The sequence below is a fragment of the Pseudomonas iridis genome (assembly GCF_017980685.1).
Lineage (GTDB): Bacteria > Pseudomonadota > Gammaproteobacteria > Pseudomonadales > Pseudomonadaceae > Aquipseudomonas > Aquipseudomonas iridis.
Genome location: NZ_JACXXO010000008.1, coordinates 230,687 through 282,535 on the forward strand (window position 1 = coordinate 230,687; position 51,849 = coordinate 282,535).

The window sequence follows — 51,849 nt, forward strand, 5'->3', positions numbered from 1 at the left end:
TGATCGAAAACCGCTGGTCGGGGCATCACGCGGGGACTATTATGCGCGCCTTCGAATTCAGCCTAAACAAGGCGCAAACCCATGCTAGTACTGGGATTAGAAACCTCCTGCGACGAAACCGGCGTCGCATTATATGACAGTGAGCGGGGTCTGCTGGCCGATGCCCTGTTCAGTCAGATTGACCTGCATCGCGCCTATGGCGGTGTGGTGCCGGAGCTGGCCTCGCGTGACCACGTCAAACGCATGCTGCCCTTGATTCGTCAGGTGTTGGCCGAGGCTGGCTGTGTGCCGACCGAGATCGACGCGATCGCCTACACCGCGGGTCCTGGCCTGGTCGGGGCGCTGCTGGTTGGTGCTTCCTGCGCCCAGGCACTGGCGTTTGCCTGGGGCATTCCGGCACTCGGTGTGCATCACATGGAAGGTCATTTGCTGGCGCCGATGCTGGAGCCAGAACCGCCACAATTTCCGTTCGTCGCTTTGTTGGTCTCCGGCGGTCATACGCAGTTGGTGCAGGTCGATGGCATCGGTCAATACGCGTTGCTCGGTGAGACGCTCGACGACGCGGCCGGTGAAGCTTTTGACAAGACCGCGAAGATGATGGGTCTCAATTATCCCGGCGGGCCGGAAATCGCCAAGCTGGCGGAGAAGGGTGTCGCAGGACGTTTCACTTTCCCGCGTCCGATGTGTGATCGCCCGGGGCTGGAATTCAGCTTCAGCGGTCTGAAGACCTCGGCGCTCAACACGTGGCAGCAACGCATCAGCGCCGGGGACGACAACGAGCAAGCCCGTTGCGACATCGCGCTGGCGTTCCAGCAGGCCGTGGTGGAGACTTTGACCATCAAGTGCAAGCGGGCCCTGAAACAGGCGGGCATGAAGCGCCTGGTGATTGCTGGCGGCGTCAGTGCCAACAAGGCGCTCCGTGTGTCGCTGGAGAAAATGCTCGGTGACATGAAGGGCGATGTGTTTTATGCCCGCCCCGAGTTCTGCACCGACAATGGCGCGATGATCGCGTTCGCCGGTTGCCAGCGATTGCAGGCCGGACAGCAGGAAAGTCTGGCGATCAGCGTGCAGGCGCGCTGGCCGATGGAGCAATTGTCGGCGCTCTGATGGGCCGCGCTCATGAACGGTATTTTAGAAATGCCGTTCGCGCCCGGCAAACAGGTCGCGTAGATTGCCGCGGTGGCGCCAGACGATCAGCAGCGTCAATGCGCTCATCGGCAGCAGTGCCTCCGGTTCTTGCCAGGCCAGTAGCGGCAGGGTCAGCGGTGTGGCGACCAGCGCTGCCAGAGAGCTGGTGCGGGTCAGGTAGAACGTCAGCAGCCAGGCACACACCGCCAGCAGCGCCGCAGGCGGATACAGGGCCAGGAGCATGCCGGCAGCGGTGGCGACGCCCTTGCCGCCGCGAAAACGGAAATACAGCGGGAACAGGTGACCGATCACGGCGCACACGCCAATCCAGGCCTGATCCTGCAGCGAAAGGCCGATAGCCGCAGCGAGCAGCACTGGCAGCAGGCCTTTGCACAGATCACCCAGCAGGGTCAGGATCGCGAGTTTGCGACCGGCCAGGCGCAGCATGTTGGTGGCGCCGGCATTGCCCGAGCCACTCATTCGCGGGTCCGGATTTCCGGTCAGGCGGCTGAGCAAAATGGCAAAGGACAGAGAGCCGAGCAGGTAGGCGAGAGTCGCCAGTAACCAAAACATGCTTACTATTCCGGGCGAGGACGCCCTGATTCTAACGGCGCATTGCGCCCTTGTCGTGCAGCGGAGAAAAGTGCGTGGACAGAGTGTTTATCGAGGGCCTGGAAGTCGACACCGTGATCGGTGCTTACGACTGGGAGCGCGGCATCCGACAGTGTCTGCGTCTTGATCTGAGCTTCGCCTGGGACAATCGCCCGGCCGCGGCCGGTGATGATCTGACCCTGGCGCTCGACTATGCCAGCGTTTCCACGCGTATCCAGGCGTTTGCCGAGCAGGCGCAGTTCCAACTGGTCGAGACCTTTGCCGAGCGTCTGGTCGCGGTACTCATGGAAGAATTCAAGATCACCTGGGTACGCCTGAAGCTGACCAAGCCCGGCGCCGTGCCGGCCGCCAAGGGTGGCGTGGGTGTGGAGATCGAGCGCGGATGTCGCTGACTCAGGTCTATCTCGGGCTCGGTAGCAATATCGAGCGCGAAACCCATTTGCGCGCCGGTCTGGATGCGCTGGCCACTTTTTTGGTGGATATCCGCTGTTCGGCGGTATTCGAAAGCCAGCCTGTGGGGATCAAGAGTGGTCCGTTCTTCAACTTCGTGGTGTCGGCGTTTACCGACCTGCCGTTAATGGAACTCGATCGTCGCTTGAAATTCATCGAAGCAGATAACGGTCGGTATGCGCCGGACCGTAAGGGGTTGCCGCTGGATATCGACGTGCTGTTGTACGGCGATCTGGTGGGCAATTTCGACGGATTGGTTCTGCCGCGCGCCGAGATACTGAAAAACGCCTTCGTGTTGTGGCCACTGTCGCTCATTGCGCCAGATCGCGTGCATCCGGCTGTGGGAAAAAGCTTCGCGACACTGTGGGCCGATGCGCAGATTGATCAAGTGTTGGCGCCGGTGGGGTTCGAGTGGCGGGGCGAGCAGCTCACACCGCCAAGTCTATAAATCAAAAGATCGCAAGCTCCTACAGGGAAATGCGAATTCCCGTGTAGGAGCTGTCGAAGGCTCGGGCCATGGTCGGACGATCTTTTGAGCTGGCCTCAAGCGTTCTCTTTGTAAGCCTTCAAAGCCTTGAGCCGTTCGCGCTTAAGCGCCTCGCCCAGTTCAGGGCCCTTGAATCCTTTCTCTAGCAGTGGCTGCACCGCCACGCCACGCGCCACACTGGCCGCGCCACGCAAATAATCAGCCTGTGGATAACTCCTGTCCTCCAGCCCCTTGCGGCCTCGGGCATCCATCTCGCACGCCGCGATAAACTCTTCAAACCGCTGCGGCCGGCGATAGACATCAAAACTTTGCAGCAGCTCCAGCAACGTTGAGGCCTTCAACTCCAAGGCGCGGTGGCCGTGGGTGTGGTACTGGCCGACCAGTAGCGCCAATTCCTGACAGTCCTTCGGCGCCTTGAAGCGTTCGTTGACCACTTTGATCAGCTTCAGCCCCTTGTGTTCGTGGGCGATGTGTCGTGGCCATTCATCTTCTGGCGTCAGGCCTTTGCCGAGGTCGTGCAGCAGGCAGGCCCAGCGTACGGTGAGCGGCTGCTTGTGCCGCGCCGATTGCTCCAGCACGCTGAGCGTGTGGATGCCGCTGTCGATTTCCGGGTGATGGATTTCTGGCTGCGGCACACCGAACAGCGCATCGACTTCCGGCATCAGCACTTTCAGTGCGCCGCAATCGCGTAGCACCTGAATGAATACCTGCGGTTGGTCTTCCATCAGTGCCCGGGAGATTTCCTTCCAGCTGCGTTCGGCTGTCAGTGCCTCAAGTTCGCCAGACTCACTGAGCTGACGCATCAGCTCCAGCGTCTCCGGCGCAACGATAAAACCCAAATCCGCGTAGCGAGCGGCGAAGCGGGCAACACGCAGTACTCGCAGCGGATCTTCGGCGAATGCCGGCGAAACGTGACGCAGGACTCGGGCTTCGAGGTCGCGCTGGCCGTGATAAGGATCGGTCAGATTTTGCTGGTCGTCCTCGGCCATGGCATTGATCGTCAGATCACGGCGGATCAGGTCTTCTTCAAGCGTGACTTCAGGGCTGGCGTGAAAGGTGAAGCCGCCATAACCGCGACCGCTTTTGCGCTCGGTGCGGGCGAGGGCGTATTCCGCGCCGCTTTTCGGATGAAGAAACACCGGAAAATCCGCGCCGACCGGGCGATAGCCCTGAGCGAGCATTTCTTCGGTGGTGGCGCCCACCACGACCCAGTCGATATCGGTGACCGGTTTGCCCAGCAAGCGATCACGTACCGCACCGCCAACCTTGAAAATCTGCATAAAAAACCTCCGTTAGCCCGACAGGATAACCCTTGCGTCGAACTTTCGGAGGCCAGAACCGAATCAAAGGTGAATGACGGCGAGGTCGAGCCGACCGTAATCCCCTTCGCTGTGTTCACCGCGTGGCGGAACGTGATGGGTTTTCATGATCTGGTCGCCTTGCAGCGTTTCCAGATGAATGTCGAAACCCCACAAGCGATGCAGATGTTTGAGCACCTCTTCGGTGGAGTCGCCCAGCGGTTTGCGGTCGTGTTGCTGATGCCGCAGTGTCAGCGAGCGATCGCCGCGACGATCAATGCTGTATATCTGCACGTTCGGTTCACGATTGCCGAGGTTGTACTGCGCTGCGAGGGTTTCGCGGATAGTCCGATAGCCCGTTTCGTCATGGATGGCGGGTACCAACAGGTCATCTTTCTGGTCATCATCAAGGATGCTGAACAGTTTCAGATCGCGGATCACTTTCGGTGACAGGTACTGCAGGATGAAGCTTTCGTCCTTGAAGCTGCTCATGGCGAATTTGATGGAAGACAGCCAATCCGTCCCGGCGATGTCGGGGAACCAGTGGCGATCTTCCTCGGTGGGCTCTTCGCACATGCGCCGGATGTCCCGGTACATGGCAAAGCCGAGTGCATAAGGGTTGATGCCGCTGTAGTAAGGGCTGTCGAAACCTGGCTGGAACACCACGCTGGTGTGCGACGTCAGGAACTCCATCATGAAACCGTCGGTGACCAGCCCTTCGTCATACAGGTCGTTCATCAGCGTGTAGTGCCAGAACGTCGCCCAACCCTCGTTCATTACCTGAGTCTGGCGTTGTGGATAGAAGTACTGGGCGATCTTGCGCACGATCCGCACGATTTCCCGCTGCCAGGGCTCCAGCAACGGTGCGTGTTTCTCGATGAAGTAGAGGATGTTTTCCTGCGGTTCGGCCGGGAAGCGTGCGTTGTCCTTGTCGCTGTATTTGTCCGCGCCTTTGGGAATGGTGCGCCACAGATCGTTGATCTGTTTCTGCATATGTTCTTCGCGATCTTTCTGCCGACGGCGTTCCTCTTCGGCGGAAATCGGATACGGGCGTTTGTAGCGATCAACCCCGTAGTTCATCAGCGCATGGCAGGAATCGAGCAGGTCTTCCACGGCATCAATACCATGGCGTTCCTCGCATTGCATGATGTACTGCTTGGCGAACACCAGGTAATCGATGATTGAACTGGCGTCGGTCCAGGTGCGGAACAGGTAATTGCCTTTGAAGAAGCTGTTGTGCCCGTAGCAGGCATGGGCCACGACCAGGGCCTGCATGCAAATGGTGTTCTCCTCCATCAGATAGGCGATGCACGGGTCCGAGTTGATCACGATCTCGTACGCCAGCCCCATCTGCCCGCGACTGTAGGATTTTTCGGTGCTGAGGAAGTGTTTGCCGTAGGACCAGTGGTGGTAACCCAGCGGCATTCCGACCGAGGCATACGCATCCATCATCTGCTCTGCGGTAATCACTTCAATCTGGTTGGGGTAGGTATCCAGCGCATAGCCGGCCGCGATACGGGCGATTTCGCGGTCGTAGGTCTGGATAAGCTCGAACGTCCATTCGGAGCCGGTGGAGATGGGTTGGCGTTTCTGCTCTTTGGCGGTCATGTCACTAACCTGCGCTGGAAGAGTTCACGGAAGACCGGATAGATATCCCCGGCCGAGACCAATTGCTGCTGGGCAAACGTATCGGAAAAGGCTTCGGCGATGCGTTCGTATTCGTACCAGAGGGCTTGGTGTTCGCGTGGGGTGATCTCCACGTAAGTGTAGTACTGCACAAACGGCATGATCTGATTGATCAGGATGTCGCGGCAGATGGGAGAGTCGTCGTTCCAGTTGTCACCGTCGGAAGCTTGCGCGGCGTAGATGTTCCATTCATTGCTCGGATAACGCTCTGCCATGATCTCCTGCATCAGTTTCAAGGCGCTGGAGACGATGGTGCCGCCAGTTTCCCGGGAATAGAAAAACTCCTCCTCGTCCACTTCTCGGGCGCTGGTGTGATGGCGGATGAACACGACGTCGATCTTGTCGTAGTTGCGCTTCAGGAACAGGTACAGAAGGATGAAGAAGCGCTTGGCGATGTCCTTGGTTGCCTGGGTCATGGACCCGGAAACGTCCATCAGGCAAAACATGACAGCCTTGGAGCTTGGGTTGGGTTGCTTGATCAGCAGGTTGTATTTGAGGTCAAAAGTATCAAGGAATGGCACGCGATGGATGCGCGCGCTGAGCTTTTCAATTTCTGCTTCGAGTGTCTGAATATCGCCGAAGTTGTCCGGCTCTTCGCGTTTGATCCGCTCCAGTTCCGCTTTGGCTTCGCGCAGTTTTGCCCGGCTGCTGCCGGACAGGGCGATGCGCCGCGCGTGAGCTGAACGCAGGGTGCGGATGATGTTGATGCGTGAGGGATTGCCTTCGTTACTGATCCCTGCGCGCACGGTCTTGAAGGTGTCGGTGCCAGTCAGGTTGCGTTTGACCAGGTTCGGCAGTTCGAGGTCTTCGAACATGAATTCGAGGAATTCTTCCTGGGTAATCTGGAAGACGAACTCGTCCATGCCCTCGCCGGAATTACCCGCCTTGCCCGGGCCGCGTCCGCCGCCCCCTCCGGGAGGTCGGGCGATGTGTTCACCGGCCGTGAACTCCTTGTTGCCGGGATGAACCACAGTCTGCTTGCCGCCGCGACCGTGGTGAAGCACCGGCTCGTCGATGTCGCGACCGGGAATGCTGATCTGTTCACCGTGCTCCATGTCGGTAATGGAGCGACGGCTGACCGCCTCTTCGACAGCCTTTTTGATGTGGTCACGATAACGCCGCAGGAAACGCTGGCGGTTCACCGTGCTCTTGTTCTTGCCATTGAGGCGTCGGTCGATCACATAGCTCATAGGCCCCTCCGGGGAGCTTCAAGTCATAAGCTTCAAGCTGCAAGTGAAAGCTAACCCGTTCTCGGGATCGGTTTTTGCTGTTCTCTTGCAGCTTGTCGCTAGAGGCTTGCAGCTGCTTTATTGCGATTTGCGGACCCGTAGGTACCATTCGGAAAGTAGCCGTACCTGTTTGTCGGTGTAGCCGCGTTCGACCATTCGTGTAACGAAGTCGTTGTGTTTCTGCTGGTCCTCTTTGCTGGCCTTGGCGTTGAAGCTGATAACTGGCAGCAGGTCCTCGGTGTTCGAGAACATTTTCTTCTCGATGACCACCCGCAGTTTTTCGTAGCTGAGCCAGGTCGGGTTCTTGCCGTTGTTGTTGGCCCGGGCGCGCAACACGAAGTTGACGATCTCGTTGCGGAAATCCTTCGGATTGCTGATGCCGGCAGGTTTTTCGATTTTCTCCAGTTCTTCGTTGAGGGCGACACGGTTGAGAATCTCGCCGGTTTCTGGATCGCGGTATTCCTGATCCTGAATCCAGAAATCTGCATACAGCACGTAGCGGTCGAAGATGTTCTGGCCGTACTCGCTGTAGGACTCCAGGTAAGCGGTCTGAATCTCCTTGCCGATGAATTCGATGTAGCGCGGTGCCAGATACTCCTTCAAGAAGCGCAGATAACGCTCGCGGGTCTCCGCCTGGAACTGTTCCTGCTCGATTTGCTGTTCCAGCACGTACAGCAGATGCACTGGGTTGGCGGCAATTTCATGCGGATCAAAGTTGAAGACCTTGGACAAGATCTTGAACGCGAAGCGGGTCGACAGACCGTTCATGCCCTCGTCGACGCCTGCCGTGTCGCGGTATTCCTGAATCGACTTGGCCTTTGGATCGGTGTCCTTGAGGTTTTCGCCGTCGTACACGCGCATCTTCGAATAGATGTTGGAGTTTTCCGGCTCCTTGAGGCGCGACAGCACGGTGAACTGCGCCAGCATCTTCAAGGTGTCGGGCGCGCAATGCGCTTTGGCCAGGGAGCTGTTGAACAGCAGTTTGTCGTAGATTTTTACTTCATCGCTGACGCGCAGGCAGTACGGCACCTTGACGATGTAGATCCGGTCGATGAAAGCTTCGTTGTTCTTGTTGTTGCGGAAGGTGTGCCACTCCGATTCGTTGGAGTGGGCCAGCAGAATCCCGGTGAACGGAATCGCGCCCAAGCCTTCGGTACTGTTGTAGTTGCCTTCCTGAGTGGCAGTCAGCAGTGGGTGCAGCACCTTGATCGGTGCCTTGAACATTTCGACGAATTCCATCAGGCCCTGGTTGGCCCGGCACAGCGCACCGGAGTAGCTGTAGGCGTCGGCGTCGTTCTGTGGGTATTCCTCGAGTTTGCGGATGTCGACCTTACCGACCAGCGCCGAAATATCCTGGTTGTTTTCATCGCCCGGTTCGGTCTTGGCCACGGCGATCTGGTTGAGGATCGACGGATACAGTTTGACCACGCGGAACTGACTGATGTCGCCGCCGAATTCGGCCAGGCGTTTGGTCGCCCAAGGCGACATGATGGTGTTGAGGTAGCGTTTGGGAATGCCGAAATCCTCCTCGAGGATCGCGCCATCTTCGGTGGCGTTGAACAGACCCAGCGGCGACTCGAATACCGGCGAGCCCTTGATCGCGTAGAAGGGCACTTTTTCGATCAGCTGTTTCAGCTTCTCGGCCAGGGACGATTTACCGCCACCGACGGGGCCGAGCAGATAGAGGATCTGTTTCTTCTCTTCCAGGCCTTGGGCGGCGTGGCGGAAATACGACACGATCTGGTCGATGCATTCTTCCATCCCGTGGAAGTCTTCAAAGGCCGGATAACGACGAATCACCTTGTTGGAGAAGATGCGTGACAGCCTCGAGTTGGTCGAGGTGTCGAGCAGTTCCGGTTCGCCGATGGCCAGCAATAGACGCTCGGCGGCGGAAACGTAGGCGCTACGGTCTTGCTTGCACAGCTCCAGGTACTCTTGCAGCGAGAGTTCTTCCTGGCGTGTGGACTCGAAGCGTTGTTGGAAGTGGCTAAAGATACTCATGACGTCACCTCGCTCGATACGTGGAGCCGACGCCGGATCACTCAGTCGATGCTGGCAAGCAGCCGTGGTGGCCACTTGTTTACCCCCCAGAACACTTTCGCGGTCGACAACCTTGAAAGTCACTCCCGATGACCCGTGCGCCGGTGTACCGGCTCTCCCCTGTTTTGGATGGCCTGGGCTTAAGGATAGTTGGGAATTCGGGAGGTAAAGGCGAGATACGTAATTAGTTGTGGCAGACCGTTCGTCTGTCACGCGCGGGCCCGCGGGAGCCGGGGCCTGCGCGTGACAAAAAAATTATTCGGTGGTGCCTTGCGCGGTTTCCGAAGGGTAAGTCGTACGCCACAGCTCGAAGCCGCCGTCCATGCTGTAGACGTCGGAGAAGCCCTGACTGATCAGGTACGCGGCGGCGCTCTGGCTCGAGTTGCCGTGGTAGCAGACCACTACCGTAGGTGCATCAAGGTCGGCGGCACGGATGAAATCCGAGATGGAAACGTTGTCCAGATGCTTCGAACCGCTGATATGCAGTGCGGCAAAAGTAGCGGGGTCACGGACATCGACCATCACCGCGCCTTGCTCGCGCAGGGCCTGGGCCTGTTCCGGGGAGATGCGTTTGAATTCGCTCATGGCGGGTTCCTGTTGCTCGGCTGATTGCGCAGTCTAACGCGGGGCGCTGACTGGCGAAGTTTCGGGGATAAGTGGTGTGAGCGGGGACAGCGCGCCGCCATGTTCATCGCATTTGCAGGAAAGGCGTTCGCCGCTGTCGACGTTCATCAGGGTCAGACTGCCGCCCCAGACGCAGCCTGTGTCCAGAGCGAAAATACCTGGCTCATGGATATTGCCCTCCAGTGCCGCCCAGTGTCCGAAGATGATCCGCGATCCTCTGGTCTTGCGCTCTTTATGTTGGAACCACGGTTTGTAACCGGGTGGGGCGGTGTCGAGACCTTCCTTGCTCTTGAGATCGAGTTTGCCCTCGGCCGTGCAGAATCGCATGCGGGTGAAATAGTTGGTGATCACGCGCAGGCGGGTGACGCCTTTGAGGTCGCTATCCCATTTTGCCGGCTCGTTGCCGTACATGCCGTCGAGGAACGCGGGAAGCAGGTTGTCGTCACGCAGGGCCGTTTCGACTTCATTGGCACACTTCAGGGCGCGGCGCACAGACCATTGCGGCGGGATGCCGGCATGGACCATGGCAACGTCACGCGTCTGGTCGTAGTGCATGAGTTTTTGTTGGCGGACCCACTCAAGCAGTTCGTCACAGTCGGGGGCGTCGAGAATCTCGCGCAGGGTGTCGGACTTCTTAAGGCGTTCGATGTTTTTCGCCGCGGCGAGCAGGTGCAGATCATGGTTGCCGAGGACGCAGACCAGCGAGTCGCGCATGCCATATAGAAAACGCAGGGTTTCCAGTGATTGCGGGCCGCGGTTGACCAGATCGCCGACCAGCCAGAGCCGATCATGCGCAGGATCGAACGCCACTTGCCTGAGCAGACATTTGAGCGGTTCGAGACAGCCCTGCAGGTCACCGACCGCGTACGTTGCCATCAGTGCAAGGCTCCGGGCACGGCGAGGCGAAAGGGTTTGATGACGGCATCGAAATGTTTGCCGTCGTCGGCGACCATTTCGTAGGTGCCCTGCATGGTGCCGACCCTGGTCGTCATCACCGTGCCACTGCTGTAGGTATGGCTTTTGCCGACGTCGATCAACGGTTGCTGGCCCACCACACCTGCGCCGCGAACTTCTTCTTTATGCCCGTCACCGTCGGTGATCACCCAGTGCCGCGAAATCAATCGCGCCGGGATCTCTCCGTTGTTTTGCACGGTGATGGTGTAGGCGAAGGCGAAGCGGTCGTGCTCGGGTTGCGATTGGTCTGCCAGATAGTGGGTAACGACGCTGACATCGACCTGGTAACGGGAATCGGACATGCAAGAGGCCTTAAACAAAGCGGAACGCGGGGCGTAGCTGATGGGATTCAGTCTAGGCAAGTATCGGGCAGTAAACCAGAGTGGCGTCCTGCCCGATAGCGTTCATCGCCGGTCAGTCGGCGGCGGGAGCTTCAGGGACTTGCTCGCTGAGCTTGTCGGCCAGGCGCACGAAGGCCGCCAGGTCGAGTTGTTCCGGGCGCAGGCTGCCATCGACACCGGCGGCTTCGATCTCGGCATTGCTCATCAATTGCTTGAGCGTGTTACGCAGAGTCTTGCGGCGCTGGTTGAAGGCTTCGCGCACGACGCGCTCCAGCAAACGATGATCCTTGGCCGGGTGCGGCAGTACTGCGTGCGGCACCAGACGAACGATGGCCGAATCGACCTTCGGCGGCGGATTGAACGCGCCCGGCCCGACGTTGAACAGGTGTTCTACGCGGCAGTGGTACTGAACCATGATCGACAGACGACCCCAGTCACCACCGCCAGGGCCTGCGGCCAGACGCTCGACCACTTCCTTCTGCAGCATGAAGTGCATGTCGCGAATGATGCCGGCGTTGTTCAGCAGGTGGAAAATCAGCGGTGTGGAGATGTTGTACGGCAGGTTGCCGACCACACGCAGGCTGTTCGGCTCGGCGTTGAGCGTATTGAAGTCGAACTTCAGCGCATCGCCTTGATGCAGGTTGAAATTGCTCTTGCCGGCAAACTGCTGGTTGAGGATCGGGATCAGATCCTTGTCCAGTTCCACCACGTCCAGTTGCCCACCGGAATTCAGCAGGCCGGCGGTCAATGCGCCCTGGCCCGGGCCGATCTCCAGCAGGCGATCTGTAGGCTTGGCGCTGATGGAGCGCAGAATGCGGTCGATGACGCCGGCATCGTGCAGGAAGTTCTGGCCAAAGCGTTTGCGCGCCTTGTGTTGGTATTGCTCGGTCATAAACGGGTCTCGGCCATCTGGTAGGCGGTTTCCAGGGCGACTTGCAGGCTGCCGGTGTCGATCTTGCCGCTGCCGGCCAGATCGAGGGCGGTGCCGTGGTCAACCGAAGTACGGATGATCGGCAGGCCCAGGGTCACGTTGACCGCGGCGCCGAAGCCTTTGTACTTCAGCACGGGCAGGCCCTGGTCGTGGTACATCGCCAGCACTGCATCGCAGTGCTCCAGATATTTGGGGGTAAACAGAGTGTCGGCTGGCAGCGGGCCACGAAGGTCCATGCCCTCGCCGCGCAGGCGCTCTAATGTAGGTTCGATGATGTCGATTTCTTCATGGCCCAGATGTCCGCCTTCACCGGCGTGCGGGTTGAGGCCGCACACCAGAATGCGAGGCTGGGCAATGCCGAATTTTTCCTGCAGGTCGGCGTGCAGAATCCGCGTGACCCGCTCCAGCCGCTCCGGCGTTATTGCATCGGCAATCTCGCGCAGGGGCAGGTGAGTGGTGACCAGTGCTACGCGCAAGCCGCGTGTGGCAAGCATCATCACTACCTGGGAGGTGTGGGTCAGGTCAGCCAGAAATTCGGTGTGTCCGGAAAACGCGATACCCGACTCGTTGATCACGCCCTTGTGGACGGGCGCGGTGATCATGCCGGCGAAGTCGCCGTTGAGGCAGCCGTTGCCGGCGCGGGTCAGGGTCTCGAGGACGAAAGGGGCATTGGCCTTGTCCAGTTGTCCGGCGACCACAGGTGCGCTGAGCGGTGTATCCCAGACATAAAGACTGTTAGCCGGTGCCGGAGCGTCAGGCCAGTGATTCGGCCCGACTTCCAGCAGATTGACGGCCAGCCCCAGCTGCGCGGCCCGCTCAAGGAGCAGGTCGCGGCTGGTGATGGCAATCAGGGGGTGTGGCTGGACTTGCGAGGCGAGCAGCAGGCACAGGTCGGGACCGATGCCGGCTGGTTCGCCGGGTGTCAGCGCGAAACGCTTGGGTTTCACTGCGCTGCCTGGTCTGCACCAGGGAGTTTGATCTCTACGTACGCTTCGTCACGGATCTGACGCAGCCAGGTTTGCAGCTCTTCGTCGTATTTGCGGTTACGCAGCACGGTCATTGCTTGCTGCTCGCGGGCCTGTTCGGTGCTGTCGGTGGCGCGACGGCCAAGGACTTCCAGAACGTGCCAGCCGTATTGGGTCTGGAATGGCTTGGACAGCTGACCTTGTGGGGTATTGGCCATCACTTGACGGAATTCCGGAACCAGTACGTTCGGGTCGATCCAGTTCAGGTCGCCGCCGTTGAGGGCGGATCCCGGGTCTTCGGAGTAGCTCTTCGCCAGTTCAGCGAAATCTTCACCGGCGCTGATGCGCTCATACAACGACTGGACCAGTGCTTTGGTCTTGGCTTCGTCGCGGATCGGGCTTGGCTTGACCAGAATGTGGCGCACATGCACTTCATCGCGCATCTGGCTTTCGCCACCACGCTTGGCCAGCAGCTTCAGGATGATGAAACCACCCGGAGTGCGTGCAGGCTGAGTGATGTCGCCGACGGCCATGCTGCTCAGTTCGCGATCGAACGGAGGTGGCAACTGCGCGGCTTTACGCCAGCCCATGTCGCCGCCTTCCAGTGCGTTGTCGCTGGCAGACTTGGCCACGGCCATCTGACCGAAGTCAGCGCCTTGCTTGAGCTGCTGGTAAACCTCCATGGCCTGACGCGCAGCGTTCTGAATCGCTTCAGAGTTGGCGCTTTCCGGGGTCGGAATCAGGATGTTGGCCAGGTGCAGTTCTTCGGACAGTTGCATCTTGCCCAGGTCGGAGGCGAGGAAGTTCTTCACTTCCTGCTCCGACACCTGAATGCGTTCGGCTACACGGCGCTGACGCACACGGCTGATGATCATCTCGCGGCGGATCTGGTCACGGGCGTCGTCATAAGACAAGCCGTCGCGAGCCAGAGCAGCGCGGAACTGATCCACGCTCATGTTGTTGCGCTGGGCGATGGTACCAACCGCCTGGTTCAGTTCTTCGTCGGTGATGCGAATGCCGGAACGTTCGCCAATCTGCAGTTGCAGGTTTTCGACGATCAGGCGCTCGAGCACCTGCTGATCCAGAACGCCCGGCGGCGGCGAGCCGCCACCACGCTTGGCGATGGTCTGCTGAACTTCGTGGACGCGTTGGTCCAGTTGGCTCTGCATGACCACGTCGTTGTCGACGATCGCAACCACTTTATCGATGGACTGTACTGCGGCGTTGGCCGCAGTACCCAGGAACAGCGCGCCCAGCATCAGCGGGCGCAGACAATCAGAAAGCTTGGTCTTCACGTTCACGATAACCTTGGATGCCTTTGTCGAGGAAGCTCTCTACTTTGGCGCCAGTGAGGCCGCCGAGTCCCTTCAGAACAATTTGGAGGAAGACGCCATGGTCGCCTTTTTCGTTTTGCGGAGCTTCCTGACTGAATTCGTCGTAGGAAACCCAGTAACGGTTGATCAGGCGCAATTTCCAGCAGCAGTTGTCGTACTCGAAACCACCGAAGGCTTCCAGAGTACGGTTACGGTTGTAGTCGTACTGCCAGCGGCTGATCGCATTCCACTGTGGAACGATCGGCCAGATGACCGAGAAGTCATGCTGCTGGATTTTGTAGTAGTCCTTCACGTAGCCAGGTGTGCCTGGGGTGCCGTAGTCGCCACCACCCACCGACCATTTACCGGTGTTCTGGTCGTAACGGACCTGGTCATTGCGATAGCGATAGCCGACGTTGATGACCTTGTTCGGGTTATCTTCAGGCTGGTAGTGGAACATCGCGCTGCCCGAACGCGGGCTGCGGCTGTCCGGATCCCAGTTGTAGTCGGCCGTGGTGCGCCAGTCGCGGTTCCAGCGATATTCGTATTCCAGCGCATACGGCGATACATTGGATTTCGCGTCGTCGCGATCGTTAAATGCGATGCCCGGCAGTTGAACCTTGCGGTCCTTGAAATACAACGCCTGGCCAACGCTGATGCGTTGACGCTCGAAGCCGTCGTCTTCGATCCAGCGACTGGTTACGCCCAGCGACAGTTTGTTCTCGTCGCCGACACGGTCGGAGCCGGAGAAGCGGTTTTCACGGAACAGCGAGCTGTAACTGAAAGTGTTTTCGCTGGTGTCGAACACCGGAATGTCTTCCTGGTCGACCTCAGGTACATAGAGGTAGAACAGACGTGGTTCCAGGGTCTGGTTGTAGTTCTTGCCAAAGAACGACGTGTTGCGGTCGAAGTACAGGCCGCTGTCGATGCTGGCAATCGGGACGCCACGATTCTGGTTGCTGTCGAAAGTACCGTTGAGCTTGTTCTGCTCCGCGGTTTGCCCGGCGATGTCGCTCTTGCCCTTACCATCCAGATCAAGCTGGTACTGGGTGTACTGATACTTGAGCGATGGCTTCAGGAAACCATAGGTCCAATTCATCGGCAGGCTGACACCTGGCTTAAGATTCAGACGGTCCCCGTTGGCACGGGCCACCCCAAAAATATTGGTATCCAAGCGCGGTTCTGTCGTAACACCGTCTTCCCGAGTAAATAATCCAGTTTTCAAATCACGATCAAACCGCACAATCTCGGTCTCGTAATCGAAATTCAAACCTTCCGGGTGATACGGCAGCTGACCATTGAAGGTGATCTGCGGCAAACGGCCATACGGCGTGATGTTCGAAACGGTAGCCAGTTGGTACTGCTGGGCGTTCAAACGCGCTGTATAGCTGTCACCACGATAGGTAACCGATCCCTGCTGGTTCACGTAGTCGCTGGACTTCACACCAATCTGATCGGTTTCCAGATCCTGGAAGTAATACGGATCGCTGATCTTGGTGTAATCCACCTGGGTGAGCACGCGGGAGTCGAGACCGCCCTTGTGCTGCCAGTTGTACATGTAGCGGGTTTTTTCGTAATCGGTCTGCTTGCTGCGCTCGGTGTCGTCATCATTCAGGTACGCAGCGCCGAACTGGCCTTCACTCGACTTGGTCAGGTAACGGAACTCGCCTTCCACCAACATGCCACGCTTGCTCATGTAACGCGGGTACAACGTGGCGTCGTAGTTCGGCGCCAGGTTGAAGTAGTACGGAGTCACCAGTGTGAAGCCGGTATCGGTGCTGGTGCCAATGGTCGGCGGCAGGAAGCCCGACTGGCGACGATCATCGATCGGGAAGTAGATGTACGGCGTGTACAGAATCGGAATGTCTTTTACGCGCAGCGTCACGTTGGTCGCGGTGCCGAAGCCGGTGGCCGGGTTCAAGGTGATGTTGTTGCCCTTGAGCTGCCAGGCGTTGCTGTTCGGTTCGCACGTGGTGTACGTGCCGTCCTTCAAGCGGATGATCGCGTTCTCTGCACGCTTGGCGTACAGGGCGCTACCGCGAATGCGCGATTTGTGCATCACGTATTCGGCGTTGTCGACCTTGGCTTCACCGGTATCGAGCTGCACGTCGGCATGGTCGCCGACGATCAGTGCGCCGTTGTCACGGATACGCACATCGCCATTGAGTTCGGCGCGGCTCTCGGCCTGATACAGGCTGGCCTCTTCGGACTCGACCTGCATGCTGCCCTGACGCAGGACGACATCGCCGGCCAGCGTACCAACTTGATCATCGGTGTTATAGCGCGAAGCTTTTGCGCCGATAAAGGTCGGAGCATCGCTTTTGCTCGTCTTGTCATTCATGCCAGGACGAGTGGGTTCGATGTAGGCACCGGAGCAGTACGGGCCGGTTTCGGCCAGTTGGGCGGCGGTGAGCTTCTCGCGCGGAACCCAGTCGAGGTGACTGAAGTCCTCACTACGGGATTTCAACCCACGGCCTTTGGCTTCGGTGACCAGCGTTGGCTTGGCGCCATTGTCGGCAACCGAACCTTTATCGCTCGGGGCATCGCCGGTGGTGCTGACGGCACTGCCGTCATGCACTGGACGTGGTGGCAATGCAGCCGCCGACGTCTTGGGCGCACAGTCCCAACCACCCGTAGCCGATACGGAGCAGTCATACTGCTCGGCGGCAACAACGAATTGACTGGCCAGAGGTTGCATAGCCAGCAGACTGCCGGTTACCAACAATGGAAATTTTTTACGAAACGCGGGGGATTTCAATGCCATCTTATTAGTCCGGGCTTCCTGCGTGCCATCTGCCCGCGGTGGTGGGCCGCACGCCTCTCGATGGTCTGAAAAAGATGCTGGATAATAAAGCATGACCCGCTTGACGGCTAGCGCCGTCGGAGACCCTTGCAATGCCTGACCAAGATGTACGCTTGCAACACCTGAAAGTTTGGCTCGATGAGCAGTTGGCAATCCTGTTTGCAGATCAGGGCTGGGGCGCCGTGCCCCCGGCCACGTTGACCGCGGCCAGTAGCGACGCGAGTTTCCGCCGTTACTTCCGTTGGGAAGGCGAGGGTCGCAGTTTCGTCGTGATGGACGCGCCGCCCCCCCAGGAAAACTGCAAACCGTTCGTGGATATCGCATTTTTGCTGGCGAAATCCGGAATAAATGTGCCAAAAATTTATGCCGAAGACCTCGAACGTGGATTTCTTTTGCTCAATGACCTGGGCAACAAGACCTATCTGGACGTGATCGACAGCGAAAATGCCGACGCATTGTTCAGCGATGCCTTGCAAGCGCTGCTGGCTTTTCAGCAGTTGCCGATGGTCGCGCCGCTGCCGAGTTACGACGTTGCATTGCTGCGCCGGGAGCTGGAACTGTTCCCCGAGTGGTACGTGAAGCGTGAACTGGGCGTCGAACTCGATTCGACCCAACAGCAGCAGTGGCAGCGCATCAGCGACTTGTTGATCGACAGTGCGCTGGCGCAGCCCAAAGTGCTGGTGCACCGCGACTACATGCCGCGCAACCTGATGCTCAGCGAGCCGAACCCCGGTGTGCTGGATTTTCAGGACGCGGTCTATGGCCCGGTCACCTACGACGTGACCTGCCTGTTCAAGGACGCCTTCCTCAGCTGGCCTGAAGAGCGCGTACGCGGCTGGCTGGAAAGCTACTGGCAGCAAGCTTCGGCACTGAACATACCGGTGCAGCCGGACTTCGAAGACTTCTTGCGCGCCAGCGACCTCATGGGCGTACAGCGCCACCTGAAAGTCATCGGCATCTTCGCGCGGATTTGCCATCGCGATGGCAAGCCACGCTACCTCGCCGATGTGCCGCGTTTCTTCTCCTATATAGAAGCAGTGATCGCTCGGCGTCCCGAACTGGCAGAACTGCAAGCGCTGTTTACCAGCCTGCGTGGCGGAGCGACGGCATGAAGGCCATGATTCTGGCGGCAGGCAAAGGCGAGCGCATGCGCCCGCTGACCCTGACCACTCCGAAACCGCTGGTGCGTGCCGGCGGCGTTCCGCTGATCGAATACCACCTGCGCGCCCTCGCGGCGGCCGGCTTCAACGAAATCGTGATCAATCACGCCTGGCTCGGTCAGCAGATCGAGGATTATCTGGGCGACGGTTCGCAGTTTGGCTTGAGCATCCAGTACTCGCCGGAAGGTGAGCCGCTGGAGACCGGCGGCGGAATTTTCCGCGCGCTGCCGTTGCTTGGCGACGATGCGTTTCTGGTGGTCAACGGTGATATCTGGACCGATTACGACTTCAGCGTGCTGCATCAACCGTTCAACGGTCTGGCGCATCTGGTGCTGGCGGATAACCCGGCGCATCACCCGGCCGGCGATTTTTCGTTGGTGGAAGGGCAGGTCATCGACGGCCAAACGAACGCGGCGACGCTGACCTACAGCGGCATCGCCGTGCTGCATCCGCAGTTGTTCGATGGCTGCGCGGGCGGGGCTTTCAAACTTGCGCCGCTCCTGCGCAAAGCCATGGCGGACGGTGAGGTGACGGGCGAGCGCCTGAAAGGTCATTGGGTGGATGTCGGTACGCATGAGCGTCTGGCCGAAGCTGAAACCTTGATAGAAGCGAGTCGCTGATATGTTGTGGCCAGGGACTCTGATTGGAGCCGGGGCGGGTTTTGCAATCGCCAGCATTCCGGGGGCCATGCTTGGGGCGTTGTTGGGGCAGGCGCTGGATCGGCGTCTGCACTTGCAGAGCTGGGGGCATTTAAGGGAAAAGCTCGGCGGCCGGCCGATGTTGCGCAACGACGAACTGCTGTTTGTGTTGCTCGGACGTCTGGCCAAGAGCGACGGGCAAGTCAGGGACGGGCATATCCAGCAGGCACGTAACGAGATGCGCGCGCTGGAAATGAGCGAGCCGGCAATGCGTCGGGCGATTGCTGCGTTCAATCGCGGTAAGTCGGGTGGCGATAATTTGCGCGGGTATCTGCGGCGTCTGAGTGCGCAACCCCATGCTACCGAAGGGGTGTTGCGTGCCTGTTGGCGCATGGTCTGGGCTGACGGCCGGGCCGGCGTCAGTGAGCGCGAGTTGTTGGCGCAGTGGGGCAAGTGGCTGGGCTGGACGCCTCAGCAGGTGCAAGCGCTGGCCAGCGATTACGAACCGGGTAAACGGCCCATCGTCAGTGCAGCGGTGACTTATCAGCAAGCGATGCGTTTGCTCGGCGTCTCGGCGAGCAGCGAGCCGGCGCAGATCAAACGGGCTTATCGACGACTGCTCAGTCGTCATCATCCGGACAAGATCGCTGGCAGCGGCGCGACCCCTGCGCAGGTGCGTGAGGCGACCGATAGGACTCGGGAACTGCACAGTGCCTATACGTTGATTCGTGAGCGGCGGGATTTTCGTTAGGCATTTTTAAGGTCAAAAGATCGTCCGATCGCGGCCTGAGCCTTCGGACGATCTTTTGCTTTTGCTTTGGTCAGTCCGGATTTTGCGGATTCAACCAGCCGCGCACCCGACGGAACAACTGTTCCTGCTCGGCCTTGTTATCCGGCAATGCCCTGAGCGCCACCTGGCTGAACGCCGGCGTCTTCAAACGCTTGCTCGCTTGCATACGCTCCAACGCCGCATGGCGATCCAGCGGTTTATCCATATAGAAGATATCCGCCGTCGGCAGCTTCAGCGTAGGCGTCAGTTCCGCCAGTGGCGGTTTGGCCTTGGCCGGTGCCTGTGCGTCGACCATGACGAATTTCTCCACCTGCGCTGTCTGCCGCTCGCTCAGGTAACGCGCTGCCCAATAGGCGCCGGTGCCGTGGCCGAGCACAACAATGCGTCGCGCGCTCTGCTGTTCGGCGTAGGCAATGGCTGCGTCGATCCGCGCGAAGATCCGTTCGGCATCGGCTTTGGACTGTTCTTCAGTCGTCTCGGCCACCACTTGATCGGCAACTTCCGCCTCACCGCCTGCGGCCTGTTCGATGGGTTGCGCCGTGGTGGCATCCTTACTGCCAGTTTCCGGCGCTTTCGGCGCCGCTGCGGCTTCGACTACGCGCGGCGCGAACGCATCGCTTTGCAGATCGGGCAGGGTAATACTCAGGCTGCTCCACTCGGCGTTCGGCAACTTCTGCCGCAAAGGACCGATTGCCTGAGGCCAGTCAGCGGTCTCGCCGGCGCCCGGGACGATAATCACTGCGCCTTTGGGATCGGCGGTGTTGGCCGGTTTCCACAGGGCCAGGAAGGTCTCGCTGGCCGCCTGCAACTGTTGCTGTTCTTGCGCCGGCACTTTACGTTCAAGTGCTGCGGCTTCTTCCTGACTACGCTCAAGCAGTGGCTGACGTTCGGCCGGTTTTTCTTCAGCGGGTTTTTCCGCTGCGGCGGCCGGGGCCGGATCGGCGGCGTTGACGGAAAACGCACAAGGCAGGATCAGCGACAGGCACAATGCTGGCATTGCCAGGCGGTAAACAGAGGGCATCGGTTATTCCAGGCCAGAAAGTATCCCGGCAGCCTAATGGGTTGGTCAGAATTTGTCAGTTCAAGAGACTTCAATGAAGCGTTTTCACTGCCTGTGGGTTATCGGCTGTTTGTGGTTTCCCTTGATGGGCTGGGCGGCGCCTGCGCCACCGGCGCACGTTGCGCAATTGTCGGCGAGTGAGCAGCAATGGCTCGCGCAGCACAACGAATTGCGCGTCGGCCTGGTGTTGCAGGCACCGTACGCGCAATACGACCGACGCTTGCAGCGGTTGTCCGGGGCCAATGTCGAACTGATGAAGTTGCTCGCCCAGGCACTCAATGTTGAGCTGAGCTGGCGCAATTTTCAGGATCTGGCGCAATTGGAAGCGGCGGTGCGCGATGGCGAAGTCGATATCGCCCCAGGGCTGACCCAGACACCCAGTGCGCTGCGCCTGTGGCAGTTTTCCGATCCGTACATGCGCGTGCCGCAACTGGTGGTCAGCGATCAGAAGGCCAGCGGCGGGGTGGATCTTGAAAAGCTCGACGGCCAGACCCGCGTCGCCGTGCGCATGCCGAGTACTACTGCCGACTATTTGCGCGGCAACTATCCACATCTGAACCTGCAAGGCGTGCCGCTGGAGCGTCAGGCGTTGCAGCTGTTGCTGAGTCAGCAGGCCTCTTACGCGGTGGTCGATGAAGCGCAGCTCGGTCGGCTGTCAGTGGAACCGGAGTTCGCCGAACTGGTGGTGGTGGGCGACATCGGTCTGCCGCAACTGCTGCGCGTGGCTTCGCGGCGCGATTGGCCGGAGCTGGCCGGTATCGTCCAGAGCGCATTGCGGGCGATCCCGGCCAAGGATCTGGAACGCCTGCACAATCAATGGCTGCAACCCAAGTATCCGAGGTTGTCGGAGTCGCCTGGGTTCTGGCAGAACCTCAGTCTGTTGTTCGCCGTCATGTTGCTCAGTTGCATGGCGATTGTGTTCTGGCAGCGGCGTCAGCAGCGCAGTCTCGAACAGCGTCTGCTCGCCGCACGGGAAGACATTGCCCTGCGCGCAGCCAGCGAAGAAGCCTTGCGGCTGACGCAGTTTTCCATCGATCAAAGCACCGTCGGCATTCTTTGGGTCAACTGGGACAGCCACGTGCGGTACGCCAATCGGGCGGCAGAAAACATGCTCGGTTACCCCTCGGGTGGGCTGATCGAACGGCCGTTGATCGACTTCGAACCGGGCCTGCACATGGACCGTTGGCTCAACCTGTGGAAGCGCGCGCGGGCCAGTGAAGAAGGGCCGCAGAGTTTCGAAACCAGTTGCGTGCGCGCGGATGGCAGTGTTTTGCCGGCGGACGTGTCGCTGAGTTTCTTGCGCTTTCGTGACAGCGAATATCTGGTGGTTTACCTCACCGACGTCACCGACCGTCGTCGTGCACTGGCGGCGTTGCAGGAAAGCGAGGCGCGACTGCAAGGCATCGCCGCCAACGTGCCGGGGCTGGTGTTCCGTCTGGAGCGGGCGCCTGTCACCGGGCAAATCGACTTTGCCTATATATCCGAGGGCAGCGAAAGTCTGGTCGGTTATGCCCCGGCGGCCATCGCTCACCGCGACATGGGCCTGCGCAGCCTGGTGCATCCGGACGACAAGGCCAGTTATCACCAGACCCAGGATCAGGCGCTGGACACCGATAGCGACTGGTCGTGGCAGGGACGAATCCTCACGCGCCAAGGGGTGCAGCGTTGGGCCGAAATCAAGGCGATCACCCGACAGCTTGAAGATGGCGCTTATGTCTGGGATGGCATTGTCTGGGACATCACCGAGAGCAAGCGCATCGAGCTGGAACTGGCGTCATCGCGCGAGCAACTGCGCGAACTGTCGGCGCACCTCGAAAGCGTGCGCGAGGAAGAGAAGGCGCGGATCGCCCGCGAGGTACACGACGAGTTGGGGCAAATGCTCACGGTGCTGAAACTGGAGACATCGATGTGCGAATTGGCCTACGCGCAACTCGATCCCGGTCTGCACGAGCGGCTGAACAGCATGAAACGCCTGATCGCCCAGTTGTTTCAGCTGGTGCGCGATGTGGCGACCGCGTTGCGGCCGCCGATTCTCGATGCCGGGATTGCCTCGGCAATCGAGTGGCAGGCGCGAAGATTCGAAGCGCGGACGCAGATTCCGTGTCTGGTGCAGGTACCGGACAATCTGCCACCGCTCAGTGATGCCAAGGCGATTGGCTTGTTCCGGATTCTGCAAGAGGCGCTGACCAATGTGATGCGTCATGCCCAGGCGCATACTGTGGAACTCACGCTGGTACTGGCAGGCGACGAATTGTGTCTGACAGTCAGCGATGATGGCGTAGGATTTGTCGCCGCTGCTGGCCGGCCGACTTCGTTTGGTTTGGTAGGCATACGTGAGCGGGTGCTGATCATGGGCGGGCGGTTTGCGCTTGAAAGTGAGCCGGGGGAGGGCACCAGTCTGATGGTGTGGGTGCCGGTGGATGAAGCCTGACGGTTGAGTGGTGTTGATGCTGGCCTCTTCGCGAGCAGGCTCGCTCCTACGTTGGAATGCATTTCCCTGAGGGAGCGAGCCTGCTCGCGAATTTTGAAGTGGAGAAGAACGTGATCCGAGTACTGGTAGCCGAAGACCACACCATCGTGCGCGAAGGCATCAAGCAATTGATCGGCCTGGCCAAGGATCTGCTGGTGGTGGGGGAGGCGAGCAATGGCGAACAATTGCTCGAGACCCTGCGCCATGTGCCGTGCGAAGTGGTCTTGCTCGACATCTCCATGCCCGGGGTCAACGGACTGGAAGCGATACCGCGAATCCGCGCGCTGAATAATCCGCCAGCGATTCTGGTGCTGTCGATGCACGACGAAGCGCAAATGGCCGCTCGTGCGCTAAAGATCGGCGCCGCGGGTTACGCGACCAAGGACAGTGATCCGGCGCTGCTGCTCACTGCCATTCGTAAAGTTGCGGCGGGCGGGCGCTATATCGATCCGGATCTGGCCGACCGCATGGTCTTCGAAGTCGGTCTGACTGATTCGCGGCCGTTGCATTCGCTGTTGTCCGAACGCGAGTTCTCGGTGTTCGAGCGCCTGGCCCAGGGCGCCAACGTCAACGACATCGCCCAGCAACTGGCCCTGAGCAGTAAAACCATCAGCACCCACAAGGCGCGGCTGATGCAGAAGCTCAATATCACTTCACTGGCGGAACTGGTGAAGTACGCGATGGAACACAAACTTCTCTGACCTGAACGCGATCCCCTGTAGGAGCTGCCGAAGGCTGCGATCTTTCGATCTTGATCTTAAAAAACAAGATCAAAAGATCGCAGCCTCCGGCAGCTCCTACCAGGGGGGGTGTGTGGGCATATCTGTTAGCGACAGCCGCTTTTGCTGGTTCCTGCGGCTCGCAGCTTGTCGCTCGTCGCTCGCTTGCCAATGCGCGCCATCCTTGTAGGGCGATCCCTACCCCCAACCTTCCATACGGCTGAGGCGATTCTCTCCTGCGCCCCGATTTGCGTGGCTGCCGCCAGCCACTAGGCTGGATACACAAGCAGTCATCAACAACAAAGGTGTGGGTATGAGCCAGGTCGATACAAGCGCAGGAGCCAGTGATGTGCTGGTCAGCTTTCGTGGAGTGCAGAAGAGCTACGACGGCGAGAACCTGATCGTCAAAGACCTCAACCTGGACATTCGCAAAGGCGAATTCCTCACCCTGCTCGGGCCGTCCGGTTCCGGCAAGACCACCAGCCTGATGATGCTCGCCGGTTTCGAAACCCCGACCGCCGGTGAAATTCTGCTGGCCGGTCGCTCGATCAACAACGTGCCGCCGCACAAGCGCGACATCGGCATGGTGTTTCAGAACTACGCCTTGTTCCCGCACATGACCGTGGCCGAAAACCTCGCGTTCCCGTTGAGCGTGCGCGGGCTGAACAAGAGCGACGTCAGCGACAAGGTGAAAAAAGTCCTGAGCATGGTCCAGCTCGATGCCTTCGCCCAGCGTTATCCGGCGCAGTTGTCCGGCGGCCAGCAGCAACGTGTGGCGCTGGCCCGCGCGTTGGTGTTCGAACCGCAACTGGTGCTGATGGACGAACCCCTCGGCGCCCTCGACAAACAACTGCGTGAACACATGCAGATGGAAATCAAACACCTGCACCAGCGCCTCGGCGTGACCGTGGTCTACGTGACCCACGATCAGGGCGAAGCACTGACCATGTCCGACCGCGTGGCCGTGTTCCATCAGGGCGAAATCCAGCAGATTGCGCCGCCGCGCAGCCTCTACGAAGAACCGAAAAACACCTTCGTCGCCAACTTCATCGGTGAAAACAACCGCCTCAACGGCCGGTTGCTCAGCCAGAACGGCGAGCGCTGCGTGGTCGAGTTGAGCCGTGGCGAGAAGGTCGAGGCGCTGGCGGTCAACGTCGGCCAGACCGGCGAGCCGGTGACCCTGTCGATTCGTCCGGAACGCGTCAGCCTCAACGGTTCGAGTGATCAATGCGTTAACCGCTTCTCAGGGAGGGTGGCGGAATTCATCTATCTGGGCGACCACGTCCGGGTGCGCCTGGAAGTCTGCGGCAAGACCGACTTCTTCGTGAAACAACCGATTGCCGAGCTCGATCCAGGGCTCAGCGTCGGCGACGTGGTTCCGCTTGGCTGGCAGGTCGAGCACGTTCGCGCGCTTGATCCTCTTTTAGAGGCGAACTGATCGCCCCGGCAACACCAACACCAACCCTGCACGTGGAGAGAACAATAAATGTTGAGATCCCTGAAGTTCACCGCCCTTACCCTGGGCCTGATGGGTGCGGCAAGCGCAATGGCTGCCGGCCCGGATTTGACCGTGGTGTCGTTTGGCGGGGCGAACAAGGCTGCGCAAGTCAAAGCCTTCTATGCACCGTGGGAAGCGGCGGGCAACGGCAAGATCGTTGCTGGCGAGTACAACGGTGAAATGGCCAAGGTCAAAGCCATGGTCGACACCAAGAGCGTGTCGTGGGATCTGGTGGAAGTTGAGTCGCCAGAACTGTCCCGTGGCTGCGACGAAGACATGTTCGAGCCACTGGACCCTGCGCTGTTCGGCAAGACCGAAGACTACGTCAAAGGCGCGATTCAGCCGTGCGGCGTGGGTTTCTTCGTATGGTCCACCGTGCTCGCGTACAACGCCGACAAGCTGAAAACCGCGCCAACCAGTTGGGTCGATTTCTGGGACACCAAGAAATTCCCGGGCAAGCGTGGCCTGCGCAAGGGTGCCAAGTACACGCTCGAGTTCGCCTTGATGGCCGACGGCGTGGCGCCGAAAGACGTCTACAAGGAACTGGCCAGCAAGGGCGGTCAGGATCGCGCGTTCAAGAAACTCGATGAGCTGAAGCCAAGCATTCAGTGGTGGGAGGCAGGCGCGCAGCCCCCGCAGTATCTCGCTTCCGGTGACGTGGTCATGAGCTCGGCCTACAACGGTCGGATTGCTGCCGTGCAGAAAGAATCCAACCTGAAAGTGGTGTGGAACGGCGGCATCTACGACTTCGACGCATGGGCCATCCCTAAAGGTCTGGACGCCAAGCGTGCGGAAGCGGCGAAGAAATTCATCGCCTTCTCGGTACAGCCGCAGCAGCAGAAGACCTACTCGGAAAACATCGCCTACGGCCCGGCCAACACTCAAGCCGTGCCGCTGCTGGCCAAGGACGTCCTGAAAGACATGCCGACCACGCCGGAAAACATCGCCAACCAGGTGCAGATCGACGTCAGCTTCTGGGCTGACAACGGCGAGCAGCTTGAGCAGCGTTTCAACTCCTGGGCTGCGAAATAAGCAGAACCTGGTGAGGGTGGGCTTGCCCACCCCTGTGGGAGCGAGCCTGCTCGCGAAAGCAGTAGATCAGCCAGCATAGATGTGGAATGTGCTGGCCTCTTCGCGAGCAGACTCGCTCCCACAGGTAGCTGTGTTTCAACACAACAGCGGTGGTTCGCCACCTCTGTAACGATCAAAGTTTTGCGGAGTACGTCATGGCCATCGCCGTTCCCCTGAACGAGGGCGCCAGCCCCACCTTGAAGCAGAAGCTCAAGCGCGCCGAGCGGGTCAACCGCTGGAAAGCGCAGGCGCTGATTGCGCCGCTGGTGATTTTCCTGCTGCTGGTGTTTCTGGTGCCGATCGTGGCGCTGCTCTACAAAAGCGTCGGTAACCCGGAAGTGGTCGGCGGCCTGCCGCGTACCGTGGCGGCCATCGCCAGTTGGGACGGCCGTGGCCTACCCGCTGAACCCGTCTATAAAGCGGCGAGTGAAGACCTCGCCGAGGCGCGAAAAAACCAGACCTTGGGCGATTTGTCCAAGCGCTTGAACATGGAGTTGGCCGGCTATCGCAGCCTGCTGACCAAAACTGCGCGGGCGTTGCCATTCGCCAGCGAACCGGCCTCTTATAAAGAAGCGCTCGAAGCCCTCGATGAACGCTGGGGCGATCCGGCCTACTGGCAAGCGGTCAAGCGCAACACCAGTAACATCACCGCGTATTACCTGCTGGCGTCGGTCGATCACCGTATCGACGACCTCGGCGAAATCGCCCCGGCCACCCCGGACCAGGCGATCTACCTCGACATCTTCGCCCGTACCTTCTGGATGGGCCTGGTCATCACTGTGATTTGCCTGGTGCTGGCGTATCCGTTGGCGTACTTGCTGGCGAACCTGCCGTCGCGTCAGAGCAACCTGCTGATGATTCTGGTGTTGCTGCCATTCTGGACTTCGATTCTGGTGCGAGTGGCGGCGTGGATTGTGTTGCTGCAATCGGGTGGTCTGATCAACGGCGCGCTGATGGCGATGGGCATCATCGATAAGCCGCTGGAACTGGTGTTCAACCGCACCGGCGTGTACATCTCGATGGTGCACATCCTGCTGCCGTTCATGATCCTGCCGATCTACAGCGTGATGAAAGGCATCTCGCCAACCTACATGCGCGCCGCGATTTCCCTTGGCTGCCACCCGTTCGCGAGTTTCTGGCGGGTGTACTTCCCGCAGACCTATGCAGGCGTTGGCGCCGGCTGCCTGTTGGTGTTCATCCTCGCCATCGGCTACTACATCACCCCGGCGCTGCTCGGCAGCCCGAACGATCAAATGGTCAGCTACTTCGTCGCCTTCTACACCAACACCAGCATCAACTGGGGCATGGCCACTGCGCTGGGCGGCTTGTTGCTGCTGGCGACCGTGGTGCTTTATCTGATCTACAGCTGGCTGGTGGGCGCCAGTCGCCTGCGCCTGAGCTAAGGGGAGTTTGAAATGCTGAGTCCTTACATGTCGCCCATCGAACGGGTGTGGTTCTACAGCTTGCGGATTCTCTGCGGCTTGATTCTGCTGTTCCTGATTTTGCCGGTGCTGGTGATCATTCCGCTCTCGTTCAACTCCGGCAGCTTTCTGGTGTACCCGCTGCAGGGTTTCTCGCTGCAGTGGTATCACGACTTTTTCGCTTCGGCCGAGTGGATGCGCGCCCTGAAGAACAGCATCATCGTCGCCCCGGCCGCGACCGTACTGGCGATGATCTTCGGTACGCTGGCGGCCATCGGCCTGACCCGTGGCGACTTCCCCGGCAAGGCGCTGGTAATGGCGTTGGTGATTTCGCCGATGGTCGTGCCGGTGGTAATCATCGGCGTGGCGAGTTATCTGTTCTTCGCGCCGCTGGGCCTGGGCAACAGCTTCTTTTCTCTGATCGTGGTGCATGCGGTGCTGGGTGTGCCATTTGTGATCATCACTGTTTCGGCGACGTTGCAGGGGTTTAACCATAACCTGGTGCGTGCCGCCGCGAGCCTTGGCGCTTCGCCGTTGACGGCATTTCGTCGCGTGACCCTGCCGCTGATTGCACCGGGGGTGATTTCCGGCGCGCTGTTTGCTTTTGCGACGTCGTTTGATGAGGTGGTGGTGACGCTGTTTCTTGCGGGGCCTGAGCAGGCGACGTTGCCTCGGCAGATGTTCAGCGGGATTCGTGAGAACTTGAGCCCGACGATTGCGGCTGCGGCGACGTTGCTCATCGCGTTCTCGGTCATCCTGCTGCTGACCCTGGAATGGTTGCGTGGGCGGAGTGAGAAATTGCGTACCGCACAGGTTTAAGGATCCGCGCTATTCCCCCTGTGGGAGCGAGCCTGCTCGCGAAAGCGGTGTGTCAGCTGGCATATCAGTTGAACCAGACACCGTATTCGCGAGCAGGCTCGCTCCCACATTTTGATTTGTGTTGTGTTCAGATGTTTGGGTCATTCACACCCTGAATAGCAGACAACCCCAAATCCCCAGCTAATCTTGTGCCCAGCTCCCACATCTATAAGAGGCTGCGCACGATGAGTCTTTCCCAGTTCAAAATCGCTCACAAACTGATCACCGGCGCCGGAGCCATCGAGCAACTGGCGGCCGAACTCACTCGCCTCGATATCGATAATCCGCTGATCGTTACCGACGCCGCGCTGGTCAAGTCCGGCACTGTCGAGCTGGCGCTGTGCCAATTGGGCGGGCGCGAGTACGAGATTTTCGACCGTGTACTGCCGGACCCGGAAATCGCCATCGTCGAAGATTGCATGCGCGTGTACCGCGAAGGCGGGCATGACGGCTTGATTGGCCTCGGCGGCGGCAGTGCCATCGACATCGCCAAAAGTGTGGCGGCGTATGCCGGTTACCACGGCGCGCTGGAGGATCTGTTCGGCGTCGACCAGGTGCCGCGTAAAGGTCCGCCGCTGATCGCCATCCCTACCACCGCAGGCACGGGCTCGGAAGTGACCAACGTCGCCATTCTTTCGGACAAGGTCGCGCAACTGAAGAAGGGCATCGTCAGCGACTATCTGTTACCGGATGTCGCGCTGGTCAGTCCGCAAATGACCCTGACTTGCCCCCGCAGCGTTACCGCTGCCAGTGGCGTCGATGCGCTGGTGCACGCCATCGAATCCTATCTGTCGGTGAATGCCTCACCGATTACCGACTCCCTCGCCATTGGCGCAATCAAACTGATCGCCAATGCCTTGCCCAAGGCCTACGCCAACGGCGCCAATCTGCAAGCGCGCGAAGACATGGCCACCGCTAGCCTGATGGCCGGCATGGCATTCGGCAATGCCGGGGTCGGTGCGGTGCATGCGTTGGCGTATCCGCTGGGCGGGCGATTCAACATTGCCCACGGCGTCAGTAACGCCTTGTTGCTGCCGTATGTCATGACCTGGAACAAGATGGCCTGCGTCGAGCGGATGCAGGATATTGCCGAAGCCATGGGGGTGAAAACGGCGCATCTGAGCGCCACTGAAGCAGCGGACAAAGCCGTGCAGGCGATGACCGATTTGTGCGCGGCAGTGGAAATTCCCGCGGGGCTGCGCAGTTTCGGTGTGCCGGAAGACGCGATCCCGGCCATGGCCGTGGAAGCCGCAGGCATCGAGCGCCTGATGCGCAACAACCCGCGCAAGCTCAGCGCCGTGGATATCGAGAAGATCTACCGCGCGGCGTACTGATCCGTCGGCGACTACCGGTCATGGCACAACCCAATCATCGCAGTCACGGTGCGCGCGCGGAAACTTGAGGTATACAATGCGCGCCATCGTGATTTAGCTCAGAAAAGGTGCGTCATGCAGCCCTTCGTAATTGCTCCGTCGATTCTCTCAGCCGACTTCGCCCGCCTCGGCGAAGAAGTAGACAATGTTCTGGCCGCTGGTGCCGACTTCGTCCACTTCGATGTCATGGACAACCACTACGTGCCCAACCTGACTATCGGCCCGATGGTGTGCGCGGCACTGCGCAAGTACGGCGTTACCGCGCCAATCGACGCGCACCTGATGGTCAGCCCGGTGGATCGCATCGTTGGCGACTTCATCGAGGCCGGCGCGACTTACATCACCTTCCACCCGGAAGCCACGCTGCACGTCGATCGCTCGCTGCAGCTGATCCGTGAAGGCGGCTGCAAATCCGGTCTGGTGTTCAACCCGGCGACCCCGCTGGACGTGCTCAAGTACGTGATCGACAAAGTCGACATGGTCTTGCTGATGAGCGTCAACCCGGGTTTCGGCGGGCAGAAGTTCATTCCCGGCACCCTCGACAAACTGCGCGAAGCACGGGCGATCATTGATGCGTCGGGCCGTGACATCCGTCTGGAAATCGATGGTGGCGTCAACGTCAACAACATCCGTGAAATCGCTGCTGCTGGCGCCGACACCTTTGTCGCCGGCTCGGCGATCTTCAACGCGCCGAACTATCAGGAAGTCATCGACAAGATGCGCTCCGAACTGGCGCTGACTCGCCCATGAGCGGTTTTGAGCAGCTGTTCCCGGGCAAACTGCCACGGTTGGTGATGTTCGATCTGGATGGCACGTTGATCGACTCGGTTCCCGACCTGGCGGCAGCGGTGGACACGATGCTGCTCAGCCTTGGCCGCCAGCCAGCGGGCATCGATTCGGTGCGCGAGTGGGTTGGCAACGGCGCACCGGTATTGGTGCGTCGGGCGCTGGCCGGTGGCATCGACCATTCGGCGGTGGATGACGTCGAGGCCGAACACGCGCTGGAAGTGTTCATGCAAGCCTACGGCGCCAGCCATGAACTGACCGTGGTTTATCCCGGTGTGCGCGACACCCTCAAATGGCTGCAAAAGCAGGGCGTGGCCATGGCGTTGATCACCAACAAACCGGAGCGTTTCGTCGCGCCGTTGCTGGATCAGATGAAGATCGGCCGCTACTTCAAGTGGATCATCGGCGGCGATACCCTGCCGCAGCAGAAACCTGATCCGGCGGCGCTTTTCTTCGTGATGAAAATGGCCAATATCCCGGCCTCGCAATCGCTGTTCGTCGGCGACTCGCGCAGTGATGTGCTGGCGGCGAAGGCGGCGGGGGTCAAGTGTGTGGCGCTCAGCTACGGTTACAACCATGGCCGACCGATTGCCGAGGAATCCCCGGCGCTGGTGATCGACGATCTGCGCAAGCTAATTCCCGGTTGCCTGGATCTGGCCGGTGGGATAACGTTGCCCGACGCTGTTCAACCCCCTTCTGGAAACGCCATCGTGGTGGTCACCCGCAAACTCTGGATGAAAGTCATCAAGGCCCTGGCCCGCTGGCGTTGGCGCGCCTGACTTGTTCCTGGCCGGCCTGCCGGCGCGTTTGCACACCTGACTGATGACACCTCACACCACGAGGCACCCTATGATCCGCGAAGAATTCCTGCGCTTGGCCGCTGACGGCTACAACCGCATCCCGTTGGCCTGCGAAACCCTGGCCGACTTCGACACACCGCTGTCGATCTACCTGAAACTGGCCGACCAGCCCAACTCCTACCTGCTCGAATCGGTGCAGGGCGGCGAGAAATGGGGCCGTTACTCGATCATCGGCCTGCCGTGTCGCACTGTGCTGCGGGTGCACGACCATCACGTAAGCATCACCGTCGATGGCGTCGAGACTGAAAGCCACGACGTTGAAGACCCACTGGCCTTCGTCGAAACCTTCAAGGCCCGTTACAACGTGCCGACCATCGCCGGTCTGCCGCGTTTCAACGGTGGTCTGGTGGGTTATTTCGGTTACGACTGCGTGCGCTATGTCGAAAAACGTCTGGGTAAATGCCCGAACCCGGATCCACTGGGCGTGCCGGACATCCTGCTGATGGTCTCCGATGCGGTCGTCGTGTTCGACAACCTTGCCGGCAAAATGCACGCGATCGTGCTGGCTGACCCGGCGCAGGCCGATGCCTACGAGCAAGGTCAGGCGCGGTTGCAGCAATTGCTTGAGCAACTGCGCCAGCCGATCACGCCACGTCGTGGTCTGGACTTCAGCAAGCAGCAGTCGGCCGACCCGGTGTTCCGCTCCAGTTTCACCCAGAACGATTACGAAAAAGCCGTCGACACCATCAAGGAATACATCCTTGCCGGTGACTGCATGCAGGTCGTGCCGTCGCAGCGTATGTCCATCGACTTCAAGGCTGCACCGATTGACCTGTACCGCGCCCTGCGTTGCTTCAACCCGACGCCGTACATGTACTTCTTCAATTTCGGCGACTTCCATGTCGTCGGCAGTTCGCCGGAAGTGTTGGTGCGGGTCGAAGACAACCTGATTACCGTGCGCCCGATTGCCGGTACTCGCCCACGCGGGGCTACTGAAGAAGCGGATCTGGCGCTGGAAGTAGACTTGCTGTCGGATGACAAGGAGATCGCCGAGCACTTGATGCTGATCGATCTGGGTCGTAACGATACGGGGCGCGTCTCGGAAATAGGCTCGGTGAAACTCACCGAAAAAATGGTCATCGAGCGTTATTCCAACGTGATGCACATCGTGTCCAACGTTACCGGTCAGTTGAAGGAAGGCCTGACGGCGATGGACGCGCTACGAGCGATTCTGCCCGCAGGCACCTTGTCCGGTGCGCCGAAGATTCGTGCGATGGAAATCATCGACGAGCTGGAGCCGGTCAAGCGTGGCGTGTATGGCGGCGCGGTCGGTTACTTCGCGTGGAACGGCAACATGGACACCGCGATTGCGATTCGCACCGCCGTGATCAAGAACGGCGAGCTGCACGTGCAGGCCGGTGGCGGCATCGTCGCCGATTCGGTGCCGGCGCTGGAATGGGAAGAAACCCTGAACAAGCGTCGCGCGATGTTCCGCGCGGTGGCCCTGGCTGAACAAACCCCGGACGTCTGATTCACGCAATTCCCTGTGGGAGCGAGCCTGCTCGCGAAGAGGGCGTGTCAGGCGCTATAGATGTTGGCTGATACACCGCTTCGCGAGCAGGCTCGCTCCCACATGGGTTTTGTGTTCGGCCATAAAGAAAAGCGGCGCCTGTGAGGGCGCCGCTTTTTTGTGCCTGCGATTTAGAAGTCCAGACTCACCCCGACGTTGATCCCTTGCTGGGTAAAGTCATCATCCTTGCGGACGTTGTAGCTGGCACGTAGCGCCAGGTCTTTGGTGAGGTTGTGGCTCACGCCCAGGTTCAGGCGATTGAGGTTGGTCTGCGGAGTGTAGCCTTCCAGGGTGTACTGGTTGCCCGGAAGGCTGTTGAGATTCATCGTCACATCCTGAGCGTCATCGTTGTACTCACGCTCGTGAGCCAATTCGCCGAACACCTGAGTTTGCGAAGTGATCTGGTATTTGCCCTGAATCCCCAGACCGAGACGCCGGGAGATGCGCGACTGGTCATCGAATGTCAGCGCAGTGGAGTCAGCGCCGTCCTCCGAATAGCCATCGACCTCGACCTTGGCGAAATCAGCACTCACGAAGGGTGACAGGTGCCATGGGCTGCTCGCCTCTGGCGCGATGTCGTAACCTACGCGTCCGCTGAAGGCCAAAACATAACCGTCGGTGTCGCCTTTCTCGCCGCGCTCGTTCGTCCCCAACTGGAATTTGCGCTTGAGGCTGTCGTAATCCAGATGGCCGGCGGTCACCGCCGCGTCACCCCACCAGCGATTCTGCTGGTACTGGGCGAAAGCGGTGCCCATGTAGGTGTTCAGCTTGTAGTCGGAATCGTGCTCGCCAGCCTCGAGTTTCTGGTTGTAGAACCCGGCCGCCAGGCCAACGCGCCAGGCGTCGTTGAGGCGATAGCTGCCACCGATGTTCAAGTTGTAGCCATTGCCGTCGGCGCTGGCGCCGCTGTCCTGGCTGTCGAAGTCCTGATGTTGGCCGCCGCCAGCGACAATCGCGCGCCATTGGCCAACGCCTTGCCAGTTTTCCCAGTCGGCCAGCCACTGGTTGCGCAGTTCATCCTGATGCGAGCGCAGGGTGCCTTGCGCCATCTCTGGCAACAGGGTCGCTTCCCACGGTGCAGCCAGCAACGAGTAAGCGTAATCGGCGATCAGGCGCTGGCCAGCTTCGGTGGGGTGAACTGCATCGTTGTAGATCAGCTTGGTCGGGTCTGGCGTCGCACTGTTGATCCCGTACCGGGCATTCTCGGTGCAGCCGTTGCCGCTGAAGCAGGTGGCGCTGAGGTTCTGGTCGGTGGCCAGGCCGAACTGGCCCGGGTTGGCAAACGACTCTTTGAGCAGCACCGGAATGTTCAGCGGAATCACGTTAGCGTTGACGCGCTGCAACTGGCTGACCAGTTCGGTGTTGAACTGACTGCTGAGCTGGGACGTGAACGCTTGCAGGGGAGAGCCATTGAAGGCCGGGGTGAAGCCGATGTCCGGCAGCAGCCATACCATGATGTAACGGGCGCCGGCTTGTTGCAGGGTTTGCGCACTGCTCGCCAGACGATCCGCCGCAGCGCTGGCCTGAGGCAGGCTGGTCACGCGTCCCTGAAGGAAGTCATTGCCGCCCCCCGACAGGTAATACAGCGCATTCGGATCGGCGCGAAAACCGTTCGACGGCAGGTAACCGGCGCGAGTGCGTTCGCCGGTGGCGGATTGCGTGGTGATCGAATCAAGAATCTGGTCGGTACGATAGCCGCCTACCGCCCAGTTGTTACCGTCGGCCAGACCTTCGTTCGCGCGTACTGCCGATGACGAGGACGCTGTCTGATCCGGCGAGAACCCCAGTTTGCCGCCGAGGATCTGCGTCGCGTTGAGCGAGCGCAATTCGCCGCTGCCATCCAGATACACCGGGCCGGTACGGTTGGTGTAGCGCTGAGTGGCGCCGTCCGGGCCGCCGCTGTCGCTAAACGTGCCGGCGTCATTGAGGCTGTCGCCGAAAACAATGAAATTCGAATAAGGATTGGGCGCGGCATTCGCTTGGGCGCAGGCCAATGCGAGCAAGCAGCTGGCCATCGGTACAAACAACGTCTGTTTGATCATGAGCAAGTCCGTTTATTTATTGTTGTAGGTGAACAAAACGACAGTACCAAAAACTTCCGGCCTTTTGCCATCGGTCGCGATTCCTCCCCTGGATTTATCCACCAAAGCCCCGGCCATATTGCACGCTCCGCCCAGCTAAGTTACTGTGCCCGAACGTATGAACGAGACCTTCCCCGTGTTGATCACCAGCAAACTTCTGGATCAAGTCATCAAGGCACACGCCCGTTGGCGTTGGCGCGCCTGAATCTTTTCTGCCGGCTCGGCCGGATCTGTATCGCTTTGCCTTCCTTGCTCGTTTGAATTGTCGCTTTGCCGACGCCCCTGTGCGTCCGACATCGTGCAGCGCCCTGCGGGCAAGTCATCTGAAGGCTGTCTTCAAGTCAGAATTCAAGAGGTTCGAAACGCCATGTTGCTGATGATCGACAACTACGACTCCTTTACTTACAACGTTGTGCAATACCTCGGCGAGCTGGGTGCCGAAGTCAAAGTCGTGCGCAACGACGAATTGACCATCGCCGAAATCGAAGCGCTCAACCCCGAGCGCATCGTGGTGTCTCCCGGCCCTTGCACGCCGACCGAAGCCGGTATTTCCATCGAGGCTATCAAGCACTTCGCTGGCAAACTGCCGATTCTTGGCGTCTGCCTCGGCCACCAGTCCATCGGCCAAGCCTTTGGCGGAGACGTGGTGCGCGCGCGTCAGGTAATGCACGGTAAGACTAGTCCGGTATTCCACGAGGACAAGGGCGTTTTCGCCGGTCTGAATCATCCGTTGACAGTCACCCGCTACCACTCCCTGATCGTCAAGCACGATACTTTGCCCGATTGCCTGGAACTGACCGCGTGGACGCAACACGATGACGGATCAGTCGACGAAATCATGGGCCTGCGTCACAAGACCCTGAACATTGAGGGCGTACAGTTTCACCCCGAGTCGATCCTGACTGAACAGGGCCATGAACTGTTCGCCAACTTCCTCAAACAAACCGGCGGCACGCGCTAAGGACTTCCCATGAATATCAAGACAGCCCTGAGCCGTATCGTTGAGCACCTCGACCTCAGCACCGAAGAAATGCGCGATGTGATGCGCGAGATCATGACTGGCCAATGCAGCGACGCGCAGATCGGCGCGTTCATGATGGCCATGCGCATGAAGAGCGAAAGCATCGACGAAATCGTCGGCGCCGTGTCGGTGATGCGTGAGCTGGCCGATCAAGTCGAACTGAAAACCCTCGACGGCGTGGTCGACGTGGTTGGCACCGGTGGTGACGGCGCCAATATCTTCAACGTATCCACCGCTTCTTCCTTTGTGGTTGCCGCTGCCGGTTGCACCGTAGCCAAGCACGGCAACCGCGCGGTATCGGGCAAGAGCGGCAGCGCTGATTTGCTCGAAGCGGCCGGTATCTATCTCAACCTGACGCCGGTTCAAGTCGCCCGTTGCATCGACAACGTCGGCATCGGTTTCATGTTTGCCCAGACCCATCACAAAGCCATGAAGTACGCCGCCGGCCCGCGCCGCGATCTCGGCCTGCGTACGCTGTTCAACATGCTCGGCCCGCTTACGAATCCGGCCGGCGTGAAGCATCAGGTGGTGGGTGTGTTCAACCCGGCGCTCTGCCGACCATTGGCTGAAGTTTTGCAGCGTCTGGGCAGCAAGCATGTGTTGGTGGTGCATTCGAAGGATGGTCTGGACGAGTTCAGTCTGGCTGCGCCGACGTTTGTCGCCGAACTGAAAAACAACGAGATCACCGAGTATTGGGTCGAGCCAGAAGATCTGGGCATGAAGAGCCAGAGCCTGCACGGCTTGTCGGTCGACGGCCCGGAAGCGTCGCTGGCGCTGATCCGCGATGCACTGGGCAAGCGCAAAACCGAAAACGGCCAGAAAGCCGCTGAAATGATTGTGCTCAACGCCGGTGCAGCGCTCTACGCCGCCGACGTCGCCAGCAGTTTGAAACAGGGCGTGGAGCTTGCGCACGACGCCCTGCATACCGGCCTCGCTCGGGAGAAACTCGAGGAGCTGGGTGCCTTTACCGCGGTATTCAGAGTGGAGAATGAAGGATGAGTGTACCGACGGTTCTGGAAAACATTCTGGCCCGCAAAGTTCAGGAAGTCGCCGAGCGTAGCGCCCGCGTGAGCCTGAGCGAGCTGGAAAGTCTGGCCAAGGCGGCCGATGCACCACGCGGTTTTGCCCAGGCATTGCTGGCGCAGGCGAAGCAGAAGCAACCGGCTGTGATTGCCGAAATCAAGAAGGCTTCGCCGAGCAAAGGCGTGATTCGCGAAGATTTCGTTCCTGCCGACATCGCCAAAAGCTACGAGAAGGGCGGGGCGACCTGTCTGTCGGTGCTGACCGACATCGATTACTTCCAGGGCGCCGACGCCTATCTGCAACAGGCTCGCGCCGCCTGCAAGCTGCCGGTGATCCGCAAGGACTTCATGATCGATCCGTACCAGATCGTCGAAGCCCGTGCACTGGGTGCCGACTGTGTGCTGCTGATCGTCTCCGCGCTGGACGATGTGAAAATGGCCGAACTGGCGGCGGTGGCCAAAGGCGTCGGTCTCGACGTGCTGGTGGAAGTGCACGACGGTGATGAACTGGAGCGCGCGTTGAAAACTCTCGACACGCCACTGGTCGGCGTCAACAACCGCAACCTGCATACCTTCGACGTCAGCCTGGAAACCACCCTCGATTTGTTGCCGCGTATTCCGCGCGATCGTCTGGTGATCACCGAGAGCGGCATCCTCAATCGTGCCGATGTCGAGCTGATGGAAATCAGCGACGTTTATGCGTTCCTGGTCGGCGAGGCGTTTATGCGTGCGGAAAGTCCGGGCACTGAATTGCAGCGTCTGTTCTTCCCAGAGCGCGGTGTCGCAATCAGCGGTTCGACGCTCGACTGATAACCTTTCAGACCGAGTCGACCCTTTCGCGAGCAGGCTCGCTCCCACATTGAAATGCAATCCAGTGTGGGAGCGAGCCTGCTCGCGAAGAGGCGCTTGAAACCCCTGAAGATTCAAATCTGCCGGAGCCCTCCATGTCGCTGCCAATCCCTCTGACCATCGAAGCGGGCCTCCAGGCCGAACAAGACCTGCTCGCCTCAGTCTGCGCCGGCGATTCAGAGTTCGGCCTTCTATTCTGGCAGCCCAATGACCGCGCCCTGGTCATGCCTCGCCGCCTCAATCGTCTACCCGGTTTCGATCACGCCTGCGAAGTCTCCGCCGCAGCCGGCTGGCCAGTACTCCTTCGCGAGACGGGCGGTGAACCTGTCCCGCAATCAGCCTCGACCATCAACATCGCGCTGGTTTACGCACCACCGCGCAGCGAAGGTGACCTGAATCGCATCGAAACGGGCTACCGGCGTCTTTGCGATCCGATTTGTCAGTTGCTGGATGAGTTGGGCGGTACGTCGTCGCTGGGCGAAATTGACGGTGCGTTCTGCGACGGTCGCTTCAACGTCAATCTCGACGGCCGCAAAATGGTCGGCACGGCCCAACGCTGGCGTCAGAGTCAGGGAGGGCAGCGTCCTGTGGGCTTGGTGCACGGTGCGATGTTGATGGATAACGAGCGCGAATCGATGGTGGCGGCGGTCAATCGCTTCAACGAAGCTTGTGGCCTCGAGCAGCGGGTACGTGCGCAAAGCCACATTGCCCTGCATGAAAAATTCAACGCACCACAGGCGTTGGCGCGTCTTGATGAGCTGTTTCGGTTGATGCTGGCGCAGATGTACAGCGCCTGATTTTCGAGCTTACCGCGTACCGAAAACCACCATGGTCTTGCCTTTCACGTCGACCAGGTTGCGTTCCTCAAGATCCTTGAGCACGCGACCGACCATCTCTCGCGAACAGCCGACAATTCGCCCGATTTCCTGACGCGTCACCTTGATCTGCATGCCGTCGGGATGGGTCATCGCATCTGGCTGTTTGCACAGTTCCAGCAGGCAGCGGGCGACACGACCGGTTACGTCAAAGAATGCCAGATCGCCGACCTTGCGCGTGGTGTTGCGCAAACGTTGTGCGATTTGTCCGCTGAGCACGTAAAGAATGTCTGGATCTTGCTGCGACAACTCGCGGAATTTCACGTAACTGATTTCCGCAATTTCGCATTCAACCTTGGCCCGCACCCAGGCGCTGCGTTGCTGTTCCTGGCCAGCCTGTTCGAACAGGCCCAGTTCACCGAAGAAGTCCCCGGCGTTCAGGTAAGCAATGATCATCTCGCGACCGTCGTCGTCTTCGATCAGGATCGTCACCGAACCCTTGATGATGAAGTACAACGTATCCGAACGGTCGCCGGCGCAGATGATGTTGCTCTTGGCGGCATGACGACGACGCTGACAATGCATCAGCAGCTTGTCGAGGTTCTTGATTTTGGGTGTGGGGGTAATAGCAACCATGGTTGTATCCCGAAAAGACTGCACGGTGATGTTTGATTTTTTTAGGAGGCGCTGAAGGCGGTCGCTACACGGCTGGCATAGGCGCCAGCGAATTGGCGCCAGCTTAACAGACACTTCGTCGCAAATTCGAGAAATTACCTACACGGCTGGAGCATTCGTCCTAGGAATGCCGCTCGCTGTCAGGGCAATCCCCTGTGCTAAGCTGGCGACCCTTTTTTTACAGTGGAGTCTGGGCGATGAAGGCACGCATCCAATGGGCTGGCGAAGCCATGTTCCTCGGCGAATCCGGTAGCGGTCATGTCGTGGTCATGGACGGTCCGCCGGACGCCGGTGGTCGTAATCTGGGTGTCCGCCCGATGGAGATGCTCCTGCTGGGTGTCGGCGGTTGCAGCAACTTTGACGTGGTCAGCATTCTGAAGAAGTCCCGTCAGGCCGTTGAAAGCTGTGAAGCATTCCTCGAAGCCGAGCGTGCGACCGAAGACCCGAAGGTGTTCACCAAGATCCACATGCACTTCGTGGTCAAGGGCCGTGGCCTGAAAGAAGCCCAGGTCAAACGCGCCATCGAACTGTCTGCCGAGAAGTATTGCTCGGCTTCGATCATGCTTGGCGCAGCCGGTGTGGCGATCACCCACGATTACGAAATCGTCGAACTGGGTTGAAGCGACATTCAACTATCATAAAAGCAGTGCAGACTCTGGCGATCCCCCGCTGACGTCTGCATAATGCGCCACTTTTTTCAGGGCAGTGATCGGTCAGCCGACGGGTCATCCGCCTGAACAGATAACCAAAATCGCCATCGCGAAGAGGTGTTAACCGTCCTACGCAGGTGCGTTGTTCGCATTTGACGGGCATGCTTGATCACGCGGCTTTGCCGCATACATAGAGAGTTTTTAACGGTGAAAAGCAAACTCAAGCTCCACGGGTTCAATAACCTGACAAAGACCTTGAGCTTCAACATCTATGACATCTGCTACGCGGAAACCCCGCAAGACCAGCAGGCGTACGTCGAGTACATCAATCAAGAGTACAACGCCGAACGTCTGACGCAGATCCTCACGGAAGTTGTAGAAATCATTGGTGCCAACATTCTGAACATTGCGAGTCAGAACTATGAGCCTCAGGGTGCCAGCGTCACGATTCTGATCTCGGAAGAGCCGGTGACCCCGACTGAAAGCCAGATCGAAGAGTCGCCAGGTCCATTGCCCGAAATTATCCTGGCCCACCTCGACAAGAGTCACATCACGGTGCATACCTACCCGGAAATCCATCCGGACGCCGGTATTGCGACTTTCCGTGTAGACATTGATGTGTCGACCTGTGGTGTCATTTCACCGCTTAAAGCGCTCAACTTCCTCATTCACCAGTTCGATTCGGATATCGTGACCGTGGATTACCGTGTGCGCGGCTTCACCCGTGACGTTGAAGGCAACAAGCACTTCATCGACCACGAGATCAACTCGATCCAGAACTACCTTTCCGAAGACACCCGCGACGCGTACCAGATGACCGACGTGAACGTGTATCAGGAAAACCTGTTCCACACCAAAATGCTGCTGAAGAACTTCGAACTGGACAACTACCTGTTCGGCGACGCCACCAGCAACCTGTCGTCTGAGCAACGTGCCCAGGTGACTGATCGTGTGAAACACGAGATGCTGGAAATCTTCTACGCGCGCAACATGCCAGCGTAAGAGTTTCAGGCACAAAAAAAGGCGACCTTTCGGTCGCCTTTTTCATTCCATCACCGGGCCCTTTGGCAGCTGGCTTGCCAGCGACAAGTCCCTGTCTGACGATGCAAACTTCAGATCCGATAAGTACTCTTGGTCATCACCTTGGCCAGCAGACTCATCCCGAACTTCACCGGTGCCGGAAACCGGAAACCACCCGCATCCAGCGCACTCTCGGCATGATGCTCTTCATCAATGCGCATCTGCTCGAGAATCGCCCGAGACTTCTCGTCCTCTACTGGCAGTTGCTCCAGGTGCTCGTTCAAATGCTTGCACACCTGATGCTCGGTCGCCGCAACAAACCCGAGGCTGACCTTGTCGCTGATCAGACCGGCCACAGCGCCAATCCCGAACGACATGCCATAGAACAGCGGATTGAGCACGCTGGTATGACTGCCCAACTGGTGAATGCGTTGTTCGCACCAGACCAGATGATCGATTTCCTCTTCGGCTGCGTGCTCCATGGCCTTGCGCACCTGTGGCAGCTTGGCGGTCAGCGCCTGTCCCTGATACAGCGCCTGGGCACAGACTTCGCCGGTATGGTTGATGCGCATCAGACCGGCGACATGGCGGGTGTCTTCGTCGCTCATCTGGGTTTCCGGCTGCAAAATCGCCGGTGACGGACGGTACGGCTGGCCGCTGAAGGGCAGCAGGGTACGCATCGCGGCATCGGCCTGCAGCAGAAGACGGTCAATCGGCGAGTAGTGACGTTGGGTAGTCATGCTGACCTCCGGGAAGAATCTCGGCGGCCAGTTTAACCGAATCGGCCGGAGACGGTTTGCGCTGGGTCATTAGCCATGCGGTCATGCTTTTGTGGGCGCGAGCCTGCTCGCGAAGGTCGGCACATTCAAAGCATCAGCGCCTGACACTCCGCCTTCGCGAGCAAGCTCGCTCCCACAGTTTTTGCGTTACATCAGCCCGGAGGCCAGTTCATCTGGCGTTGTCCGAGTACGTGCATATGAATGTGATAGACGGTCTGCCCACCCTTTTCATTGCAGTTCATGACGACCCGGAAGCCCTCTTCACAGCCCAGCTCCAGTGCCAGACGTTGCGCAGTGAACAGGATATGCCCGGCCAGTGCCTTGTCGTCTTCGGTCAGGTCATTGAGGGTGCGCACCGGTTTTTTCGGGATCACCAGAAAATGCACCGGTGCCTGAGGGGCGATGTCGTGGAAGGCCAGAACCTGGTCGTCCTCGTAGATGATCTTGGCCGGGATTTCCCGGTTGATGATCTTGGTGAACAGAGTATCCACTGCTGTTTTCTCCGTTGTTTGGGCTGACCTGAGTGTACTCATGGGGACTGAACCCGCCCAGTGTTTTGCCGTAGGACAGATCAGCGCGGGCAGTAAGCCTTGTTGACCATGCCGACGATGGTGCGGTTCAGCCAGCGCGAACCCAGTCGCGGTAAAAACGCGAACCAGCGATTGCGCCGTCCCGGAATGATGATCGCGCGATTTTTCTCCAGCGCGCGAACAGTGTAGAGCGCGACTTCTTCGGGGCTCATCAGCATTTTGCTGTCTTTGAGTTTGTCACTGTTCAACTGCGCGGTGCGGAAAAAAGCCGTGCGGGTCGGGCCTGGGCAGAGCACCGAAACCTTGACCGCGCTTTGTTTGAGCTCAACCCGCAATGCTTCGGAGAAGTGCAGCACATAGGCCTTGCTGGCGTAATAGGTGCTCATCCACGGGCCTGGATTGAACGCCGCCACCGAGGCAACGTTGAGAATCTGTCCGCCACCCTGCAGCGCCATGCTGTTGCCAATCGCATGGCATAGGCGGGTGAGGGCGAGGATGTTTACTTCGATCAGGTCCTGCTCGGTCATCCAGTCCTGAGCCAGGAAAGGGCCGCAAGTACCGATGCCGGCGCAGTTCACCAGCAGGTCGATTTGCCGGTCACCTTCTTCCAGCTCCAGCAAGAAACCGGAGAGGCGCAGCGGTTCGCCCAGATCGCAGGCACGGAACAGGACCTCAACGCCGAAGCGTTGGGTCAGTTCGATAGCAATACTTTCCAGCTGATCACGCTGTCGTGCCACCAGAATCAGGCTGCGGCCGCGCCGGGCCAGCGCTTCGGCCATGGCCAGGCCGATGCCGCTGGAGGCGCCAGTGATCAGAGCGTAACGGGTCATGCAATTCTCCCTCGCAACAGCTCCGCGCCAGCGACGCGGGTGTCACGGCGGGGAGCGCTGTTCATTCTTGCGCAGAGTCTACAGGGGCCTGCGCCGCTTCGGCTGCATCGTCGGTGGAATTCGCTGCGGGTGCGTCCTCGACTTCAACTTCATCGGTGGTCACCGAGCCGCTGTCGTAGCTGCTTTCGAGGCTTGTTTCGTATTCCTGCTGGATGGCCGAAATTCCGCCGAGTATCCCGCCCATGAAAAACAGCCCGATAAAGACGATCCACAGTGCACTCAAAACCTTGACTGCTGTGTTGTTGGGCGGAGGTGGTGGCCCGTATCGGTTGGCACCGGTATTGCCCGGCACGACCATGATTACAAAAGGGAAGATGCTGCCCACGAATGGGACCAGGGTCAGCAACCACAGCCAGCCGGACCAGCCGATATCGTGCAGGCGTTGCACGGTGAAGAAAATGCTGATGACGATGAGCGCCAAACCCAGAAAGAGCGCGACGATGCCGCCGATGATCAGTCCGCTGGTGGATTCGGCGCTGACCAGCCCCACGGCAATCAGCGCAAAAATGCTGATGATTGGCAGGCTTACCAATGTCACGACCATCGTCCAGGCCAGGAAGCGCAAACGACCGATCCGGCCTTCCACACCAAGCGGTTTGAGCGGTGCAAACCCTGCGAAGGTCTCACCTACGCTGGCCCGCGGTGGCGCATAAGGCGAGGAGGGTTCTGCCATGGCAGCGGATTGCTCGCGTACGTCCGAGAGGTTCAGCTCGATGGCTGTTTCCGCTTCGATCCGGGCGTCGATCCCGGTTTTGCTCAACGCTTGCAGATAGGTCTGCGCATCGCTGTGAGACAGATCGCGCTTGAGTGCCACGGTGCTGCCGTTGAACAGCCGCTCAATGCTGGCCACTTCGCTTTTGAATAGATCTGCGAGATTCAGCTTGGCTGTGGTGATATCGACGCCGGGCTGTAGAGCTCCGTCGAAAACGATCTTGTAACGGGGGTCGCTCATGGCCGAGGCATCCTTGTCGCGATAGATTGAAAGGTCGTCAGTGTAAGGCCAGTCCGCCAGCGTCTGGCCTGATTTTTCTTAGCGCGGCCAGCGTTGCGGCAACTGCGCGGCACGTTCCTGAGCCTGCCGGTATTCAGTGTCGAGGCGGGCGATCAACTGATCCACGCTGGGCAGATCATTAATCTGCCCTACACCCTGACCGGCAGACCAGACAGTCTTCCAGGCTTTGGCTTCATCGCTGATCGGCTTGAGCTTTTCGCCGAAATTGACTTCGCCTTTGCCTTGCAGCGTCGCCAGGTCGAAACCCGCGGCCTCAAGGCTTTGGCGCATGAAGCTGGCCGGCACCCCCGACACCGCTGGAGTATGGATGATGTCGGCTGCTTTGGCTGTCAGCAGCATCTCTTTGTAAGCGTCAGGCGCATGACTTTCGGTGGTGCCGATAAATCGCGTACCGAAGTAGGCCAAATCCGCACCGAGTAATTGAGCGGCCAGAATCTCGTGGCCATGGTTCAAACATCCTGCAAGCAGCAAGGTCTTGTCGAAGAACTGACGAATCTCGGCGATCAGCGCAAATGGACTCCACGTACCTGCATGCCCCCCGGCGCCGGCCGCGACGGCGATCAAACCGTCAACGCCGGCTTCGGCGGCTTTCTCGGCATGGCGGCGAGTGGTGACATCATGGAAGACCAGGCCTCCATAACTGTGCACCGCGTCGACCAACTCCTTCACCGCGCCAAGGCTGGTGATAACGATGGGCACTTTATGTTCGACGCAAATATCCAGATCCGCTTGCAAGCGTGGATTGCTGTTGTGAACGATCAGGTTCACCGCATACGGCGCCGGATTGTCCAGCGTCGCCAGTCCCGCCTCGATCTGTTCCAGCCAGGCTTTGAATCCGCTGCTTTCGCGTTGGTTCAGCGCCGGGAAGCTGCCGACCACGCCATTACGACAGCAGGCCAATACCAGTTCCGGATTGGAAATCAGAAACATCGGCGCCGCCACCACAGGCAGGCGCAGACGTTGTTCGAGCAGAGCGGGCAGCGACATTATGAACACCCCAAAGATTTGTACCGGTTGAAATTAGAACGGCTTGACCACCACCAGAATTACGATAGCAATCAACATCAGAACCGGCACTTCATTGAACCAGCGATAAAAGACATGGCTGCGGGTGTTCTCGCCACGTGCAAAACGTTTTACCTGCGCGCCGCACATGTGGTGGTAGCCGATCAGCAAGACGACAAGGGTCAGCTTGGCGTGAATCCAGCCGCCCATGCTGAAAATGCTCGGGTTGAGGTAGATCAGCCAGCCACCGAAGATCAGCGTGGCGATCATCGCCGGGCCCATGATGCCGCGATAGAGCTTGCGCTCCATGACGCTGAAGCGTTCCTTGCTGATCGTGTCTTCACTCTGTGCGTGATAAACGAACAGTCGTGGCAGGTAGAACAGCCCGGCAAACCAGCACACAAGACTGACGATATGAAACGCTTTGATCCACAGATAGAGCATTTTTAGTTATTCCCAGGTTCACGGTAGTCTGGATAGTAGAGGCTTGAGCGTCCGCACGTCACCTTGACGGTTGTCGCAGGCGCGCGCGGCCCCTATTATCGACGGCTTTCCAGTGGGTTCGTAGAGGGCAGGTTTATGGTCAAGGTCGGTATCGTCGGCGGCACGGGTTACACCGGTGTCGAACTGCTGCGTCTGTTGGCACAGCATCCGCAGGCAGAAGTGGCAGTCATCACTTCCCGATCCGAGGCCGGTCTGGCCGTGGCTGATATGTACCCGAACCTGCGCGGTCATTACGACGGCCTGGCCTTCAGCGTGCCGGACATCAAAACCCTCGGCGCTTGCGACGTGGTGTTCTTCGCCACGCCGCACGGTGTCGCTCATGCTCTGGCAGGTGAGTTGCTGGCGGCAGGCACGAAGGTCATCGATCTGTCGGCAGACTTCCGTCTGCAAGACGCTGAGGAATGGGCCAAGTGGTACGGTCAGCCGCACGGCGCACCAGAATTGCTGGATGAGGCGGTCTACGGTCTGCCGGAAGTCAATCGTGAGCAGATCAGGAAAGCCCGTTTGATCGCCGTGCCGGGGTGCTATCCGACCGCTACGCAATTGGGTTTTCTGCCGCTGCTTGAAGCCGGTCTGGCCGACACCACGCGTCTGATTGCCGACTGCAAATCCGGTGTCAGCGGTGCCGGTCGCGGTGCGGCTGTAGGGTCTTTGTACTCCGAGACGTCGGAAAGCATGAAGGCTTATGCGGTGAAAGGTCACCGTCATCTGCCGGAAATTCGCCAGGGTTTGCGTCGTGCAGCGGGCAAGGATGTTGGTCTGACCTTCGTGCCGCACCTGACTCCGATGATCCGTGGCATTCACTCCACGCTGTACGCGACGGTAGTCGATCGCTCGGTTGATCTTCAGGCGCTGTTTGAAAAGCGTTACGCCAACGAGCCGTTCGTTGATGTCATGCCGGCTGGCAGTCATCCGGAAACCCGTAGCGTGCGTGGCGCGAACGTCTGTCGCATCGCAGTTCACCGTCCACAGGATGGCGATCTGGTGGTGGTGTTGTCGGTGATCGACAATCTGGTCAAAGGCGCCTCGGGGCAGGCGGTGCAGAACATGAACATCCTGTTCGGGCTGGATGAGCGCTTCGGTCTTTCTCACGCCGGTATGCTGCCGTAACACTTTAACTCGCACAGAAAAAAGGCCCGTTGAACGGGCCTTTTTGCATTCTGAACAGCTCGTCGGGTTTATTGATATACCGTAACAATAGTTGACCGATTTTCTCGGACAAGCGGATAATGCGCGTCATCACGCATTATGGCGGCGTAACGCCGGGAGATAGTCAGCATGAGCGTCGAATCCTTCACCCCCACGGCTTTGCAATTCACCCAAGGTGCTGCGCACAAGGTGAAGAGCCTGGTCGATGAAGAGGGGAATGATCGCTTGAAGCTGCGCGTATTTGTTACGGGCGGCGGTTGTTCAGGGTTTCAATACGGTTTCACCTTCGATGAAGATGTTGCCGAGGACGACACCATTGTCGAGCGCGAAGGCGTAAGTCTGGTGGTTGATCCGATGAGTTTCCAGTACCTGGCCGGTGCGGAGGTGGACTACCAGGAAGGTCTGGAAGGTTCGCGCTTCGTGATCAAGAACCCGAATGCTTCCACGACGTGTGGTTGCGGCTCGTCGTTTTCGATCTGATCGCACTTCGCTCCAGACAACAAAACGCCGCAGAGCCTCACGGTTCTGCGGCGTTTTTTATTGGCCGGCGATCTACTCAGTTGGGGTAGATGGCACCGAGTACACGCAAGCCTTTGGCGCCGGTGACGCTCGGGCGGTTGGTGGCGATGCCTTCGAGGCAGCAATGAGCCAGCCAGGCGAAAGCCATGGCTTCTACCCAGTCAGGATCTACACCGTGAGTGGCAGTGCTGGCGACTTTCGTGTTTGGCAGCAACTCGGCAAGCCGATTCATCAGTGCCGCGTTGTGCGCGCCGCCACCGCAGACCAACAGTTCGCGGGTATTCGATTGAGCGCTTTTCAGCGACTCAATGATGGTCAGCGCAGTCAGTTCGAGTAACGTTGCCTGTACGTTTTCAGCTGGGTACGCCTGCAGGCTTGCAAGGTGTCGTTCCAGCCAAGGCAGGTTGAACACTTCCCGGCCGGTGCTTTTCGGGCCTTTGGTCACGAAGAACGGATCGCTGAGCAATGCTTTCAGCAGCGCTGGTTCAGCGGTACCGGAGGCAGCCCAATCGCCGTTACGGTCATAATTCTCGCCACGCTGCTGCTGAATCCAGGCGTCCATCAGCACATTCCCAGGCCCGCAGTCGAAACCGGCTACAGGCTTGGTCGGCTCAATCAGACTCAGATTGCTGAAACCGCCGACATTCAAGACCGCCTGATTACCGCTACGCTCTTCGAACAAAGCTTCATGGAAGGCCGGTACCAGAGGCGCACCTTGACCGCCGGCAGCGACATCACGGCTGCGGAAGTCACTGACCACCGTGATACCCGTCAGCTCCGTCAGCAGCGCAGGGTTACCAATCTGTACGGTGAAACCGCGCGCTGGCTCGTGGCGAATAGTCTGGCCATGGCTGCCGATCGCACGGATAGCTTCAGGTTTGAGCTGTTGCTGGCTGAGGAGGGCATCGATGCCCTGTGCCGCGAGTCTTACCCACTCTTGCTGGGCAATCGCCGATCGAGCGATCTCGTCGGGGCCACTTGCGCACAAGCCAAGCAGCTCGGCGCGCAGAGATTCAGGCATGGGAATGTAGTGCGTGGCGATCAGTTTGATCGCCGAGGTTTGCTCGATCAGAGCGATGTCCAGCCCGTCGAGACTGGTTCCGGACATCACACCGATATAGAGAGCCATGGCTTAACGCTTGCTCGAAGCCAGCATGGTGGCCTTCTCTTGGTCCATGCGCGCCATTAGTGGTTTGCTCTGCGCCAGGAAGCGGGCGCGTTCGGCTTTGGCGATTGGGTCGGCCATTGGCAGCTTCTGGCCCAGTGGGTCGACGTGAACGCCATTGACCTGGAACTCATAGTGCAAGTGCGGGCCGGTAGACAGGCCCGTCGTGCCGATGTAACCGATCACTTGGCCCTGTTTGACGCTGCCGCCGGTCTTCACACCTTTGGCGAAGCCTTGCATGTGGCCGTAAAGCGTACGGTAAGTATTGCCGTGTTGAATGATAACAGTGTTGCCGTAGCCCCCGCGGCGGCCGGCCAGCAGCACTTTACCGTCGCCGGCAGCCTTGATCGGCGTGCCGCGCGGGGCTGCGTAGTCGACACCTTTGTGGGCGCGGATCTTGTTTAGAATCGGGTGCTTGCGGCCCATGGAGAACTTGGAGCTGATGCGGGCGAAGTCCACCGGAGTGCGGATGAACGCCTTGCGCATGCTGTTGCCATCGGCGGTGTAGTAGCTGCTATTACCCTGTTTGTTGGTGTAACGCACAGCGGTGTAGGTCTTGCCGCGGTTAGTGAAGCGTGCTGACAGGATGGGGCCGGTGCCGACAGCTTTGCCGTTAACCACTTTCTGTTCGTAGATCACATCGAATTCATCGCCTTGGCGTATGTCCTGAGCGAAGTCGATGTCGTAGCCGAAGACACTGGCCATATCCATGGTCATGCTATGGGAAAGCCCGGCGCGAGCGGCGGATTGCGATAGCGAACTGTTGATTACGCCGTGAGCGTAGGCGGTGCGAACGATAGGTTTTGTAATAACCCGGTTGAAGGCGAAGCCCTTGTCATTCTTGGTCAGGGTGATGGTTTCAACGTCGCTGACTTTGCTGTGCAGGCTTGTCAGTTGACCTTCAGGGCTGAGTTCGAACTCGAGTTTCTGGCCGCGCTTGAGCTGGCTGAACTGTTTGGCTTGTTTGTCGCTGGTCAGAACTTCATGCACGGCGGTTGCAGGCAAACCGACTTCTTCGAACAGGGTCGACAGCGTATCGCCTTTTGCGACTACTACTTCTCGATGGCCGGGGGCTGTAGGTTTTTCAGCGATCGGAGCTGTGGCGGGCGCGGCTTCAGCGGTTTTTGGTGTGTTTTCTTCACTGTTTTCGATTTGGGCGAACGGCGAGGCCACAGGCTCATTTGTGGCTTGAGCGGCGTCTGCAGCGTCTTGATCTTGTGTCAGTTGTTCAGCAGGACTTTCCAGCTCAAGGCTCAGGGTTGTCTTTTTGGCTTCTACATCACTGGAAGGAAATACCAGGAGCGCCAGGCTGAGAAGGGCGGCGATTCCACTTGCTGCGAGCAGGTGGGTCTTCGGGTAAAGCGGTGGCGCTTTAGACGGTTCGGTGGTCATAGGTAATTTTGACTTTGAAAAGTAGTGAATTGGAAAAGATGAATGACATGATGAAGATGAAATAACTGTATAAAATATAACCAAATCATCTCTGAAGCAAGTCTACAGACATCGCGTCTGTGGATTGGTGTCCGTGCGCCGGGCAAAACTTGTAATTGGTGCGCGATCTTGTATGGTTGGTTCCCTTTGAATCTGAGCCTTGCGGGTCTGTTATGAAGTCGGTTGAAGAGCAGCTAGCGCTGATTAAACGTGGTGCGGAAGAACTGTTGGTCGAGTCCGAGCTGATCGAGAAGCTCAAGCGCGGCCAACCGCTGCGTATCAAGGCTGGTTTTGATCCAACCGCTCCGGATCTGCACTTGGGTCACACCGTGCTTATTAATAAGCTGCGCCAGTTCCAGGAGCTGGGGCATCAGGTGATCTTCCTTATAGGGGACTTCACCGGGATGATCGGTGATCCGAGCGGCAAGAGCGCCACTCGTCCGCCGTTGACTCGTGAGCAGGTCCTGGAAAATGCCGAGACGTATAAAACTCAGGTGTTCAAGATTCTCGATCCGGCGAAAACCGAAGTTGCTTTCAACTCCACCTGGATGGATCAGATGGGGCCGGCGGATTTCATTCGTCTGACTTCGCAGTACACCGTCGCGCGTATGCTTGAGCGCGATGACTTCGACAAGCGTTACACCACCAACCAGCCAATCGCTATTCACGAGTTTCTCTATCCGCTGGTTCAGGGATATGACTCGGTCGCTTTGCGTGCGGACGTCGAGTTGGGCGGTACCGATCAGAAGTTCAACTTGCTGATGGGGCGTGAGCTGCAGCGTGGTTATGGCCAGGAAGCTCAGTGCATTCTGACGATGCCTCTGCTCGAAGGTCTTGATGGCGTGAAGAAGATGTCCAAGTCGTTGGGCAATTACGTCGGCATTCAAGAAGCACCGGGCGTCATGTACAGCAAGCTCGTATCGATTCCGGATGCGCTGATGTGGCGTTACTTCGAATTGCTCAGCTTTCGCTCGATGGACGAGATCAATGCGTTGCGTGCTGATGTAGAAGCAGGCGCCAATCCGCGTGATGTGAAGATCAAGCTGGCTGAAGAGATTGTTGCGCGCTTCCATGGCGAAGAGGCTGCAGCGAACGCTCACCGCGCGGCGGGTAATCGTATGAAGGATGGCGAGCTCCCGGATGATCTGCCGGAGATCGAACTGGCTTCTGCTGAAGATATGCCGATTGCCGCCGTCCTTAATAAGGCAGGTCTGGTGAAGAACTCGGCGGCGGCGCGTGATCTTCTGGCGTCCGGCGGTGTGCGTATAGATGGTGAGGTCGTTGATCGCTCCTTTATATATGTAGTGGGTGTTACCCACGTTTGCCAGGCTGGCAAGAAGGCTTTCGCACGTATCACGCTGAAATCTGAATAAAATCGAAAATAGCGGTTGACGGCAGATTCCAGACGTCTATAATTCGCCCCACTTCCGGCGCAGTCGAAACGGAAAACTCCTTGAGATTCAATGAGTTAAGTAGGTTTCGAGAGCGGGTCGCTTCAGTTCATCGAAGCCTGGAAGGAGTTGAAAGAGTGGTGATGTTTGGCTCTTTTAACGGTTCGATCTTCTCGGTCGAAAGCGGAGAAAAAGAGGTGTTGACAACAGCGAGTAACGCTGTAGAATTCGCCTCCCGCTAACGAGAGATCGGAAGCGCAAGTGGT

The 51,849-nt window shown here is 59.0% G+C and carries 48 protein-coding genes; 25 read left to right on the top strand and 23 right to left on the bottom strand.

The window, feature by feature from the left end; genetic code table 11:
• Positions 1-81: 81 nt before the first annotated feature.
• Entirely contained in the window at positions 82-1,107 is a 1,026-nt protein-coding gene (gene tsaD, locus IEQ42_RS15700; protein ID WP_150593712.1) for a tRNA (adenosine(37)-N6)-threonylcarbamoyltransferase complex transferase subunit TsaD, read from the top strand.
• A gap of 24 nt (positions 1,108-1,131) precedes the next feature.
• On the opposite strand, the gene plsY is transcribed toward tsaD, so the two are convergent.
• Positions 1,132-1,701: a glycerol-3-phosphate 1-O-acyltransferase PlsY gene (plsY, locus tag IEQ42_RS15705; protein ID WP_210704117.1), complete on the bottom strand. Its 570-nt coding sequence runs from the start codon at positions 1,699-1,701 to the stop codon at positions 1,132-1,134.
• Between the two features lie 74 nt (positions 1,702-1,775).
• On the opposite strand from plsY, the gene folB reads away from it, so the two are divergent.
• Together folB and folK are read left to right on the top strand one after the other, a co-directional pair.
• Positions 1,776-2,132, top strand: coding sequence for a dihydroneopterin aldolase (folB, locus tag IEQ42_RS15710; protein ID WP_210623007.1), 357 nt, complete (start codon positions 1,776-1,778; stop codon positions 2,130-2,132).
• Complete coding sequence (gene folK, locus IEQ42_RS15715) at positions 2,123-2,638, top strand: 2-amino-4-hydroxy-6-hydroxymethyldihydropteridine diphosphokinase (RefSeq protein WP_210704118.1); 516 nt, start codon at positions 2,123-2,125, stop codon at positions 2,636-2,638. The genes folB and folK overlap by 10 nt, the downstream gene beginning before the upstream one ends.
• A gap of 95 nt (positions 2,639-2,733) precedes the next feature.
• Here folK and IEQ42_RS15720 read toward each other — a convergent pair whose 3' ends face one another.
• The 11 genes from IEQ42_RS15720 to IEQ42_RS15770 all read right to left on the bottom strand — a co-directional run bounded on the left by IEQ42_RS15720 (position 2,734) and on the right by IEQ42_RS15770 (position 16,822).
• The gene (locus IEQ42_RS15720) at positions 2,734-3,957 is read right to left on the bottom strand and encodes a multifunctional CCA addition/repair protein (RefSeq protein WP_210704119.1); all 1,224 of its coding nucleotides are present in this window, start codon (positions 3,955-3,957) and stop codon (positions 2,734-2,736) included.
• A 63-nt stretch (positions 3,958-4,020) separates the two neighbouring features.
• The gene (locus IEQ42_RS15725; RefSeq protein ID WP_042561390.1) at positions 4,021-5,583 is read right to left on the bottom strand and encodes a SpoVR family protein; all 1,563 of its coding nucleotides are present in this window, start codon (positions 5,581-5,583) and stop codon (positions 4,021-4,023) included.
• Positions 5,580-6,851, bottom strand: coding sequence for a YeaH/YhbH family protein (locus IEQ42_RS15730; protein ID WP_042561389.1), 1,272 nt, complete (start codon positions 6,849-6,851; stop codon positions 5,580-5,582). The genes IEQ42_RS15725 and IEQ42_RS15730 overlap by 4 nt, the downstream gene beginning before the upstream one ends.
• Positions 6,852-6,968: 117 nt before the next feature.
• Complete coding sequence (locus IEQ42_RS15735) at positions 6,969-8,891, bottom strand: PrkA family serine protein kinase (RefSeq protein ID WP_042561388.1); 1,923 nt, start codon at positions 8,889-8,891, stop codon at positions 6,969-6,971.
• 294 nt (positions 8,892-9,185) lie between these two features.
• Complete coding sequence (glpE, locus tag IEQ42_RS15740; protein ID WP_042561387.1) at positions 9,186-9,515, bottom strand: thiosulfate sulfurtransferase GlpE; 330 nt, start codon at positions 9,513-9,515, stop codon at positions 9,186-9,188.
• A 33-nt stretch (positions 9,516-9,548) separates the two neighbouring features.
• A complete protein-coding gene (locus tag IEQ42_RS15745; protein ID WP_210704120.1) occupies positions 9,549-10,430 on the bottom strand; it encodes a symmetrical bis(5'-nucleosyl)-tetraphosphatase in 882 nt (293 codons plus the stop codon).
• Positions 10,430-10,810 carry a Co2+/Mg2+ efflux protein ApaG gene (apaG, locus tag IEQ42_RS15750; RefSeq protein ID WP_042561385.1) on the bottom strand — a complete coding sequence of 127 codons (381 nt, stop codon included), beginning with the start codon at positions 10,808-10,810 and terminating at the stop codon, positions 10,430-10,432. Before apaG ends, IEQ42_RS15745 begins: the two co-directional genes overlap by 1 nt.
• A gap of 112 nt (positions 10,811-10,922) precedes the next feature.
• Positions 10,923-11,741, bottom strand: coding sequence for a 16S rRNA (adenine(1518)-N(6)/adenine(1519)-N(6))-dimethyltransferase RsmA (gene rsmA / locus IEQ42_RS15755; RefSeq protein ID WP_115147186.1), 819 nt, complete (start codon positions 11,739-11,741; stop codon positions 10,923-10,925).
• Positions 11,738-12,727, bottom strand: a complete 990-nt coding sequence (gene pdxA / locus IEQ42_RS15760) for a 4-hydroxythreonine-4-phosphate dehydrogenase PdxA (protein ID WP_210704121.1) — start codon at positions 12,725-12,727, stop codon at positions 11,738-11,740. The genes rsmA and pdxA overlap by 4 nt, the downstream gene beginning before the upstream one ends.
• Entirely contained in the window at positions 12,724-14,040 is a 1,317-nt protein-coding gene (surA, locus tag IEQ42_RS15765) for a peptidylprolyl isomerase SurA (protein WP_147282620.1), read from the bottom strand. Before surA ends, pdxA begins: the two co-directional genes overlap by 4 nt.
• Positions 14,021-16,822 carry an LPS-assembly protein LptD gene (locus IEQ42_RS15770; protein ID WP_210704122.1) on the bottom strand — a complete coding sequence of 934 codons (2,802 nt, stop codon included), beginning with the start codon at positions 16,820-16,822 and terminating at the stop codon, positions 14,021-14,023. Before IEQ42_RS15770 ends, surA begins: the two co-directional genes overlap by 20 nt.
• Before the next feature lie 131 nt (positions 16,823-16,953).
• Here IEQ42_RS15770 and IEQ42_RS15775 point away from each other — a divergent pair, with 131 nt between their 5' ends.
• Genes IEQ42_RS15775 through IEQ42_RS15785 form a run of 3 tightly spaced genes read left to right on the top strand, consistent with a single transcriptional unit; the run spans position 16,954 to position 19,410 of the window.
• Complete coding sequence (locus IEQ42_RS15775) at positions 16,954-17,973, top strand: aminoglycoside phosphotransferase family protein (RefSeq protein WP_042561381.1); 1,020 nt, start codon at positions 16,954-16,956, stop codon at positions 17,971-17,973.
• Positions 17,970-18,641, top strand: a complete 672-nt coding sequence (gene murU, locus IEQ42_RS15780) for an N-acetylmuramate alpha-1-phosphate uridylyltransferase MurU (RefSeq protein ID WP_210704123.1) — start codon at positions 17,970-17,972, stop codon at positions 18,639-18,641. The genes IEQ42_RS15775 and murU overlap by 4 nt, the downstream gene beginning before the upstream one ends.
• Before the next feature lies 1 nt (position 18,642).
• On the top strand, positions 18,643-19,410 hold the full coding sequence (locus IEQ42_RS15785) for a TerB family tellurite resistance protein (RefSeq protein ID WP_042561379.1): 768 nt from the start codon (positions 18,643-18,645) through the stop codon (positions 19,408-19,410).
• A gap of 70 nt (positions 19,411-19,480) precedes the next feature.
• On the opposite strand, the gene IEQ42_RS15790 is transcribed toward IEQ42_RS15785, so the two are convergent.
• Positions 19,481-20,470 (bottom strand): alpha/beta hydrolase family protein, encoded by a 990-nt coding sequence (locus tag IEQ42_RS15790; RefSeq protein WP_210704124.1) that lies wholly within the window; start codon positions 20,468-20,470, stop codon positions 19,481-19,483.
• Positions 20,471-20,543: 73 nt separating this feature from the next.
• Between IEQ42_RS15790 and IEQ42_RS15795 the strand changes: the two genes are divergently transcribed.
• The 10 genes from IEQ42_RS15795 (at position 20,544) to trpE (ending at position 33,036) form a co-directional block, all read left to right on the top strand.
• Complete coding sequence (locus IEQ42_RS15795; RefSeq protein ID WP_210704125.1) at positions 20,544-22,940, top strand: PAS domain-containing sensor histidine kinase; 2,397 nt, start codon at positions 20,544-20,546, stop codon at positions 22,938-22,940.
• Positions 22,941-22,996: 56 nt separating this feature from the next.
• A complete protein-coding gene (locus IEQ42_RS15800; protein WP_181818491.1) occupies positions 22,997-23,680 on the top strand; it encodes a response regulator in 684 nt (227 codons plus the stop codon).
• Positions 23,681-24,011: 331 nt separating this feature from the next.
• Positions 24,012-25,136 (top strand): ABC transporter ATP-binding protein, encoded by a 1,125-nt coding sequence (locus tag IEQ42_RS15805; protein ID WP_210704126.1) that lies wholly within the window; start codon positions 24,012-24,014, stop codon positions 25,134-25,136.
• Positions 25,137-25,184: 48 nt separating this feature from the next.
• Positions 25,185-26,228, top strand: a complete 1,044-nt coding sequence (locus tag IEQ42_RS15810) for an ABC transporter substrate-binding protein (protein WP_042561375.1) — start codon at positions 25,185-25,187, stop codon at positions 26,226-26,228.
• A gap of 194 nt (positions 26,229-26,422) precedes the next feature.
• Positions 26,423-27,670 (top strand): ABC transporter permease, encoded by a 1,248-nt coding sequence (locus IEQ42_RS15815; RefSeq protein WP_210704127.1) that lies wholly within the window; start codon positions 26,423-26,425, stop codon positions 27,668-27,670.
• A 12-nt stretch (positions 27,671-27,682) separates the two neighbouring features.
• Entirely contained in the window at positions 27,683-28,507 is an 825-nt protein-coding gene (locus tag IEQ42_RS15820; RefSeq protein ID WP_008084123.1) for an ABC transporter permease, read from the top strand.
• A gap of 224 nt (positions 28,508-28,731) precedes the next feature.
• The gene (locus tag IEQ42_RS15825) at positions 28,732-29,880 is read left to right on the top strand and encodes an iron-containing alcohol dehydrogenase (protein ID WP_042561372.1); all 1,149 of its coding nucleotides are present in this window, start codon (positions 28,732-28,734) and stop codon (positions 29,878-29,880) included.
• Between the two features lie 114 nt (positions 29,881-29,994).
• Entirely contained in the window at positions 29,995-30,669 is a 675-nt protein-coding gene (rpe, locus tag IEQ42_RS15830) for a ribulose-phosphate 3-epimerase (RefSeq protein WP_042561371.1), read from the top strand.
• Positions 30,666-31,484 (top strand): phosphoglycolate phosphatase, encoded by an 819-nt coding sequence (locus tag IEQ42_RS15835; RefSeq protein WP_042561370.1) that lies wholly within the window; start codon positions 30,666-30,668, stop codon positions 31,482-31,484. Before rpe ends, IEQ42_RS15835 begins: the two co-directional genes overlap by 4 nt.
• A gap of 70 nt (positions 31,485-31,554) precedes the next feature.
• Positions 31,555-33,036, top strand: coding sequence for an anthranilate synthase component I (trpE, locus tag IEQ42_RS15840; protein WP_042561369.1), 1,482 nt, complete (start codon positions 31,555-31,557; stop codon positions 33,034-33,036).
• A gap of 170 nt (positions 33,037-33,206) precedes the next feature.
• Here the strand turns inward: trpE and estP are convergent, their stop codons facing one another.
• Positions 33,207-35,117, bottom strand: coding sequence for an esterase EstP (gene estP, locus IEQ42_RS15845; protein ID WP_210704128.1), 1,911 nt, complete (start codon positions 35,115-35,117; stop codon positions 33,207-33,209).
• Positions 35,118-35,523: 406 nt separating this feature from the next.
• On the opposite strand from estP, the gene IEQ42_RS15850 reads away from it, so the two are divergent.
• From IEQ42_RS15850 to IEQ42_RS15865, 4 genes are all read left to right on the top strand, one after another.
• A complete protein-coding gene (locus tag IEQ42_RS15850) occupies positions 35,524-36,117 on the top strand; it encodes an aminodeoxychorismate/anthranilate synthase component II (RefSeq protein WP_025113531.1) in 594 nt (197 codons plus the stop codon).
• 9 nt (positions 36,118-36,126) lie between these two features.
• A complete protein-coding gene (gene trpD, locus IEQ42_RS15855; protein WP_200616513.1) occupies positions 36,127-37,176 on the top strand; it encodes an anthranilate phosphoribosyltransferase in 1,050 nt (349 codons plus the stop codon).
• Positions 37,173-38,009: an indole-3-glycerol phosphate synthase TrpC gene (trpC, locus tag IEQ42_RS15860; protein ID WP_210704129.1), complete on the top strand. Its 837-nt coding sequence runs from the start codon at positions 37,173-37,175 to the stop codon at positions 38,007-38,009. Before trpD ends, trpC begins: the two co-directional genes overlap by 4 nt.
• Before the next feature lie 134 nt (positions 38,010-38,143).
• Positions 38,144-38,845 (top strand): lipoate--protein ligase family protein, encoded by a 702-nt coding sequence (locus tag IEQ42_RS15865; RefSeq protein ID WP_210704130.1) that lies wholly within the window; start codon positions 38,144-38,146, stop codon positions 38,843-38,845.
• Between the two features lie 9 nt (positions 38,846-38,854).
• Here IEQ42_RS15865 and crp read toward each other — a convergent pair whose 3' ends face one another.
• A complete protein-coding gene (crp, locus tag IEQ42_RS15870; protein ID WP_007966430.1) occupies positions 38,855-39,499 on the bottom strand; it encodes a cAMP-activated global transcriptional regulator CRP in 645 nt (214 codons plus the stop codon).
• Between the two features lie 236 nt (positions 39,500-39,735).
• On the opposite strand from crp, the gene IEQ42_RS15875 reads away from it, so the two are divergent.
• Entirely contained in the window at positions 39,736-40,158 is a 423-nt protein-coding gene (locus tag IEQ42_RS15875) for an OsmC family protein (RefSeq protein ID WP_003228794.1), read from the top strand.
• Positions 40,159-40,395: 237 nt separating this feature from the next.
• The gene (speD, locus tag IEQ42_RS15880) at positions 40,396-41,190 is read left to right on the top strand and encodes an adenosylmethionine decarboxylase (RefSeq protein ID WP_150593738.1); all 795 of its coding nucleotides are present in this window, start codon (positions 40,396-40,398) and stop codon (positions 41,188-41,190) included.
• 110 nt (positions 41,191-41,300) lie between these two features.
• On the opposite strand, the gene coq7 is transcribed toward speD, so the two are convergent.
• From coq7 to hemJ, 6 genes are all read right to left on the bottom strand, one after another.
• Positions 41,301-41,948: a 2-polyprenyl-3-methyl-6-methoxy-1,4-benzoquinone monooxygenase gene (gene coq7, locus IEQ42_RS15885; protein WP_047303750.1), complete on the bottom strand. Its 648-nt coding sequence runs from the start codon at positions 41,946-41,948 to the stop codon at positions 41,301-41,303.
• Between the two features lie 191 nt (positions 41,949-42,139).
• On the bottom strand, positions 42,140-42,478 hold the full coding sequence (locus IEQ42_RS15890; RefSeq protein WP_003228789.1) for a histidine triad nucleotide-binding protein: 339 nt from the start codon (positions 42,476-42,478) through the stop codon (positions 42,140-42,142).
• Positions 42,479-42,558: 80 nt separating this feature from the next.
• On the bottom strand, positions 42,559-43,347 hold the full coding sequence (locus IEQ42_RS15895) for an SDR family NAD(P)-dependent oxidoreductase (protein WP_042561362.1): 789 nt from the start codon (positions 43,345-43,347) through the stop codon (positions 42,559-42,561).
• A gap of 61 nt (positions 43,348-43,408) precedes the next feature.
• Positions 43,409-44,359 (bottom strand): DUF805 domain-containing protein, encoded by a 951-nt coding sequence (locus IEQ42_RS15900; protein ID WP_210704131.1) that lies wholly within the window; start codon positions 44,357-44,359, stop codon positions 43,409-43,411.
• A gap of 78 nt (positions 44,360-44,437) precedes the next feature.
• A complete protein-coding gene (locus IEQ42_RS15905) occupies positions 44,438-45,406 on the bottom strand; it encodes an NAD(P)H-dependent flavin oxidoreductase (protein WP_210704132.1) in 969 nt (322 codons plus the stop codon).
• A 33-nt stretch (positions 45,407-45,439) separates the two neighbouring features.
• Positions 45,440-45,868, bottom strand: a complete 429-nt coding sequence (gene hemJ / locus IEQ42_RS15910; protein ID WP_042561360.1) for a protoporphyrinogen oxidase HemJ — start codon at positions 45,866-45,868, stop codon at positions 45,440-45,442.
• Positions 45,869-46,003: 135 nt separating this feature from the next.
• Between hemJ and argC the strand changes: the two genes are divergently transcribed.
• Complete coding sequence (gene argC / locus IEQ42_RS15915) at positions 46,004-47,038, top strand: N-acetyl-gamma-glutamyl-phosphate reductase (RefSeq protein WP_210704133.1); 1,035 nt, start codon at positions 46,004-46,006, stop codon at positions 47,036-47,038.
• A gap of 168 nt (positions 47,039-47,206) precedes the next feature.
• Positions 47,207-47,557 carry an iron-sulfur cluster insertion protein ErpA gene (gene erpA / locus IEQ42_RS15920; protein WP_042561358.1) on the top strand — a complete coding sequence of 117 codons (351 nt, stop codon included), beginning with the start codon at positions 47,207-47,209 and terminating at the stop codon, positions 47,555-47,557.
• 76 nt (positions 47,558-47,633) lie between these two features.
• On the opposite strand, the gene IEQ42_RS15925 is transcribed toward erpA, so the two are convergent.
• Both IEQ42_RS15925 and IEQ42_RS15930 read right to left on the bottom strand, forming a co-directional pair.
• Complete coding sequence (locus tag IEQ42_RS15925; RefSeq protein WP_042561357.1) at positions 47,634-48,725, bottom strand: anhydro-N-acetylmuramic acid kinase; 1,092 nt, start codon at positions 48,723-48,725, stop codon at positions 47,634-47,636.
• A gap of 3 nt (positions 48,726-48,728) precedes the next feature.
• Entirely contained in the window at positions 48,729-50,153 is a 1,425-nt protein-coding gene (locus tag IEQ42_RS15930; protein WP_210704134.1) for a peptidoglycan DD-metalloendopeptidase family protein, read from the bottom strand.
• Between the two features lie 212 nt (positions 50,154-50,365).
• Here IEQ42_RS15930 and tyrS point away from each other — a divergent pair, with 212 nt between their 5' ends.
• Positions 50,366-51,565, top strand: coding sequence for a tyrosine--tRNA ligase (gene tyrS, locus IEQ42_RS15935; RefSeq protein ID WP_210704135.1), 1,200 nt, complete (start codon positions 50,366-50,368; stop codon positions 51,563-51,565).
• Positions 51,566-51,849 lie beyond the last annotated feature (284 nt).

What these genes read in the sequence shown, in the direction of transcription:
- tsaD (WP_150593712.1), top strand. Translation starts at nt 82, where the DNA reads ATGCTAGTACTGGGATTAGAAACCTCCTGCGACGAAACCGGCGTCGCA.
- plsY (WP_210704117.1), bottom strand. Translation starts at nt 1,701, where the DNA reads ATGTTTTGGTTACTGGCGACTCTCGCCTACCTGCTCGGCTCTCTGTCC.
- folK (WP_210704118.1), top strand. Translation starts at nt 2,123, where the DNA reads ATGTCGCTGACTCAGGTCTATCTCGGGCTCGGTAGCAATATCGAGCGC.
- IEQ42_RS15720 (WP_210704119.1), bottom strand. Translation starts at nt 3,957, where the DNA reads ATGCAGATTTTCAAGGTTGGCGGTGCGGTACGTGATCGCTTGCTGGGC.
- IEQ42_RS15725 (WP_042561390.1), bottom strand. Translation starts at nt 5,583, where the DNA reads ATGACCGCCAAAGAGCAGAAACGCCAACCCATCTCCACCGGCTCCGAA.
- IEQ42_RS15730 (WP_042561389.1), bottom strand. Translation starts at nt 6,851, where the DNA reads ATGAGCTATGTGATCGACCGACGCCTCAATGGCAAGAACAAGAGCACG.
- IEQ42_RS15735 (WP_042561388.1), bottom strand. Translation starts at nt 8,891, where the DNA reads ATGAGTATCTTTAGCCACTTCCAACAACGCTTCGAGTCCACACGCCAG.
- glpE (WP_042561387.1), bottom strand. Translation starts at nt 9,515, where the DNA reads ATGAGCGAATTCAAACGCATCTCCCCGGAACAGGCCCAGGCCCTGCGC.
- IEQ42_RS15745 (WP_210704120.1), bottom strand. Translation starts at nt 10,430, where the DNA reads ATGGCAACGTACGCGGTCGGTGACCTGCAGGGCTGTCTCGAACCGCTC.
- apaG (WP_042561385.1), bottom strand. Translation starts at nt 10,810, where the DNA reads ATGTCCGATTCCCGTTACCAGGTCGATGTCAGCGTCGTTACCCACTAT.
- rsmA (WP_115147186.1), bottom strand. Translation starts at nt 11,741, where the DNA reads ATGACCGAGCAATACCAACACAAGGCGCGCAAACGCTTTGGCCAGAAC.
- IEQ42_RS15770 (WP_210704122.1), bottom strand. Translation starts at nt 16,822, where the DNA reads ATGGCATTGAAATCCCCCGCGTTTCGTAAAAAATTTCCATTGTTGGTA.
- IEQ42_RS15775 (WP_042561381.1), top strand. Translation starts at nt 16,954, where the DNA reads ATGCCTGACCAAGATGTACGCTTGCAACACCTGAAAGTTTGGCTCGAT.
- murU (WP_210704123.1), top strand. Translation starts at nt 17,970, where the DNA reads ATGAAGGCCATGATTCTGGCGGCAGGCAAAGGCGAGCGCATGCGCCCG.
- IEQ42_RS15785 (WP_042561379.1), top strand. Translation starts at nt 18,643, where the DNA reads ATGTTGTGGCCAGGGACTCTGATTGGAGCCGGGGCGGGTTTTGCAATC.
- IEQ42_RS15790 (WP_210704124.1), bottom strand. Translation starts at nt 20,470, where the DNA reads ATGCCCTCTGTTTACCGCCTGGCAATGCCAGCATTGTGCCTGTCGCTG.
- IEQ42_RS15795 (WP_210704125.1), top strand. Translation starts at nt 20,544, where the DNA reads ATGAAGCGTTTTCACTGCCTGTGGGTTATCGGCTGTTTGTGGTTTCCC.
- IEQ42_RS15800 (WP_181818491.1), top strand. Translation starts at nt 22,997, where the DNA reads ATGCATTTCCCTGAGGGAGCGAGCCTGCTCGCGAATTTTGAAGTGGAG.
- IEQ42_RS15805 (WP_210704126.1), top strand. Translation starts at nt 24,012, where the DNA reads ATGAGCCAGGTCGATACAAGCGCAGGAGCCAGTGATGTGCTGGTCAGC.
- IEQ42_RS15810 (WP_042561375.1), top strand. Translation starts at nt 25,185, where the DNA reads ATGTTGAGATCCCTGAAGTTCACCGCCCTTACCCTGGGCCTGATGGGT.
- IEQ42_RS15815 (WP_210704127.1), top strand. Translation starts at nt 26,423, where the DNA reads ATGGCCATCGCCGTTCCCCTGAACGAGGGCGCCAGCCCCACCTTGAAG.
- IEQ42_RS15820 (WP_008084123.1), top strand. Translation starts at nt 27,683, where the DNA reads ATGCTGAGTCCTTACATGTCGCCCATCGAACGGGTGTGGTTCTACAGC.
- IEQ42_RS15825 (WP_042561372.1), top strand. Translation starts at nt 28,732, where the DNA reads ATGAGTCTTTCCCAGTTCAAAATCGCTCACAAACTGATCACCGGCGCC.
- rpe (WP_042561371.1), top strand. Translation starts at nt 29,995, where the DNA reads ATGCAGCCCTTCGTAATTGCTCCGTCGATTCTCTCAGCCGACTTCGCC.
- IEQ42_RS15835 (WP_042561370.1), top strand. Translation starts at nt 30,666, where the DNA reads ATGAGCGGTTTTGAGCAGCTGTTCCCGGGCAAACTGCCACGGTTGGTG.
- trpE (WP_042561369.1), top strand. Translation starts at nt 31,555, where the DNA reads ATGATCCGCGAAGAATTCCTGCGCTTGGCCGCTGACGGCTACAACCGC.
- estP (WP_210704128.1), bottom strand. Translation starts at nt 35,117, where the DNA reads ATGATCAAACAGACGTTGTTTGTACCGATGGCCAGCTGCTTGCTCGCA.
- IEQ42_RS15850 (WP_025113531.1), top strand. Translation starts at nt 35,524, where the DNA reads ATGTTGCTGATGATCGACAACTACGACTCCTTTACTTACAACGTTGTG.
- trpD (WP_200616513.1), top strand. Translation starts at nt 36,127, where the DNA reads ATGAATATCAAGACAGCCCTGAGCCGTATCGTTGAGCACCTCGACCTC.
- trpC (WP_210704129.1), top strand. Translation starts at nt 37,173, where the DNA reads ATGAGTGTACCGACGGTTCTGGAAAACATTCTGGCCCGCAAAGTTCAG.
- IEQ42_RS15865 (WP_210704130.1), top strand. Translation starts at nt 38,144, where the DNA reads ATGTCGCTGCCAATCCCTCTGACCATCGAAGCGGGCCTCCAGGCCGAA.
- crp (WP_007966430.1), bottom strand. Translation starts at nt 39,499, where the DNA reads ATGGTTGCTATTACCCCCACACCCAAAATCAAGAACCTCGACAAGCTG.
- IEQ42_RS15875 (WP_003228794.1), top strand. Translation starts at nt 39,736, where the DNA reads ATGAAGGCACGCATCCAATGGGCTGGCGAAGCCATGTTCCTCGGCGAA.
- coq7 (WP_047303750.1), bottom strand. Translation starts at nt 41,948, where the DNA reads ATGACTACCCAACGTCACTACTCGCCGATTGACCGTCTTCTGCTGCAG.
- IEQ42_RS15895 (WP_042561362.1), bottom strand. Translation starts at nt 43,347, where the DNA reads ATGACCCGTTACGCTCTGATCACTGGCGCCTCCAGCGGCATCGGCCTG.
- IEQ42_RS15900 (WP_210704131.1), bottom strand. Translation starts at nt 44,359, where the DNA reads ATGAGCGACCCCCGTTACAAGATCGTTTTCGACGGAGCTCTACAGCCC.
- IEQ42_RS15905 (WP_210704132.1), bottom strand. Translation starts at nt 45,406, where the DNA reads ATGTCGCTGCCCGCTCTGCTCGAACAACGTCTGCGCCTGCCTGTGGTG.
- hemJ (WP_042561360.1), bottom strand. Translation starts at nt 45,868, where the DNA reads ATGCTCTATCTGTGGATCAAAGCGTTTCATATCGTCAGTCTTGTGTGC.
- argC (WP_210704133.1), top strand. Translation starts at nt 46,004, where the DNA reads ATGGTCAAGGTCGGTATCGTCGGCGGCACGGGTTACACCGGTGTCGAA.
- erpA (WP_042561358.1), top strand. Translation starts at nt 47,207, where the DNA reads ATGAGCGTCGAATCCTTCACCCCCACGGCTTTGCAATTCACCCAAGGT.
- IEQ42_RS15925 (WP_042561357.1), bottom strand. Translation starts at nt 48,725, where the DNA reads ATGGCTCTCTATATCGGTGTGATGTCCGGAACCAGTCTCGACGGGCTG.
- IEQ42_RS15930 (WP_210704134.1), bottom strand. Translation starts at nt 50,153, where the DNA reads ATGACCACCGAACCGTCTAAAGCGCCACCGCTTTACCCGAAGACCCAC.
- tyrS (WP_210704135.1), top strand. Translation starts at nt 50,366, where the DNA reads ATGAAGTCGGTTGAAGAGCAGCTAGCGCTGATTAAACGTGGTGCGGAA.